The sequence below is a fragment of the Euzebya sp. genome, assembly GCF_964222135.1.
Taxonomy (GTDB): domain Bacteria; phylum Actinomycetota; class Nitriliruptoria; order Euzebyales; family Euzebyaceae; genus Euzebya.
This window is the reverse complement of record NZ_CAXQBR010000001.1, coordinates 55,173-99,669: the sequence shown is the minus strand read 5'-3', so window position 1 is coordinate 99,669 and position 44,497 is coordinate 55,173. Positions and strand designations below refer to the sequence as shown.

38 protein-coding genes and 1 pseudogene (1 of these 39 running past the window's edge) are annotated in these 44,497 nt (G+C 72.8%); 12 read left to right on the top strand and 27 right to left on the bottom strand.

The features are described 5' to 3' along the window. A pseudogene (locus tag ACEQ2X_RS00475) lies at positions 1-337 on the top strand (hypothetical protein); the annotation flags it as partial. A gap of 24 nt (positions 338-361) precedes the next feature. Here ACEQ2X_RS00475 and ACEQ2X_RS00470 read toward each other — a convergent pair. From ACEQ2X_RS00470 to ACEQ2X_RS00410, 13 genes are all read right to left on the bottom strand, one after another. After that, positions 362-1,348, bottom strand: a complete 987-nt coding sequence (locus ACEQ2X_RS00470) for an NAD-dependent epimerase/dehydratase family protein (RefSeq protein WP_370323772.1) — start codon at positions 1,346-1,348, stop codon at positions 362-364. A gap of 21 nt (positions 1,349-1,369) precedes the next feature. After that, positions 1,370-5,485 carry a cell wall-binding repeat-containing protein gene (locus tag ACEQ2X_RS00465; RefSeq protein WP_370323771.1) on the bottom strand — a complete coding sequence of 1,372 codons (4,116 nt, stop codon included), beginning with the start codon at positions 5,483-5,485 and terminating at the stop codon, positions 1,370-1,372. 76 nt (positions 5,486-5,561) lie between these two features. After that, on the bottom strand, positions 5,562-6,779 hold the full coding sequence (locus tag ACEQ2X_RS00460) for an arginine deiminase (RefSeq protein ID WP_370323770.1): 1,218 nt from the start codon (positions 6,777-6,779) through the stop codon (positions 5,562-5,564). A 37-nt stretch (positions 6,780-6,816) separates the two neighbouring features. After that, complete coding sequence (locus tag ACEQ2X_RS00455) at positions 6,817-7,773, bottom strand: glycine betaine ABC transporter substrate-binding protein (RefSeq protein WP_370323769.1); 957 nt, start codon at positions 7,771-7,773, stop codon at positions 6,817-6,819. Between the two features lie 48 nt (positions 7,774-7,821). After that, positions 7,822-8,640: an ABC transporter permease gene (locus tag ACEQ2X_RS00450; RefSeq protein WP_370323768.1), complete on the bottom strand. Its 819-nt coding sequence runs from the start codon at positions 8,638-8,640 to the stop codon at positions 7,822-7,824. Continuing rightward, positions 8,637-9,860, bottom strand: coding sequence for an ABC transporter ATP-binding protein (locus ACEQ2X_RS00445; RefSeq protein WP_370323767.1), 1,224 nt, complete (start codon positions 9,858-9,860; stop codon positions 8,637-8,639). Before ACEQ2X_RS00445 ends, ACEQ2X_RS00450 begins: the two co-directional genes overlap by 4 nt. Further along, the gene (locus ACEQ2X_RS00440) at positions 9,857-10,504 is read right to left on the bottom strand and encodes an ABC transporter permease (RefSeq protein ID WP_370323766.1); all 648 of its coding nucleotides are present in this window, start codon (positions 10,502-10,504) and stop codon (positions 9,857-9,859) included. Before ACEQ2X_RS00440 ends, ACEQ2X_RS00445 begins: the two co-directional genes overlap by 4 nt. A 218-nt stretch (positions 10,505-10,722) precedes the next feature. After that, positions 10,723-11,709, bottom strand: coding sequence for a glycine betaine ABC transporter substrate-binding protein (locus ACEQ2X_RS00435; RefSeq protein WP_370323765.1), 987 nt, complete (start codon positions 11,707-11,709; stop codon positions 10,723-10,725). Positions 11,710-11,811: 102 nt separating this feature from the next. Then, the gene (locus ACEQ2X_RS00430; RefSeq protein ID WP_370323764.1) at positions 11,812-12,681 is read right to left on the bottom strand and encodes an ABC transporter permease; all 870 of its coding nucleotides are present in this window, start codon (positions 12,679-12,681) and stop codon (positions 11,812-11,814) included. After that, on the bottom strand, positions 12,674-13,873 hold the full coding sequence (locus tag ACEQ2X_RS00425; protein ID WP_370323763.1) for a glycine betaine/L-proline ABC transporter ATP-binding protein: 1,200 nt from the start codon (positions 13,871-13,873) through the stop codon (positions 12,674-12,676). The genes ACEQ2X_RS00430 and ACEQ2X_RS00425 overlap by 8 nt, the downstream gene beginning before the upstream one ends. Before the next feature lie 202 nt (positions 13,874-14,075). Continuing rightward, entirely contained in the window at positions 14,076-14,636 is a 561-nt protein-coding gene (locus ACEQ2X_RS00420; protein ID WP_370323762.1) for an NUDIX domain-containing protein, read from the bottom strand. A 5-nt stretch (positions 14,637-14,641) separates the two neighbouring features. Then, positions 14,642-16,015, bottom strand: coding sequence for a flavin-containing monooxygenase (locus ACEQ2X_RS00415; RefSeq protein WP_370323761.1), 1,374 nt, complete (start codon positions 16,013-16,015; stop codon positions 14,642-14,644). A 77-nt stretch (positions 16,016-16,092) separates the two neighbouring features. Then, the gene (locus tag ACEQ2X_RS00410; protein ID WP_370323760.1) at positions 16,093-17,088 is read right to left on the bottom strand and encodes an oxygenase MpaB family protein; all 996 of its coding nucleotides are present in this window, start codon (positions 17,086-17,088) and stop codon (positions 16,093-16,095) included. Between the two features lie 113 nt (positions 17,089-17,201). Between ACEQ2X_RS00410 and ald the strand changes: the two genes are divergently transcribed. Both ald and ACEQ2X_RS00400 read left to right on the top strand, forming a co-directional pair. Further along, a complete protein-coding gene (gene ald, locus ACEQ2X_RS00405; protein WP_370323759.1) occupies positions 17,202-18,323 on the top strand; it encodes an alanine dehydrogenase in 1,122 nt (373 codons plus the stop codon). Positions 18,324-18,368: 45 nt separating this feature from the next. Then, positions 18,369-20,426 (top strand): prolyl oligopeptidase family serine peptidase, encoded by a 2,058-nt coding sequence (locus ACEQ2X_RS00400; RefSeq protein ID WP_370323758.1) that lies wholly within the window; start codon positions 18,369-18,371, stop codon positions 20,424-20,426. Here the strand turns inward: ACEQ2X_RS00400 and ACEQ2X_RS00395 are convergent. After that, positions 20,423-21,898 carry an aldehyde dehydrogenase family protein gene (locus tag ACEQ2X_RS00395; RefSeq protein ID WP_370323756.1) on the bottom strand — a complete coding sequence of 492 codons (1,476 nt, stop codon included), beginning with the start codon at positions 21,896-21,898 and terminating at the stop codon, positions 20,423-20,425. The genes ACEQ2X_RS00400 and ACEQ2X_RS00395 overlap by 4 nt on opposite strands. A gap of 222 nt (positions 21,899-22,120) precedes the next feature. Between ACEQ2X_RS00395 and ACEQ2X_RS00390 the strand changes: the two genes are divergently transcribed. Then, positions 22,121-24,205 carry a putative bifunctional diguanylate cyclase/phosphodiesterase gene (locus ACEQ2X_RS00390; protein ID WP_370323755.1) on the top strand — a complete coding sequence of 695 codons (2,085 nt, stop codon included), beginning with the start codon at positions 22,121-22,123 and terminating at the stop codon, positions 24,203-24,205. On the opposite strand, the gene ACEQ2X_RS00385 is transcribed toward ACEQ2X_RS00390, so the two are convergent. Continuing rightward, entirely contained in the window at positions 24,113-25,867 is a 1,755-nt protein-coding gene (locus ACEQ2X_RS00385; RefSeq protein WP_370323754.1) for a DNA polymerase, read from the bottom strand. The genes ACEQ2X_RS00390 and ACEQ2X_RS00385 overlap by 93 nt on opposite strands. 50 nt (positions 25,868-25,917) lie before the next feature. Here ACEQ2X_RS00385 and ACEQ2X_RS00380 point away from each other — a divergent pair, with 50 nt between their 5' ends. Next, the gene (locus ACEQ2X_RS00380) at positions 25,918-26,439 is read left to right on the top strand and encodes a hypothetical protein (RefSeq protein WP_370323753.1); all 522 of its coding nucleotides are present in this window, start codon (positions 25,918-25,920) and stop codon (positions 26,437-26,439) included. Positions 26,440-26,541: 102 nt separating this feature from the next. Here the strand turns inward: ACEQ2X_RS00380 and ACEQ2X_RS00375 are convergent, their stop codons facing one another. Then, positions 26,542-27,411, bottom strand: coding sequence for a lysophospholipid acyltransferase family protein (locus ACEQ2X_RS00375; RefSeq protein ID WP_370323752.1), 870 nt, complete (start codon positions 27,409-27,411; stop codon positions 26,542-26,544). A 69-nt stretch (positions 27,412-27,480) separates the two neighbouring features. Here ACEQ2X_RS00375 and ACEQ2X_RS00370 point away from each other — a divergent pair, with 69 nt between their 5' ends. Genes ACEQ2X_RS00370 through ACEQ2X_RS00355 form a run of 4 tightly spaced genes read left to right on the top strand, consistent with a single transcriptional unit; the run spans position 27,481 to position 31,634 of the window. Next, on the top strand, positions 27,481-27,612 hold the full coding sequence (locus ACEQ2X_RS00370) for a hypothetical protein (RefSeq protein ID WP_370323751.1): 132 nt from the start codon (positions 27,481-27,483) through the stop codon (positions 27,610-27,612). A 60-nt stretch (positions 27,613-27,672) separates the two neighbouring features. Then, positions 27,673-27,996: a hypothetical protein gene (locus tag ACEQ2X_RS00365; protein WP_370323750.1), complete on the top strand. Its 324-nt coding sequence runs from the start codon at positions 27,673-27,675 to the stop codon at positions 27,994-27,996. Between the two features lie 19 nt (positions 27,997-28,015). Beyond that, entirely contained in the window at positions 28,016-29,584 is a 1,569-nt protein-coding gene (locus ACEQ2X_RS00360) for a flotillin family protein (RefSeq protein WP_370323749.1), read from the top strand. 52 nt (positions 29,585-29,636) lie between these two features. Beyond that, complete coding sequence (locus ACEQ2X_RS00355; protein ID WP_370323748.1) at positions 29,637-31,634, top strand: protein meaA; 1,998 nt, start codon at positions 29,637-29,639, stop codon at positions 31,632-31,634. 1 nt (position 31,635) lies between these two features. Here the strand turns inward: ACEQ2X_RS00355 and ACEQ2X_RS00350 are convergent, their stop codons facing one another. Genes ACEQ2X_RS00350 through ACEQ2X_RS00335 form a run of 4 tightly spaced genes read right to left on the bottom strand, consistent with a single transcriptional unit; the run spans position 31,636 to position 35,217 of the window. Beyond that, positions 31,636-32,439 carry an alpha/beta fold hydrolase gene (locus ACEQ2X_RS00350; RefSeq protein WP_370323747.1) on the bottom strand — a complete coding sequence of 268 codons (804 nt, stop codon included), beginning with the start codon at positions 32,437-32,439 and terminating at the stop codon, positions 31,636-31,638. 10 nt (positions 32,440-32,449) lie between these two features. After that, positions 32,450-33,382, bottom strand: coding sequence for an endonuclease/exonuclease/phosphatase family protein (locus ACEQ2X_RS00345; protein WP_370323746.1), 933 nt, complete (start codon positions 33,380-33,382; stop codon positions 32,450-32,452). A 32-nt stretch (positions 33,383-33,414) separates the two neighbouring features. Then, on the bottom strand, positions 33,415-34,641 hold the full coding sequence (gene ilvA / locus ACEQ2X_RS00340; RefSeq protein ID WP_370323745.1) for a threonine ammonia-lyase: 1,227 nt from the start codon (positions 34,639-34,641) through the stop codon (positions 33,415-33,417). 45 nt (positions 34,642-34,686) lie between these two features. After that, positions 34,687-35,217, bottom strand: coding sequence for a CGNR zinc finger domain-containing protein (locus ACEQ2X_RS00335; protein WP_370323744.1), 531 nt, complete (start codon positions 35,215-35,217; stop codon positions 34,687-34,689). Positions 35,218-35,318: 101 nt separating this feature from the next. Between ACEQ2X_RS00335 and ACEQ2X_RS00330 the strand changes: the two genes are divergently transcribed. Beyond that, positions 35,319-35,948 carry a hypothetical protein gene (locus ACEQ2X_RS00330; protein WP_370323743.1) on the top strand — a complete coding sequence of 210 codons (630 nt, stop codon included), beginning with the start codon at positions 35,319-35,321 and terminating at the stop codon, positions 35,946-35,948. A gap of 21 nt (positions 35,949-35,969) precedes the next feature. Here the strand turns inward: ACEQ2X_RS00330 and ACEQ2X_RS00325 are convergent, their stop codons facing one another. Genes ACEQ2X_RS00325 through ACEQ2X_RS00315 form a run of 3 tightly spaced genes read right to left on the bottom strand, consistent with a single transcriptional unit; the run spans position 35,970 to position 37,947 of the window. Then, entirely contained in the window at positions 35,970-36,740 is a 771-nt protein-coding gene (locus ACEQ2X_RS00325; protein ID WP_370323742.1) for an SCO1664 family protein, read from the bottom strand. 53 nt (positions 36,741-36,793) lie between these two features. Beyond that, a complete protein-coding gene (locus tag ACEQ2X_RS00320; protein WP_370323740.1) occupies positions 36,794-37,333 on the bottom strand; it encodes a DUF3090 family protein in 540 nt (179 codons plus the stop codon). Continuing rightward, positions 37,330-37,947 (bottom strand): histidine phosphatase family protein, encoded by a 618-nt coding sequence (locus ACEQ2X_RS00315; RefSeq protein WP_370323739.1) that lies wholly within the window; start codon positions 37,945-37,947, stop codon positions 37,330-37,332. The genes ACEQ2X_RS00320 and ACEQ2X_RS00315 overlap by 4 nt, the downstream gene beginning before the upstream one ends. A gap of 99 nt (positions 37,948-38,046) precedes the next feature. Between ACEQ2X_RS00315 and ACEQ2X_RS00310 the strand changes: the two genes are divergently transcribed. Further along, positions 38,047-39,447: a class II fumarate hydratase gene (locus ACEQ2X_RS00310; protein WP_370323738.1), complete on the top strand. Its 1,401-nt coding sequence runs from the start codon at positions 38,047-38,049 to the stop codon at positions 39,445-39,447. A 220-nt stretch (positions 39,448-39,667) separates the two neighbouring features. Here the strand turns inward: ACEQ2X_RS00310 and glnD are convergent, their stop codons facing one another. The 4 genes from glnD to ACEQ2X_RS00290 all read right to left on the bottom strand — a co-directional run bounded on the left by glnD (position 39,668) and on the right by ACEQ2X_RS00290 (position 44,425). Beyond that, on the bottom strand, positions 39,668-42,169 hold the full coding sequence (glnD, locus tag ACEQ2X_RS00305) for a [protein-PII] uridylyltransferase (protein WP_370323737.1): 2,502 nt from the start codon (positions 42,167-42,169) through the stop codon (positions 39,668-39,670). 5 nt (positions 42,170-42,174) lie between these two features. Continuing rightward, positions 42,175-42,513, bottom strand: coding sequence for a P-II family nitrogen regulator (locus ACEQ2X_RS00300; protein WP_370323736.1), 339 nt, complete (start codon positions 42,511-42,513; stop codon positions 42,175-42,177). A gap of 110 nt (positions 42,514-42,623) precedes the next feature. Beyond that, a complete protein-coding gene (locus ACEQ2X_RS00295) occupies positions 42,624-43,241 on the bottom strand; it encodes a response regulator (RefSeq protein WP_370323735.1) in 618 nt (205 codons plus the stop codon). A gap of 65 nt (positions 43,242-43,306) precedes the next feature. Further along, a complete protein-coding gene (locus ACEQ2X_RS00290) occupies positions 43,307-44,425 on the bottom strand; it encodes an NYN domain-containing protein (RefSeq protein WP_370323734.1) in 1,119 nt (372 codons plus the stop codon). Between the two features lie 71 nt (positions 44,426-44,496). Between ACEQ2X_RS00290 and ACEQ2X_RS00285 the strand changes: the two genes are divergently transcribed. Then, on the top strand, position 44,497 holds a 1-nt sliver of the coding sequence (locus ACEQ2X_RS00285) for a hypothetical protein (protein WP_370323733.1). It continues 920 nt past the right edge of the window; a 1-nt sliver of its 921-nt coding sequence is all that appears in the window; its start codon straddles the right edge of the window (only 1 of its three bases is visible, at position 44,497); its stop codon lies off the right edge, out of view.

Below are 44,497 nucleotides of genomic sequence, written 5' to 3'. Positions count from 1 at the left end.
GGTCGGCAAGGCGGCGTGGGACGCGGGCGACGGTCCGGTGATCGACCTCGATGACGTCTGCGCCGCCGTCGAGGTGGCGCGCGGCGAGATGCGCCACCACGCCGAGCGGGCACTCGAGCGCCTGCCGGACTCCGAGCGCCAGCTGCTCGAGGCCCTGGTCGGCCTGGCGCCGGAGGAGCGCACGCTGACCGCGGCCGGCCGCGCGCTGGGCAGGGCCGCCTCCGAGCTGGGCAGCCCGTCCCGCCGCCTGGAGCTGCGGTCGCTCATCCGCCGCGGACGGCCGATCACCGTCGTCGCCCGCACCGTCGAGGGGCTGCTCCGCGACGAGTGGCCCTGACCCCAGGTGTCGATGGGTGGGCCCTCAGCCCGTCCGGTACATGCCGTCCACCAGACCACCCGGGTGGTAGCCCTTCGCCCCGACCACCTGCGAGAGGGGTGTGCGGACGCCGTCGCCGGCGGCGGCGCGGTCGAGGATCGCGCCGACGTCCCACCGCGGTGACCAGCCCAGCTGCGCTCGTGCGCGCGCGTTGTCGTACACCCGGTCGAGGCCGGCCGGGAGCGTCCAGCCGAGCTGGTCGAACGCCGCGCGCCAGGCCGGGAGGCGGCGGTCGAGCACGCCCGCGAGGTCGTGGCGCAGCGCGGGCGCGTCCACCCGGGTGAACGGGGTGGTCGCGCTGATGACGAACCGGTCGAACCCCAGGTCCGCGGCGCGCTCGACGGCGAGGAGGTGGGCGTCGACGACGTCCTCGAGCGCGACCCGCCGGTGCAGGTACTCGACGGCCTTGAGGTTGTCGTCGTCGAAGCGGGAGCGGACCGCCGGGTCGTCGTCGGCCTCTGGGAAGAACCGGGAGGTGCGCAGCACCACGACGGGCAGGCCGTGGTCGCGGTGGACCAGCTCACCGAGGTCCTCCGCCGCGGTCTTGGTGACGCCGTAGACGTTCTTCGGCACCCCCTCGACGTCCTCGGTGATCCACGCCGCCGGCTGGTCCGGACCCGGCGACAGCGCGCGGCCGAACGCGCTGGTCGTCGACGTCAGGACGAACGCCCCGACGCCGGCGGCCACCGCGGCCTCGAGCAGGGTGAGGGTGCCGGTGACGTTGGTGTCCACGAAGTCCTGGCGGGAGTGGGTGGCGACGTGGGGCTTGTGCAGGGTCGCGGTGTGGATGACCGCGTCGACCCCGGCGACCGCGTCCCGGACCAGGTCCACGTCGGTGATCGACCCGACCACGTCGGTGTGCCCCGACGCGAGCAGGTCCAGCCCGACGACCTCGTCACCGCGTTCGCGCAGGACCCGGACCAGCCCCTCCCCCAGGTGCCCCGCGCTGCCGGTGACCAGGATCCTCCGCATCGCCGGCCGAGCCTACCCCGGTCAGTCCGCACCGAGGGCGGTCAGCACCTCGCCGACCAGCCCCTCGGACACCGCGGCGGTGCCGCCCGCGACGTACAGCCGGCGGAGGGAGCCGGCGTTGGTCGCGAGGAGGGTCCGGGACTCCGGGGAGCCGTCCAACGTGGTCGGGTCGACCAGGACCAGCAGGCCACCGAGCTGGGCGGCGGCCGGGCCGGCGGTCAGGGCGTCGGGGAAGTCCGCGCCGCTCGCGAGCACCGCGGTGGAGAACGACGACCCGGACCGGTTGAGCGCGGCGCGGGTGATGGCCTGGGCGGTGGCGAAGCGGCTCGCGCCGGCCAGCCGTCGGCCGTCGAAGCCCGCGTCGGCCACGTCGGCGGCGACCTGCTCGGACAGCGCCGCGGTGCCACCGGCGAGGAAGACCGTGGCGCCGTCGGGGACGAGCTCGTCGAGCACGGCCGCCGCGTCGGCGTCGAGCCCGTCGGTGCCGGTAAGCACGATCGGGTCCCGGCCGGGGACGGCGAGGTTGGACGAGGCCAGGGCGTCCGCGAACTGGTCGCTGCGGACGACGACGGCGGAGTCGACGCCACCGGTGAGCCTGGCGAGCTCACGGGCGACCGCCGCGGCCGTCTGCACGCGCCCCTCGCCCGCCAGCCGGGTGACCTCGTAGCCGCCCAGGGCGTCCTCCACCGCGGGCGAGAGCGCCGATGTGCCGCCGAGCAGGTAGACCTGCTCGACCCCGAGGCGCTCCAGCTCCGCGTCGACCTCCGGGGCCAACGAGGCGGAGTCGGTCAGCAGCACCGGGCCGTCGACGGCCGTGGCGAGCGGAGCGGCCGCCAGCGCGTCGGGGAAGTCACCGGCGCGGGCGATCAGCGCCGTGGTGGCGCCGTCGGGGTGCGCCGCCTTCGAGACCTCGACCGCGGTCTGCACGCGACCGGGGCCGGCCAGGCGCTGGACGTCCAGATCGAACTGCTCGTAGCCGTAGTCGCGCTCGGCGCAGCCGCTGCCGCGCGTCACCTCGACGGTGGCGGTCAGGTCGTCCGCGCGCTCCTCGCCCTCGTCGCCGGCCATCTCGAGCACCTCGAGGTCGAGGCAGTCGTAGGCGAAGTGCCAGCTCCCGTCCTCGGACTCGGGGTCGACGTAGTTGTCGACGTGGCCGTCCCCGCCGTCGGAGTAGGCCTCGCCGGCGTTGAACGCGGCGTCGTCGAGGTCGGGCGATGTCGAGCCGGGCTCCGGCACGGCGTCGAGGACGTGCTGGCCCGGGTGCTCGGAGTTCGAGACGTTGCCGTAGCTGTACGCCTCGTCGGTGTAGCCGAGGGACAGCCCGGGGGTCCAGGTGATCTCGCCGCGGTCGCTCTGGCCGTAGCCGTCGAGGTCGAAGCCCGACCGGTCGCGGAGCTCGAGGTAGTAGGCGTGGTCCTGGGGGGCGCCGTCGGTCGCGGACACGTAGGTGAACCCGTCGGAGCAGATCGGCGCGGTGCCGAGGCCGGAGTCCGGGTCGCACCCGCCGTTGAAGATCAGCGGGTCGTCGGGGCCGTCCTCGAAGTCGCTGGCGTACAGCTCCTCGCCGTCGGCGGTGACCGCGACGTCGTCGATGAACCAGCCGGGCTCGGCCAGCCCGACGTCGGTGACGTAGGCGAAGCGGAGGACGACGCCCTCCTGCCCGGCGTACTCGCTCAGGTCATAGGTGTCGGTCGCGAACCCGTCGTTCTCGGGGTAGCTCCCGAGCAGGCGGTCCACCTCGACGCTGCCGTCCTCGTGCGACTGCGTGGTGCCGGTGATGCCGTTGCCGAACTCGGCCTGGCAGGCCACGTTGTTCGGGTTCTGCGTCGCCGGCGTGGTGAAGCCGGCCTGGGACTCGAGGGCGGTGTAGCTCTCGCCATCGTCGGTGGTCACCATGACGAAGCCGTAGTCGAAGTCCCACTCGATGTGGAACAGGCTCGCGAAGGACAGCTCGACGGGCGTGCCGGGCTCGACGTCGGCGAGCTGGGGCAGGCGGATGTCGAGGGCGCGGCTGTTCGGGGACGAGGGGCAGGCGTAGTCGTTGCCCGACGTCGACCACCACACGTGCGACGGCGAGGCACCGTTCTCCACGAGCGCCGGGTCGATCAGGATCCGGCTCGGGAGCCCGGCCCGGTACATCTGCCCGTTGTGGACGTCGGGCCCCTCGAGGACGTAGGGCTCGCCGTCAGGGGTGACCCACTCGATGCGGTTGATGTCGGTCTTGGATCCGACCATCTCGAGCTCGCTGGTGCCCTCGGGGATCTCGGTCGGGACGACCCAGCCGAGCTCCTGGCGGCCGTAGGCGTCCATGTGCTGGCTGTAGTCCGACGCCATCAGGTTCCAGGTGCCGTACAGGTCCAGACCGCCGTTCGAGTAGAAGTCCGGCAGCCCCAGGGAGTGGCCGTACTCGTGGCTGATGACCGACGCGGCGTCGAAGACCGTCTCGGGGTTCACGTTGTAGGGGCCGACGCGGACGTAGGCGGGCAGCCCGGTGTCCTCGGTCGTCAGGGTGGTGTAGGTCTCGTCGGTGTAGAAGAGGAGGTTGCCCTCGAGGTCGGTCAGGCGGTCGTCGGAGATGTACCCGCTCAGGCCGGTCTCGGCGTCGCGGAAGCCCGCCTCGAGCGTCGAGGAGTGCGGCCAGAGGTTGTCGTAGGGGGCGCCCGGCACGGGCCCGTGGGTGCAGTCCGCACCGGCGGCCAGCTGGCTGGCCCCGTTCCCGCCGCAGCCGACGAAGATCATCATGAAGAAGTCGACGACGCCGTCCTTGTCGGTGTCGAAGTCGTTGTAGTCGATCTCCGGGTCGGCGATCGCCGCGGCGTCGTAGACGGCCTTGCCGGTGTCGCCGCAGCCGTCGTCGATGCTGGCCGGCACGGGCACGCCGAGGGCGGGGAGCACCGCGGAGCCGCCGGAGTCCTGGCCGTAGTAGCCGGTCGTGCCGGGCAGCTGGTACCAGCCGTCGGTGATGCGCTCGGGGTACAGCGGGGTCCCGGCGGCCTCGGGGGTGTGCACGCCGGTGCACGTGTTCGGCGGCGGCACCTGGGCGGTGTGGAAGTCGATGCCCTCGCCGTCGGTGCCCTCGTAGGCGAAGTCGGCCGTCTCGATCCCGGCGGAGGGCACGAGCCCGTCCGGGAACAGCTGGCCGTAGCTCATCTCCTGGAACAGGTTGAACGTGGAGCCCTCGAACTCAGGGGAGTTCACGATCTCGTCCAGCCGGGCGGCGTCGTGCTCCTCGAGGTGGCTGAAGTCGGTGAAGTCGACCGGCACGACGGGGAACGGCCGGTCGCCGTAGCGGGCGGTGTCGTAGCGCTCGTCCGGCGGGATGACCTTGGGTCCGTGGGCGGTGGCGGGCTGCCCGCCGTCGAGGACGGCGGTGGCCGAGAGGTCCTTCCACACGATCTGGGGGTCCTGGCCGGTCGTGTCGGCGACGGACTCGACGACCAGCACCGCGCGTGTGGGACCGGCGTCGGCGGCTGCCGCGAGCTCGTCGACGGTCCAGGTCACCGACCCGTCGGCGGCAAGCGACGCGGTGCCGGTCGCGGAGCGGACCTCGGTCACCGTGGTCCCGTCCACCGGAGCGATCGTGACGGTGTGCGGACCGCTCGCGGCGGCGTCGAAGTTCGACAGGATCACCCGCGCGGGGTACGCCTCACCGGGCTTCACCCACCCCACCGACGAGGTGAAGTCGTAGTCCAGCTGCACGCCGGCCTCCTGGGCGAAGGTGACCGGCGCGGCCCCGGCGACGGCCCTCCCATCCGCCGTCGTCGCCCGCACCGCCCAGGTCTCGCGCCACCCGGTCCGCTCGCCGGGCGCGATCTGCGCGGTCACGTCCGCCGGGATGTCGACGGCGAACGCCCCATCCTCCCCGGAGGTCGCCGTCCCGAGGTCGACCACCTGGCCGTCGGGTCCGTGGAGCGCCAGCCGCACGCCCGTCGACAGGAACGACGGGGCGTCGTCGCCGGCCTGCCCCTCCCCCAGCACCCCGGCCACCTGCACCGCCTCGCCGGGACGGGCGACGGCGACCGGCTCGAAGCCCGCCACGACGACGTCCGCTGGCGGATCGGCGGGCTGGGCGGCCACGGGCGGGATCACCGTGCAGAGCAGCGCGAGCAGGGCGGACAGGAGGAGGGTGCGGCGCATGGGGGTCTCCCGGGGCAGCGGTCGGATGGCGGTATCCGGGGGTTCGACGTCGCCACCGCCGTCTCCTGCCCCCGGCTCAGAGCGGGTCGCGCACCACCGGGCACGACATGCAGCGCGGGCCGCCGCGGCCGCGCGGCAGCTCGTAGCTCGAGATCTCGTGGACGGTGATCCCGGCGTCGCGCATGCGGCGGTTGGTGTCGGTGTTGCGCTCGTAGGCGATGACCTCGCCGGGCCCGATCGCCAGGGTGTTGTTGCCGTCGTCCCACTGCTCGCGGTCGCTCGCGACCTCGTCCTCGCCGGTGGTGATGACCCGCAGGTCGTCGACGCTCATGGCCTCGGCGACCGCGCGGAGCAGGTCCGGTTCCTCCCGCACGGCCATGGTCGGGCCGGCCGCCCCGCCGCTGCGGCCCGGTTCGATCCGGTGGGTCCGGGCCACCGACGGCAGTCGCGGCCACACGACGATCGCGTCGCGGTCGAGGAGGCTCATGACCGTGTCGAGGTGCATCGTCCCGCGGCCGACGGGCAGCTCGACGGCGAGCACGAAGTCGACCTCGTCGGCGGCGAACAGCCGGGCTGCGAGGTTCTCCACCGCGATCGGCGACGTCCGCTCGCTGACCCCGACCGCGATGGCCCGGTCGCCGAGCACCAGGACGTCGCCGCCCTCGATCGTGGCGGGGAAGTAGTCGGCGTCGCGGTCGCCGTACCACAGGGGCCGGCCGGCCAGGTCGGGGTGGTGGGCGTAGACGGTCCGCCACAGCAGCCGCTCGGGCTGGCGCGCCGGCTTGTGCATCGGCGACAGGATCCGCCCGCCGTAGAGGTGCGCGCTCGGGTCGCGGGTGAACACCGCGTTGGGGAGGGGCGGGACCAGGAACGCGGTCGGGCCGAGCACGCCGCCGACGAAGCCCTCCCCCGCGCCGGGCACCTCGTCGACGGTGAGCCCGCCGATCAGGTGGTCGGCCAGGTCGGCCGGCGGCAGGTCGGACAGGAACCCGCGGACCCGGTCGACTAGCTCCACGCCGCAGGTGTCCTCGGTGGCGCGGCGGGCGATGACCTCGGCGGCGATCTCGGCGTCGGTGACCACGTCGGTGACGAGCTCGGCGAAGAGCCGGACCGCCACGCCCCGGTCGCGCAGGAGCCGGGCGAAGGAGTCGTGCTCCTCCTGGGCCTTCGAGACCCAGATGAGCTCGTCGAACAGGAGCATGTCCTTGTTCGCCGGCGTCAGCCGCTTCAGCTCCAGCCCGGGGCGGTGGAGGATGACCTCGCGCAGGCGCCCGACTTCGCTCGTGATGCTCATGCGAGCGCAGGCTACGCGGCGCGAGGCATCGGCCGGGCTACTCGTCGGCGGAGATGAAGCCCTCCTCCTCGAGGTACTCCCGTGCGACGTCGGCCGGGTCGGCGGCCTCCTCGCCCGAGACGCGGGCGTTGAGGCTGGCCATGGTGTCGTTGTCGAGCGCCTCGGCGACCGGCGTGAAGATCTCGTCGATCGCGTCGCCGTACTCGTCGTACACCTCGCTCCGGAACACCGGGGAGGCGTTGTAGAGGGGGAAGAACTGCTCGGGGTCCTCGAGGACCACGAGGTCGAGCTCGGCGATGCGGCCGTCGGTCGTGAAGACCTCACCGAAGTAGCAGGGGTCCTGGGCGGCGGTGGACTCGTACACGACGCCGGTGTCGAGGACGGTCACGTTGTCCTCGGGGAACTCGTAGCCGTAGGCGGCCTCCATCCCGGGCAGGCCGTCGTTGCGGGCCGGGAACTCCGTCTCGACGCACAGGGTCGCGAGCTCCGGCGTCTCCTCGATGATCGGCCCGAGGTCGGCCAGGGACTCGGGGTTGCCGAGCTCATCGCCCGCGTCGGAGGCGTAGGCCAGCGCGTAGGTGTTGTTGAACTGGCTTGGCGCCACCCAGACGAGGTCGTTCTCCTCGAGGTCGCGCTCCGCCACGGCGTCGAACTGCTCCTGGCGGTCGTCGATCGGGTCGTCCTCCTCGTAGAAGGAGATCCACGCGGTGCCGGTGTACTCCCAGTAGTGGTCGATCTCACCGGAGGTCAGCGCGGAGCGGGTGGCATCGGTCCCGCCCAGGTTGATGCGGTCGGTGACCGCGGCGCCGTTCTCCTCGAGGAGGATCCGGGACATGTGGCCGAGGACGAGCTGCTCATCGAAGTCCTTCGAGCCGATGGTGATCTCCGCCCCTTCGAGCGGTCCCTCACCGCCGCTCGAGGTCGAGTTCCCGCCGAAGCAGCCGGCGGCGGCGAGGGCGAGGACGAGCAGGAGTGCCGAGGCACGGAGTTTCACGCAGATCACACCATTCGGGGTTGTGGTCATGTCAGGACGGGTTGGCGGCTACAGGCCGCGGGGTGTCAGCCACTCCTCGACCAAGCTGGCGAGGTAGTCGATCAGCAGGGCGAGGGCGGCGGTGAGCAGCGCCCCGGTGTAGAGGACCGAGTCGCGGTTCAACTGGAAGCCGCGGAAGATGATCTCGCCGAGCCCGCCCGCCCCGTACAGGTAGGCGAGGGTCGCGGTGCCGACGTTGATCACCAGCGCGGTCCGCACGCCCGCCAGGATGACGGGGACGGCGAGGGGCATCTCGATCGTGCGCAGCACGCGCCGCGGCGACATGCCCATGCCCCGCGCGGCCTCGAGGAGGTTCCGGTCGACCTGCTGCAGGCCGACCATCGTGTTCCGGATGATCGGCAGGGCGGAGTAGGCGACCAGAGCGATGATCACAGGCCGCACTCCGGTGCCGATGTACAGCACGAGCAGGGTGATGAGGCCCAGGGACGGGATCGCCTGGCCGAGGTTGCCCAGGCCGAGGATCAAGCTCTGCACGCGCTTCAGCGCCGGCCGCGTCGCGGCGATGCCGAGGGGGATGGCGATCACGAGCACGATCGCGGTCGACACGAACGTCAGGTAGAGGTGCCGGGTCAACCGGGGGGTGATGAAGTCCCAGGTGTAGGTCCGCTGCTCCACGGAGTCCCACTCGATCCCGGTGACGTACAGGTAGAGGCCGCCGAGCACGAGGGCGATGACCAGCGGGCGCCCGCCGTAGCGGACCAGCTTCCGCCAGGTGCTCGTCGCGGTCTCGTGCGAGACGTCAGGCCGATCGTCGACGGGACCGGTGCCCGTCGGGACGTCGTCCTCGAGGAGGGCAGCGTCGCTCACGGCCCGACCTCGACCTCGGTCTGCTTGTAGGCCTTGTAGAAGCGGCTGCTCTCCTCGCGCATCTGCTGGATCGCGACCATGACGCTGTCGATGTCGACGACGCCCTGGTAGCCGCCCGTGCGATCGACCACGACGGCGCTGCCGGCGTTCGACGCGATCATCTCGTTGAGCGCGTCGTGCAGGGTGGCCTGCGGCTCGACGACGGCGTTGACCGGCAGGCCGGGCTGGCCCTCCCGGTAGCGCTCGCTGCGCAGGTCCTTCGGGTTGACCCAGCGCTGCGGCCGGCCGCGCTCGTCGAGCAGCAGCATCGCGGTCCAGTCGCTCGCGTCGAGTTGGCGCCGCAGGTCCTCGACAGGTGCGGACAGCTGCGCGGTCGGCAGGTCGCTCGCGTACTCGATGTCGCGGACGCGAGTCAGCCGCAGCCGCTTGAGCGACGCACCGGAGCCGATGAAGTCCTCCACGAAGTCGTTCGCGGGGGCGGTCAGGATCTCCTCGGGGGTGGCGAACTGGGCGATGCGCGAACGGTTCTCGAGGATCGCGATGCGGTCCCCCATCTTGATCGCCTCGTCGATGTCGTGGGTGACGAAGATGATCGTCTTCTTGATGTCGTCCTGGACGCGTAGGAACTCGTTCTGCAGCCGTTCGCGGGTGATCGGGTCGATGGCGCCGAACGGCTCGTCCATCAGCATCACGTCGGGGTCGGCGCTCATGGCGCGGGCGACGCCGACGCGCTGGCGCTGGCCGCCGGACAGCTCCTTCGGGTAGCGGCCGCGGTAGGCAGCCGGGTCCATCCCGACGGTCTCGAGGAGCTCGTCGACGCGAGCGTCGATCCGGTCCGCGTCCCAGCCGAGCATCTTCGGCACCGTCGCGATGTTGTCGCGGATCGTCATGTGGGGGAACAGCCCGATCTGCTGGATGACGTACCCGATCCGACGGCGGAGCTGGTCGGGATCGGTGTCGGTCACGTCCTCGCCGCCGAGCTCGATCCGGCCGCTGGTCGGTTCGATCAGCCGGTTGATCATCTTCATCGTGGTGGTCTTGCCGCACCCCGACGGGCCCACGAGGACGACGATCTCGCCCTTCGGGATGGACATGGTCACGCGGTCGACCGCGGGTTCGGACTGCCCGGGGAACCGCTTCGTCAGCTCCTCGAGGTGGATCATGACCTCGCGCTCGGGTCCGCTGCCAGCAGCGGTCGGTGATGTCTGCACGTGGCTCATCGCAGGCCCTTGGAGGTCGTGAGGCGCCCGATGACGAGGTAGACGACATCGAACGCGAAGGCGATCAGGACGATCAGGAGCGTGCCGCCCCAGATGGGTTGGTCAGCACCGGAGCTGCCGAGCCGCCGGATGCCGGAGAAGATCTCCTGGCCGAGGCCCGGCCCGCCGACGAGCGCTGCCACCGCGGCGATCCCGATCGTCAGGAGCGTGGCGACCCTGATGCCCGTGAGGATGACCGGCCACGCGAGGGGGAGCTCGATCCGCACCAGCCGTCGGGCCCACCCCATCCCCATGCCCCGTGCCGACTCGACGACGGCCGCGTCCACCTGGGCGAGGCCCGCGACGGTGTTCCGCGTGATGGGGAGGAGGGAGTAGAGGAAGAGCGCGATGATCGCGGGTGTCGGTCCGATGCCGACGAGGGGGATGAGCAGCGCGAACAGCGCCAGGGAGGGGATCGTCAGCAGGACGGATTCGGTGTTGAGGATGGCGGGCGCGAGGAGGCTCGATCGGTGCGCCACGATCCCGAGGAGGACGCCGACCACGGTGCCGGCGACGATCGCGATCGCGACCAGCTGCACGTGCTCCGCCGCCTGCACGAGGAGGTCGTCGTAGTTGCTGGACAGGTAGTCCAGGAATGAGGACACGAGCTCTAGGCCACCTACTTCCACGATTGTCGTGTGCGGTCCCACCCACCGGCCTCGGCAGCAGCGGTTGAAGCCGCACCTGAGGCGTGGGGGCGACCCTAGAGGACTTCGGCCCGGGAGTCACGTCCGCGTGGGGCGTCCGGGGCGCACGGCAGAGGGCGGGCCGTGCGGCCCGCCCTCTCCTCAGGTGTCGGCGTCTGGTGCGCCCGGTGGGTCGCTCAGAGCTCCAGGGCGGTGCCCTCGAGCCACTGGTTGACGTAGTCGCTGTTCTCCTCGAGCCACGCGCGGGCGGCCTCGAGCTCCTGGCCCTCCTCCTCGAGCACCTGGACCTCGAGCTCGGACAGCGTGTCGTTGTCGAACTCGAAGGCCTCCATCGCCGCGGCGACCTCCGGGAAGTCGTCCGCGAAGCCCTGGCGGGCGACGGCGTGGATCTCGTCGGGCTCGCCGAGCGCGCCCTGCGGGTCCTCGAGGTCCTTGATGTCGTACTCGGCGTAGGCCGGGTGCGGCCGCCACAGGGTGACCACGATCGGCTCCTCGTTGCCGATGGCGTTGTCGAGCTCGGCCAGCATGGCCGGGGTGGAGCTCTCGACGAGCTCGTAGGAGTCACCCAGGTCGTAGGCCGGGATGACCTCGTCGCGCGAGATGCGCGTCAGGCCGGCGGAGGACTCGATGCCGACGATCTGGCCGTCGAACATCTCGGCGTTGTCGGCCAGGTCCTCGATGGAGTTGATGTCCTCGAGGTAGCTCGGGACGGCCCAGGTCAGCGGGGCCTCGGGGAGCCACACGCCCAGGTCGGCGACCTGGTCGGAGTACTCCTCCCAGTAGTCGGCGTGGGTGTTGGGCAGCCAGGCGTCGAGGAACAGGTCCAGGTCACCGGTGGCCAGCCCGTCGAAGAGCAGGCCGGCGTCCAGCTGCTGCTGCTCGACGGTGTAGCCGTTCTCCTCGAGGATCGCGTGCCACAGGTTCGTGACGGCGATGTCCTCCTCCCAGGGGATCCAGCCGATGGTGATGGTCTCGCCGGAGCGGTTGGCGGCCGCCTCGGTGGCCCCGTCGGCGGCGGCCTCGTCATCAGCCGCCTCGTCATCAGCCGCCTCGGTGGCGGTCTCCTCGGCGGCCTCGTCGGTCGCGTCGTCCGCGGCCTCCTCGTCGCCGGCATCTCCGTCCTCGGAGGCGCAGGCCGCCAGCAGCAGGCAGGAGGCCAGCACGGCGAGGAGCCAGCGCAGGTGTGATCGTCCAAGTGTTCGGCGTAGGTGGGTCACGTTCGCCTTTCCTTCCTCATCGGGTCGTACGGGTGGTTCTGGTGGGTGTCAGGAGGTGCCGGTCCGGTGCCGCGCGCCGGTCCCGAACGCGGCGGTCGCGCGGTCGAGGAAGATCGCGAGGATCACCACGGCGAGGCCCGCCTCGACGCCGAGGCCGACCTGCAGGCGCTGGACGCCGGAGACGACCCGCTCGCCGAGGCCGCCGGCGCCGGCCAGTCCGGCGATGACGACCATCGACAGGGCCAGCATGATCACCTGGTTGACGCCGGCCATGATCGAGGCGCGGGCCAAGGGGAGCTGCACGCCGGTGAGGACCTCCCGGGGGCGGGCGCCGAACGCCTCGGCGGCTTCCACCACCTCGGCGTCGACCTGGCGGATGCCGAGCTCGGTCAGCCGGACGGCGGGCGGCATCGCGAAGACCAGCGACGAGATCGTGCCGGGGACCACGCCGATGCGGAAGAACACCACGGCGAGCAGCAGGTAGATGAACGACGGCATCGTCTGCATGAAGTCGAGGACGGGCTTGACGGCAGCGCTGACCGTGTCGTTGCGCGCGGCGAGGATGCCGACGGGGACGCCGATCACCACCGCGAGCAGCGCGGCGACGAGGACGAGCGCGAGGGTCAGCATCGTGTCCTCGAACAGGCCGAGCGTCGCGATGAAGGTGAAGGCCACCGCGGTGAAGGCCGCGAAGGCCCAGCGCTTGGCGGCGAACGCGATCAGCGTGAGCACGACGATCATCGCGGCGGTGGGCAGCAGCGTCAGCAGGGTCTCGGTCTGCTCGACGCCCCAGCCCACGACGTCGCGGACGAGGGTGAAGACGACGCCGAGGCTGTCCTGCAGCCAGTCGACGACCGTCTCGATCCCCCCGGCGAGGTCGAGGTCGGGGATCCAGCCCTGGGCGAGGATCTCAGGCATGGGCGGGGGTCTCCTCTCCGGAGAGCGTGGCGAGCAGTCGGGCGCGGGGCACGACGCCGACCAGGTGGCCCTCGTCGTCGGTGACCGCGATCGGCACGGTGTGCTGCGCGGCGAGGGTCGCCAGGTCGCTCAGGAGCGTGTCGGGCATCGAGCGGGCGTAGTCCTGGGTCAGGAGGTCCCTGATGTCCTCTGCGCCATCGCGGATGCCCTTGGCGAGTCGGTCGTCCCGCGCGACGCCGATGATGCAGGCGTCCTCGTCGAGCACGTAGGCGCCGTTGAACTCCTGCTCGTCCAGCCACTCGAGCACCGTGCGCGGGTGGTCGGTGGGGGCGAAGGTCCGGCGCGGGGCCCGCATCGCCAGATCCGCGGTCAGGACGCGGGAGCGGTCGACGTCGGCGACGAAGTCCGCGACGTAGTCGTTGGCCGGCTCGCCGATGATCTCGGGCCCGGTGCCGATCTGGACCACGCGGCCGTCCTTCAGCACGCAGATGCGGTCACCCAGCCGCATGGCCTCGTTCAGGTCGTGGGTGATGAAGACGATCGTCCGCTCGAGCTCGGCCTGCAGCTGTGCGAGCAGGTCCTGCATGTCACGGCGGATCAGCGGGTCGAGGGCGCTGAACGGCTCGTCCATCAGCAGGATGTCGGCTTCGGTGGCGAGTCCCCTCGCGAGGCCCACCCGCTGCTGCATCCCGCCGGACAGCTCGTGGGGGTAGTGGTCGGCCCACCCGCTGAGCCCGACCGTCTCGAGGGCCCGCTCCGCCCGCTCGCGGCGCTCGGTCTCGCCGACGCCCTGCACCTTCAACCCGTAGGCTGCGTTCTCGCCCACCGTCCGGTGCGGGAACAGCGCGAAGTGCTGGAAGACCATCGAGATCTTCTCCTGCCGCAACCGTCGCAGTCCGGCTGCGTCGAGCTGGTTGACGTCTTGGCCGTCGATCTCGACCGTCCCGGCGGTGGGCTCGATCAGGCGGTTGAGCATGCGGACCACGGTGGACTTGCCGGATCCCGAGAGGCCCATGACGACGAAGAGCTCGCCCCGCTGGACCTCGAAGCTGACGTCGTCGACGGCGAGGACGTGGCCGGTCTCGTCCTGCAGCTGCGCGCGGTCGCGACCCTCGCGCGCCAGCTCGAGTGCGCGACGGGGTCTGGCGCCGAACACCTTGTACAGCCCATCGACACGGATGTGCGTGGTCATCGTTCCTCCGGACGGACGTGCGGACACCGACCTGCACGGAGGAGGTGCGGCACACGGGGGGTCAGGTGGTCACCGGCATCTGGCCCGCTCGACCTTGGTGACCAGCCGTCCACGGCACGCAGGTCCGCCCGGCGGACCCGCACACTCACGTGGACAGCTCCGACCTACCCTAACGGCCCATTCCCAGGACGCAACTCAGGTGCTAGCCGGGTGTCGGCCCACCACCGAGGCGCGCGAACCGCAGCAGCGCGATGACCGACATGGCGTCGGTGATCTCCCCCCGGTCGACCATTCCGATCGCCTCGTCGACCGTCGGCGTGATCACCTCCAGGACCTCGTCGCCGTCCGGTGCCGCGCCGACGTGCGTGAGGTCCGTCGCGAGGTAGAGCAGCGCGGTCTCGTCGGAGTGGGAGTTCGAGAGGTGGACCGGTCCGCCGAGGCGCTCCCAGCGGGCGGCCACGTACCCCGCCTCCTCCCGCAGCTCCCGGGCGATCGCCCCGTCCGGGTCCTCGTCGTCGTCCACCCCTCCCTCGGGGATCTCCCAGGACCAGCGGTCGAGGGGGACGCGCCACTGCCCGACCAGCACGACGCGGCCGTCCTCGGTGAGCGGGACGACGCCGACGGCGACCTTCGCGTGGACGATCCCGTACCGGGCGGGCGCGCCGTCCGGTCGGGTCCCCACGCGCTCGGTCACCGCGATCCACGGGTTGGCGTACACCTCCCGGACGGAGTCGAACGTCCAGGGGCTCTCGTCGAGGGGCACGGCCCTCAGGCCTCCACCTGCACGGTCGCCCGCGCCGGGATCTGCAGGGTGTGCCCGGCCCGCTTGGCGCGACGCCGGCCGCGCCACATCTCGAGGCGCAGGTCGAACATGTAGTCGTCGAAATCGACCTGGATGGTGTGACGGGCCGCACGGCGGTAGCGGCGGGCCATCGCCTCGCGGTTCGCCGTGGTCTGGGCCAGCATGGCGTCGCGGTCGGGCAGGTGCGCCCGGCCGGTCAGGACCGCGGCGATCCACTTCGACTGCCGTTCGGCGATCGGCATGATCGCGCCGAGGGGCTGGGCCAGGCCGATGAACGCGGTGTTCGGCATCTCGGGGTGCACGACGTTGCGGTAGAGGTCGATCTGGTTGTCCGGTGCGCTGATCAGATCGGTGTCGAAGAACGGGAACGTGATGTCGTAGCCGGTCGCGTAGATCACCAGGTCGGCCTCGACCGAGGTCCCGTCGGCGAAGACCACCCGGTCGCCGTCGAACCGGGCGACGTCCGGGCGCAGGTCGATCGCCCCGTGGCCGGCGCGGACCAGGAAGTCCGAGCTGATCGTCGGGTGGGACTGCAGCAGGCCGTGATCGGGCTGGGGAAGGCCGTAGCGGGACAGCGGTCCCCGCGCCAGGCGGATCAGCGCGGCCATGCCCGCTTGGGCGACCTGCCACGGCAGCACGTGCATCACCGGCAGGGTCGCCCACTGGTCGAGGGGACGGCCGAACCACCACTTCGGCACCACGTGGGCGGGGGTGCGGGCGGCCACGGTGGAGGAGCGGCCGACGTAGGAGGCGACGGTCGCGATGTCCATCGCGGAGTTCCCCATGCCGACGACGACCACGCGCCGGTCCTTGACCTGCTCGGCGCGGACGTAGTCGTGGGCGTGGATGCGCTCGCCGTCGAAGGTCCCCGGGGGCTCGGGCTCGGGCCACCGCGGGTCCCAGTGGTGGCCGTTGGCGACCAGCAGCGCGTCGTAACGGCGGGTCTCCCCGGTGTGGAGGGTCACGTCCCACAACCCGTCGGAGGTGCGCTCGCACCGCTCGACGGTCGTCTCGAACGTGATCCGGTCCCGCAGGCCGAAGTGGTCGACGTAGTCCTCGAAGTACCGGGCGACGTGGCTGTGGTGGGGGAACGTCGGGAACGACCGCGGCATCGGGAAGTCGGCGAAGGCCATCCGCTCCCGCGAGGTGTTGATGTGGAGGGTGTCGTAGGCACTCGACATGCCGTTGGGGTTCTCGAACGCCCAGTTCCCCCCGACCCGGTCCGATGCCTCGAAGTGGTCGTAGGGCACGCCGGCGTCGGACAGGGCCTTGGCGGCGGCGATCCCGGAGGAGCCCGCGCCGATGATGCAGGTGCGGGGCAGGGGGTCGGGAGGGCGCATGCGGGCGGTCGGCTCCTGGGTCGCGACGTGACTTAACGCGGTTAAGTCTCGCGCGCGGCCGGCGGTGGCCGCAAGGCTCAGGCGGCGCGGCTCCGCTCGACGGCCCGCTCGGCGCTCGGGGAGGAGCGGGCGAGCGCGGTGCGCAGGGCGATCAGCAGGACCTCCGCGTGCAACCGCAGCCCGGCCGCGACGGGGTCGCCGACGGGCAGGCCCAGGAGCCGACGGGTGTGGGGGTCGAGGCTGCCGACCGCACCGGCCAGGGTGGGCAGGTAGCCGAGGCGGAGGACCGGGTCCACCGGCGGCCACAGCAGGAACCGCAGGCACGTGCGCCCCTGATCCCCAACCGCGAGCTGCGGGCGGAAGGCGTCCAGCCGCTCGAGGAGCCCGGCCTCGGACGTGGGCAGCCACCCCTCGTCGATCAAGGGCAGGTCCACGGCATCGCGGCGGAGGGCCGCGCCCGGGTCCGGTCGCGCCTCGAGTGCGGCCAGGTCGACCCGCGGGTCGAGCAGCGCGGCGGCGCGGGCCTGCTCGGCGACGAAGGCGTCGCGGCCGTCCTGGTCGAGGGGCTGCGTGGCGAACGCCCGGTCGCTGCGGAGGAAGCTCGCGGTGGCGGTGGTCGACACCCAGGTGATCAGCTCGGGCGACCCCGCGTCGTAGCGCCGACCGTCCGGCGCGTGACCGACGACCCTCCGGTGCATGGCCCGCACCCGGCGGGTCACGCCGATCGCCTCGGCCGTCGAGCCGAAGGTGATCAGCGCGAAGTAGTCCGACGTCGACTGCAGGCGGCCGAGGGGGTCGTCGAGGTAGCGGGAGTGCTGGGCGACGCCGGCCATGGCGAGGGGGTGGGTCAGCTGCACCAGCAGGGACCGGACGCCGCCGACGATCGACGCCGCATCGCCGAACACCTGCCATGACGCGCTGCCCGGCCCGAACAGGCCGACGTCGCCGGCCGGCGCGTCCTGGTCGAGCGGGGGCTCCCCGAAGCTGCGGCGCAGCCACGCCCGCACCGCCCAGGTCAGGCCCGGCAGCGGCACCCGCGGGAGGCGGGCCGCGGAGCGGCTGAGCAGCGACACGAGCACCAGTCTGCCGGGGTCGGACGGGCACCGCGGTCGAACCGCACCTGTGCGGCCATGTGCAGGCGGCCGATCGCCTACGGTGAGCACCGGCACCCCGGACTGGAGAGCACATGCGCGTCGGCGTCCCCACGGAGATCAAGAGCGGCGAGCGACGGGTCGGCCTGACCCCGGCGAGCGTCCAGGAGCTGGTGGGCCACGGGCACGAGGTCCTCGTCGAGCGCGGCTGCGGCGACGGGATCGGGGCCACCGCCGAGGACTACGAGGCCGCGGGCGGGACGTTGGTCGACGACGCGGAGGCGGTCTTCGCCGGCGCCGACATGGTCGTGAAGGTCAAGGAGCCGCAGGCGGGCGAGCGGGCGCTGCTGCGGGAGGGCCAGGTCCTCTTCACCTACCTCCACCTGGCCCCGGACCCCGACCAGGCCCGCGACCTGGTCGAGAGCGGCGCGACCTGCATCGCGTACGAGACGATCGCCGGACCCGACGGCAGCCTGCCGCTGCTGGCGCCGATGTCCCAGGTCGCGGGGCGCCTGAGCGTCCAGGCCGGCGCCCACGCGCTCGAGATCGCCCAGGGCGGCGCCGGCGTGCTCCTCGGGGGCGTGCCGGGCGTGGCGCCGGCCAAGGTCGTCGTCATCGGCGGCGGCGTGGTGGGCGTCAACGCGATCGAGATGGCGATCGGCCTCGGCGCGGACGTGACGGTCCTCGATCGCGACCTCGCCGTCCTCGACCGCCTGGAGGCACGGTTCGGCGCGGCCCTGCGGTCGCTGTACTCCACCACCAGCACGCTGCGCGCGGAGGTGCTCGACGCCGACCTCGTGATCGGCGCGGTGCTGGTCAAGGGCGCACGCGCCCCCCGCCTCGTCACCGCCGACATGCTGGGCGAGATGCGCGACGGCAGCGTGCTCGTCGACGTCGCCATCGACCAGGGCGGTTGCTTCGAGACCTCGCGGCCGACCACCCACGCCGAGCCCACGTACGTGATCGACGGCATCGTGCACTACTGCGTCGCCAACATGCCGGGGTCGGTGCCCCGGACCTCGGCCCTGGCCCTCAACAACGCCACGCTCCCCTACACCCTGCGCCTGGCCGACCACGGCGTGAAGGCCGAGCTGAGCCAGGACCCAGGCTTCGCCGCCGGCCTGAACGTCCACGCCGGCATGGTCACCGAGCCGGCCGTCGCCCGCGACCTCGGCTACGACTACGTCGACCCGATCACCGCGCTGCACCGGCGGTAGGGCCGCACCCGCACGAGCGGGCACCCGGTGGTAGGAATGCCGGTCATGCCCGACGCGCCCCCTCCGCCGCACCCCTTCGCCGACCTCGACGACTTCATCGCCATCCCGCGCCTGGACGGCCTGGTCCTGTCACCCGACGGCACCCGGCTCGTGACGACGGTCGCCGAGCTCGACGCGGCGCGGACCGCCTACACCACGGCGCTGTGGGAGCTGGACCCGACGGGCGAGCGGCCGGCGCGGCGGCTGACGACGTCGATCAAGGGGGAGTCCGCCCCGGCGTTCACGCCCGAGGGGGACCTCCTGTTCCTGTCCGCGCGGCCCGACCCGGCGGAGACCGACGCCGACGAGGACCGTCCGGCTGCCCTGCACCTCCTCCCGGCCGGCGGCGGGGAGGGGCGGATCGTCGCCACGCGTCCCGGCGGGTTCGACGCGGTCCTGGTCGCCAGAGAGGGCGGGACGGTCGTCGCCGTGTCCCCCACCCTCCCCGGATCGGGTGACGCCGCCGACGACGAGGCCCGTAGGAAGGAGCGCGCGGACCGGAAGGTCAACGCGGTGCTGCACGACTCCTACCCGGTGCGGTACTGGGACCACGACCTCGGACCGGCATCCGGCCGGATCCTCGCCGGCGACACGGTGCCGTCCCACCCCGTGCCGGGCGACGACCCCGCCCGTCTGGACCTCCGCGACCTGACCCCGACACCGGGTCGTGGGCTCGACGAGGCCGAGCTGGACGTCAGCTCCGACGGTCGGCTCGTGGTCACGACCTGGCAGGTCCCCGACGTCGGCGGCCGCCGCCTCACCCTCCAGGTGATCGATGTCGCGACCGGCGATCGCCGTCCCCTCTTCGACGAGCCCGACGCGGAGGCCTTCGGTCCCGCGGTCTCGCCGGACGGCCGGCGGGTCGCCGCGGTCGTCGAGACCCTCTCCACCGTGGAGCGGCCGCCGACGTTCCACCTCGTCGTCATCGACCTGGCCACCGGCGGGCGCACCGACCTGCCGTCACCCGGCGGCGCCCCGCCGTCCACGCCCACCTGGACGCCGGACGGCACTGCGGTGGTGGTCACCGCCGACGAGCGCGGGCGGGAACCGGTGTTCCGCATCGACGTCGCGACCGGGGCCACCACCCGCCTGACCGCGGACGACGCCGCCTACGCCGATGTGTGCGCGAGCCCCGACGGCACCGCCCTCTACGCGGTGCGCAGCGCGATCGACTCCGCCCCCGCCGTGGTGCGCCTGGCAGCCGACCGCACCGACCAGCACCCGACCGCCCTGCGCGGCCCCACCCCTCCCCCGCCGGTGCCGGGGACGGTGACCGAGGTCGAGGCGACCGCGGAGGACGGGACGCCGCTGCGCGCGTGGCTGGCCCTCCCCGCGGACGCGGACACGACGCCTGCGCCGTTGTTCCTGTGGGTGCACGGCGGCCCGCTGTACTCCTGGAACGCGTGGTCGTGGCGCTGGAACCCCTGGCTGATGGTCGCCCGCGGCTACGCGGTGCTGCTGCCCGACCCGGCCTTGTCGACGGGGTACGGACCGGCCTTCGTCGAGCGCGGGTGGGGGGCGTGGGGCGGTCCGCCGTACACCGACCTGATGACCCTGACCGACGCGGCGGAGGCGCGGGACGACGTCGACGCCTCGCGGACCGCGTGCATGGGCGGGTCGTTCGGCGGCTACATGGCCAACTGGATCGCGGGCCACACCGACCGCTTCGACGCGATCGTCACGCACGCCAGCCTGTGGGCCCTCGACCAGTTCGGTCCCACCACCGATGCCTACCACTACTGGCGTCGCGAGCTCACGCCGGAGATGGCCGCCGCCAACAGCCCGCACCTGCACGTCGACGCGATCACCACGCCGATGCTGGTCATCCACGGCGACAAGGACTACCGGGTCCCCGTCGGCGACGCGCTGCGGCTGTGGGCCGAGCTCGCCGAGCGGCACCAGGGCGCCGACGGGGTCATGCCGCACCGCTTCCTGCTGTTCCCCGACGAGAACCACTGGGTGCTGAAGCCCCAGCACGCGCGGCTGTGGTACCAGACCGTGCTCGCGTTCACGGCCTGGCACGTGCTGGGGGAGGGGTGGGAGCCGCCGGAGCTGCTGACCTAGATCGGGTAGCTGCGGGGCTCGTGCTGCACCGTGATCCAGTGGTCGGTGGTGAACTCCTCGATCGACCAGTGGCCCCCGAAGCGCCCGATCCCGGACGCCCCGACCCCACCGAAGGCGGTGTTCGGGTCGTCGTTCACCGGCGCGTCGTTGACGTGCGTCATGCCGGCGTCGACCCGTCGGGCGAAGCGGACACCGCGCTCGACGTCGGCCGTGAACACGGCGCTCGACAGCCCGTACTCGGTGTCGTTGGCGACGGCCAGCGCCTCGTCCTCCCCGTCGGTCCGCACGATGGTGATCACCGGCCCGAAGACCTCGTTCGCGGCCGTCGCGCAGTCGTTCGGCCCGACCAGCACGTGCGGCGGCAGGCCGAGCCCGTTGGGTCCGACCGGATCGCCGCCGACGAGCTGCTCGGCACCGCCGTCCACCGCCTGGCCGACCAGCTCGGTGATCGATTCGAGCTGGGAGCGGTTGATGACCGGTCCGATGTCGGTGTCCGGGTCGGTCGGGTCGCCGACGGCCAGGCCCTTCGCGCGGTCGACGAGGCGGTCGGTGAACTCGTCGGCGACCGCGACGTCGACGACCAGCCGGTTGGCCCGCATGCAGATCTGGCCCTGGTGGAAGAACGAGCCGAAGACCGCCGCCTCGACCCCCAGCTCCACGTCGGCGTCGTCGAGGACCACGATCGGGCCGTTGCCGCCGAGCTCGAGGGCGAGCCGCTTGATGCCGGCCTTCGATGCGATGCCCTCGCCGACCGGGGTGGACCCGGTGAACGAGATGACCCGGGGGATCGGGTGCTGCACGAACGGGTCGCCGATCTCGCTGCCCTTCCCGACGACGACGCTGAGCAGCCCAGGTGGCAGCCCGGCCTCCTCGAGGATCCTCGCCAGCAGCAGGCCGCCGGTGACCGGCGTGTCACCCGCGGGCTTGAGGACGACGGCGTTGCCGACCGCCAGCGCCGGTGCGACCGAGCGGTTCGACAGCTGCATGGGGAAGTTCCACGGGCTGATGACGCCCACGACCCCGACGGGCTGGCGGTACACCCGACTCTCCTTGCCGGGGATGTCCGTCGGCATGATCCGCCCCTCGACGTGGTGGGGCAGCGCGGACGCCTCGAGCATCACCGCGCGCACGAGCCCCCACTCGAGCTCGGCCTTCGCGAGCGTGCCGCCGGACTCGCGCGACAGCCACCCGGTGATCTCGACCTTGCGCCGCTCCATCACCGCGGCGGCCTCGCGGAACACCCCCGCCCGGACCGCGGGCGGCGTGGCGGCCCAGTCGCGGGAGACGTCCCGTGCACGGGCGTAGGCGCGATCCACGTCCTCGGCGTCGGCCAGGCGGATCTCGGTGAGGGTCGACCCGTCCCACGGGTTCACGTCGGCGGCGGAGTGCTCGCTGCCGCCGTCGGTCCAGGTGCCGCCGATCGGCATCTGATCGAAGTCGGGGTAGGGGTCGGGTGCGGAGTCGGAGGTCATGCCGAGGTCCTACCCGGGGGTGCGCGGCCGCGATCGCGACCGACTAGTGCCAACAGGCCACCTGAACACCATCCGTAGTCGCCATACGCCGCTGCGCGATGTGACGGGATACTGGCCGAGGAGGGGATCACCACCTGGAGGGTGTTCGTGAGCCAGTCGGTACCAAGGACGGGAGCGACCAGCGCCAGCGCTGCCACGGCGGCGGCGCACACGCACGTGGGCTTGTTCACCGCTGATGCCGACGGCGTGGTGACCTGGGCCAACGCGGCGGCGGCGCAGCTGATCTCCCCCGGTGCCCGCTGGCACCTCGACCTGGCCCTGGATCCGCCGGCCGCCGGTCCGGCGGTGGGCTCGACGGTGCGGCACCGCACCAGCCACGTCGATCCCAACGGGCAGGAGCACGTCCACGCCCTGTCGCTCAGCCCCGCAGCGGACGGCACCGGCTCGGTCATCGGCACGATCGTGGAGGGCAGCGACGCGTCGGTCCGCCAGCAGACGACCCTGCTCGCCACGGTGGTCGCGTCGACCAGCGACGTCGTCGCGATCATGTCGACCGAGGGGGACCTGCGCTTCCTGAACCGCGCCGGGCGCGAGGCCCTCGGCGTGCAGGGACGCGGTCCGGTCCGCCAGCTCCACGCCACGTCGCTGTTCGGGGTCGAGGGCTGGATGACGCTGCGGGCGACCGCGGTGCCGTACGCCACGACCCGCGGGACCTGGTCGGGTGACGCCCAGCTGCACCGCGAGGACGGCTCGGCACTGCCGGTCTCCCTGGTCCTGGTCGCCCACCGCGACCCGCTCGGACGCGTCGACCGCTTCAGCGTCGTCGCCCGCGACGCGTCGGACCAGAAGGCCGTCGAGCAGCGCCTGGCGCGCGAGGCCATCACCGATGCCCTGACCGGGCTGCCCAACCGGGCCCACCTCCAAGAGGTCCTGCGCGAGGGCCTCGCCCGCAGCGCCGAGCACGGACGTCCCGTCGGCGTGCTGTTCTGCGACCTCGACCGCTTCAAGCAGGTCAACGACAGCCTGGGGCACCTGGCGGGGGACCGGCTGCTCCACGTCGTCGCCGGCCGGATCCGCAGCCTGCTCCGCGACGGCGACGTCGCGGCCCGGTTCGGCGGCGACGAGTTCCTGGTCGTGGCCCACGACGTCGAGGACCCGGCCGCCGTCCTCAACCTCGCCGAGCGGGTGCGGGCCGCCCTCGACGACCCGGTCCGCCTGGAGGAGGCGGGCGGGCGCCAGGTCCGGCTGTCCTTCTCCATCGGGGTGGCGCTGTCCGGTCCGGAGGACACGGTGAAGGGCCTGATCGCGCGGGCCGACGACGCGATGTACCGGGCGAAGGCGCGCGGCAAGAACCGCGTCGAGATGCTCGGGCCGGACGAGCAGCACCGACCCGCGGCCGCGGTGGCCCACGACGCCCTGCGGGCGGCCATCGAGGGGCACCAACTGCGCCTCCACTACCAGCCGATCATGGACCTCACCTCACGACGCGTGGTCGGCGCCGAGGCCCTGGTGCGCTGGCGGCACCCCCAGCGGGGCCTGATCCCGCCGAGTGCGTTCCTCGACGTCGCGGAGCAGACCGGGCTGATGCGGCCGCTGGGCAGCTGGGTGCTGGCCGAGGCGATCGAGCAGGCCGCCGCGTGGGCCGCCGACACCGCCCTGCCCCCCGGCCTGCGGCTGCACCTCAACCTCTCCACCTCACAGCTGCTCGAGGGCGACGTCGCCGAGCGGGCCACGGCGATCCTCGCCGCGTTCGGGTTGCCCGCGCACGCGCTGTGCGTCGAGGTGGACGAGCGGACCTTCGACTCCGACGAGCTGGCGCGGACCCAGCTGGCCGCGTTCCGCGAGCGGGGGGTGCGGGTCGCGATCGACGGCTTCGGCAGCGGCATCACGTCGATCCAGCAGCTGCGACGCCATCCCGTCGACGTCCTCAAGCTCGACCCGGAGCTGGTCGCCGGCCTGGCTGGGGGCGACACCGCACTCGGAGCGATCGCCGCCACGGTCCGGACCATGGCCGACGCGCTGGCGGTCGAGGTGGTCGCCGAGGGCATCGAGCGCAACGAGCAGGTGGCGGCGCTCCGCGGGCTGGGCATCGCCCTCGGCCAGGGGTTCCTGTTCGCCGAGGGGCTCGACGGGGACTCCTTCGCCGACCACGTGCGCGCCCGCGCGGGCGAGGCGGCGGCTGCGGGCGCGCCGTCCAGCTCCCCAGCCGGGCGCTCAGCCGGCCCAGGAACGGCCGATGCGGACGTCGACCTCGGCGGGGACCTCGCCGAGGACGCGCTGCCCCGCGTCGACCATGCAGCGCCGTAGCAGATCGGCGGCCTCGTCGGCATCGTCGGCCGGCACCTCGATGACCAGCTCGTCGTGGACGGTGAGGACCAGTCCGACCGGCGCGCTCCGCTGGCCGCCGAAGCGACCGGCGATCGCGCGGTCGACCGCGGCGACGGCCAGCTTGGTCATGTCCGCGCCCGCCCCCTGGATCGGCGCGTTGCGCGCCAGCGTCCCCGCCGTCGCCAGGTAGCGGACCCGCCCGAGCGGGGTGGCGACGCGGTGGGTTCGCCGTGCCTGGGACTCGGTGCGCCGCAGCCACGAGGCGACCTGCGGGAACCCTGCGAAGTAGGCGTCCATCGCCCGGCGGGCGTCCGGGAGCGACATGCCGGTGGCACGGGCGAACCCGGGTGCGCCCATGCCGTACATCAGCCCGAAGTTCAGGGCCTTCGCCGCCTTCCGCTGGGCCGGGGTGACCGCGTCGGCGGGGACGCCGAAGACCGTCGACGCCGTGCGGGCGTGCAGGTCCGCCCCCTCGGCGAAGACCGCGGTCAGCGCGGCGTCGCCGGACACGGCAGCCAGCACCCGCAGCTCCTGCTGGGAGTAGTCGGCCACGACCAGCGCGTTCCCCCGGTCCGCGGTGAAGCACCGGCGGTACGCCGGGTCGGCGGGGATCTGGGTCAGGTTGGGGTCGGAGTGGGCGATCCGGCCCGTCCCGACGATCTGGCGGACGCTCGCGTGCACCCGGCCGGTGCGGGGGTGGCGGGCGCGCTCGACCCAGTCCCCTCCCCAGCCGTGGACGATCTTCGCGGCCTGGCGGTAGGCCGACAGGGCGGCGACGGCGGGGTGGTCGGCGTGGTCGGCCAGCACCGTCTCCCGGGTCGAGTCGACCGCGACCCCGACGCGGGCCAGGGCGGCGATCACCTGCTCCGGGGAGTCGAGGTTGACCGGCTCGGGTCCGAACAGGGTCCGCGGCGACGTGTCGGTGACCAACGCGGCCTGCGCGGCCGACTCGAGGTCGTCGAGGGCGTCCTCGGTCCGCCGGAGCACCGCGTGCCACGCATCGGGGTCGACGCCGAGGCCGCGCAGCTGCATCGCCGCCAGCGGCGCGATCGCGGCGAACTCGCAGCGCGCCACCTCCACCATGCCGGTCTCGCGGAGCTCACCGACCTGCTGGGCGAAGCAGTCCCACGTGGCCCGCGCGTCGGTGGCGGCATAGGTGATCTGGTCGTCGGTGAGGGGACCGTCCTGGTCCGGTCCGAGGACGAAGGTCTCGCGGACGGACTTGTCGAGCTCGAGGTCGAGCCGGTGCCGGGCGATCGCCTCGAGGGAGGAGCCGACGGGCTCGGGGGCGGCGCAGTCGAGCAGCTGCTGGGCCAGCATGGTGTCGGCGACGCGCTGCACCTCCAGCCCGGCCTGCCACAGCATCCGCAGGTCGAACGCGGCGTGGTGGAACACCTTCAGCACACCGTCGTCGGCCAGCGGGCGGGCGAGGGCGGCGGGGTCGATGGCCGTGGGGTCGAGGACCAGGACGGGACGGGAGGGGTCGGCGGCGACCTGGACGAGCCGGATCCGGTCGGTCCAGGGGTCCCAGCCGGTCGTCTCGGTGTCGACGGCGAGGAACGGCGAACCGGCCGCGTCCGCGAGCCAGGAGTCGACCTCGTCGACCGTGCGTGCCAGGACCACCTCCACGGGAACGATCATGTCGTGTCCCGCGTCTGACCGACCACAACCCGACCCCTGGGAGGATCTCCATGGCCCGCCGACCAGCATCGTCCCGCCGACCAGCACCGTCCCGCCGTCTCGCCGCCCTGTGCCTGGCCGTGCTGTGCTCGGCCGCGTTGCTGACCGCCTGCGCCGACGCCGACGGCGGTGGTGCCGACCAGGTCACCGAGACCCCGTCCGGCGGGGCGATCCCCTCGACCCCGCCGCCAGCTGCCACGCCGTCGGAGGTGCGGTCGCCGGGCCCGTCGGCATCCGAGGGGCTGGAGGTGGCGGGTGACGTGTCGTTCCCCGTGACCGGTGAGCTCGGGTTGGCGGAGGTCGAGGGCGGCTGCGCCTACATCGAGGTCGACGGGCAGCGCTACGAGCTGATCGCCGACCCCGATGCCGACCTGGCCGTCGACGGCGGCAACGCCGTGGTCGCGTCGGGGGACGGCGAGGTGATCGCCCGCGCCGGCGACCAGATCACCGTGGACGGCAGCATCGACGACGGGATCGCCACCTTCTGCCAGATCGGCCCGGTCATCGTCGCGTCGGAGGTGACGGCGGGCTGACCCGGCGGGTCGGGTGCGTGGATCCCCTCCCACTTGGTGGATCCCGCCCACATCCGATCGAGATCAACCGAGTCCGCTCGGGGGACCGCTCCGCGGCTGGCGTCAGCCCCCCGTCTCGGGGTCCACCGGGTCCGGCTCGATCGGGTCGGCGTCATCGCCGCTCACCGCTGCGGTCCCGTCGCGGTCCCCGGCGGTGGCCGCCTCTGCCTCGCGGGCGGCCTTGCGGGCACGTCGTCGGGCGATGCGCTCCTCGCGGGCGATCGCCTCGGCCTCCTCCGGCGTGGGGGCGGTGCCGCCGAGGTGGGCGGGCAGCCACCAGCGGTCCTCGTCGTCCGCGGGCACCTGGGGGTAGTCGCGCTGGAGCTCGGTGACCAGGTCGGTGATCGCCTCGGTCATCCGTTGGGTGACCTCTCGCGTGTCCGCGCCCTCGTCGTACTCGACCGCGGGGCCGAAGCCGACCATCATGTGGACGCCCCGCTGCCAGTTCGGCTTGCGCCCCTTCGTCATGATCCGGTGGTCGCCCCACACCGCAGCGGGTATCAGCGGGACGCCCGCCTCGATCGCCATCCGCGCCGTGCCCGTCTTCGCACCCGACGGCATGAACGACCGGCTGATCGTGCCCTCGGGGAACATGCCGATGACCTGGCCCAGGCCCAGCCGACGTTGCGCCTCGCGCATCACCGCCATCCGGTCGCCGTCGCGGTCGACGGGCAGGTGCTTCATCCCGCGCATGAGGGGGCCGCTCACGGGGTGGTCGAACACCTCCTTCTTCGCCGCGAAGCGCACCAGCCGACCGGCGTCCCGCGCGCCGTAGCCGACGAAGATGAAGTCCAGGTACCCGATGTGGTTGCTGGCGATCACCGCCGGCCCGTCGGCGGGGATGTGCTCGGCGCCGCGGACCTCCACCTTCCAGCCCATCACCCTGAACAGCGACAGCGCCGCGCCGATGACCGGGGTGTAGACGGGTTCCATGGCCGGCGATCCTACCGAGGCCCCTCGGGGACCCCACGGGGGGACGGCAACTGCGATACGGTCCAGGGCGTGACCCTGTTCTTGCTGTTGGGGGTGCTGGGCACCGCGTTGCTGGTCATCGGCCTGGTCGGTGGCGAGGTCCTCGACGGGGTGTTCGACGCGATCGGGGTGGACGCCGCGGGGGGGTTCTGCTCGACCTAGGTCATCGGCGGGTTCCTGGCCGCGTTCGGGTTCGGCGCCTGGCTGTTCGACGGCAACGGGATGGCGCTCGGGGTCTCCCTGATCGGCGGCGGCGCCGCCGGCGTGGTGATGGGCGGGGTCGCCTTGACCCTGTCGCGCGGCCTGATGAACATGCGCACCGACGCGACGCCGACATCAGCGGACCTCCGCGGCGCGCTGGGTCGCGTCATCACGCCGATCCGCGCCGGCGGGCTCGGCGAGGTGCGCGTGAGCCGGCACGGCCACCCGCTCAAGCTGTCCGCCCGCTCCGACCAGACGATTGACGTCGGCACCGAGGTCGTGGTCGTCGACGTGCTGTCCCCCACCTCGGTCGTGGTGACCCCCGCCGAGATCGACCTCCCCTAGGGAGAAGGAGAAGACTGCGATGGACCCCCTGCTCATCGGCGGAGGCGCCTTCATCGGCGTGCTCGTCCTGGTCGTGCTGCTGGTGGTCTCGCGCTACCGGGTGGCCGGTCCGAACCAGGCCTACATCATCACCGGCCGGAAGGGGGGCTCGCCCGTCCGGAACCCCGAGACCGGCGAGGTGTCGACCGACCTGTCCGGCCAGCGGGTCATCATCGGCGCCTCGACGTTCGTGCTGCCGGTGGTCCAGAAGCTGCACATCCTCGACCTCTCGTCGCGGCGCATCCCGGTGGGCATCACCGGCGGCATCAGCGCCCAGGGCATCAAGGTCGACCTCGAGGGCGTCGCGATCGTGAAGGTCGGCGGGAACGACGACGCGATCCGGGCGGCCGCGCAGCGGTTCCTCAACCAGCAGCAGGGCATCGAGGCGTTCACCCAGGAGGTGCTGGCCGGGTCGCTCCGCGCCATCGTCGGCCGGCTGACCGTCGACGAGATCATCAAGGACCGCGCGGCGTTCGCCTCGGCGGTGGCGGAGGAGGCCGAGACGTCCCTCACCAACCAGGGGCTCGCCCTCGACACCTTCCAGCTGCAGGACATCCGCGCGGAGGGCCAGTACCTGGCCGACCTGGGCCGTCCCGAGGCCGCGCGCGTCGAGATGGAGGCCGCGATCGCCGAGGCGAAGGCCCGCCAGGCCGCCGAGGAGGAGCGGATCCGCGCCGAGGAGCAGATCGCCGTCGCCAACCGCACCCTCGCGCTGCGCAAGGCCGAGATCCAGGCGGAGACCGACGCGGCGGAGGCCGAGGCCCGCGCCGCCGGCCCGATCGCCCAGGCGGCGAAGGACCAGGACGTCATCCAGGCCCAGGAGCGCGTGGCAGAGCGGCGTGCGCAGCTGAAGGAGCGCGAGCTCGACACCGAGGTCCGCAAGCCCGCCGATGCCGAGCGCTACCGGGTCGAGCAGGAGGCCGAGGGCCGGAAGTCCGCCGCGATCCGCGAGGCCGAGGCCGAGCAGGCCGCGCAGATCGCCCGCGCCCAGGCCGACGCCGAGCAGGCGCGGCTGTCCGGTGAGGCCGAGCGGGCCAAGCGCTCCGCGCTCGCCGAGGCCGAGGCCATCGAGGGTGAGAAGCGCGGTCAGGCGGAGAAGGCGCGCCGCCAGGCCATCGCCGACGCCGTCCAGCGCGAGGGTGAGGCAGAGGCCGCCGCGATCCTCGCGAAGGGCCAGGCCGAGGCCGAGGCCCGTGAGAAGAACGCCGACGCGTTCGCCCACTACAACCAGGCGGCCGTGATCGAGCTGGTCGCCGACATCCTCCCCGACCTGGTCCGGGCGGCGAGCGAGCCGCTCAGCAAGGTCGGCAACATGACCGTCGTGTCGACCGACGGGGCGTCGTCGATCGTGAACTCGGTGGCCCAGAACCTCGAGCAGGGCCTGGCCATCGGCTCGTCCCTGACCGGCATCGACCTGAAGGCGATCCTGTCCCGCATCGGCGAGGGCGGGCTCGGCGAGCTCGCGGACGCATCGTCCTCGAGGCTCGAGCGGGCGTCGTCCGCCGGCGACGGGTCGAGCTCCGGGCTCCCCTCCCCGCCGCCGGCCTGATCGACCGGCCCCGACTGGTTCCCTCCCCCGTCGGGGTGGGACACTGCGCCACATGAGCGATCGCGAGCAGTCTGATCTCCGCGCCCCGGCGCGCGACCGGCCGTGGCTGATGCGGACCTACTCGGGGCACTCCTCGGCGAAGGCGTCGAACGAGCTGTACCGGTCGAACCTGGCGAAGGGGCAGACCGGGCTGTCCGTCGCCTTCGACCTGCCGACCCAGACGGGCTACGACGCCGACCACGTGCTCGCCCGCGGCGAGGTCGGCAAGGTCGGGGTGCCGGTCTGCTCGATCGACGACATGCGGACCCTCTTCGACGGCATCCCGCTCGACGAGATGAACACGTCGATGACGATCAACGCCACCGCGGCGTGGCTGCTCGCCCTCTACATCGCGGTCGCCGAGGAGCAGGGCGCCGACCGCGCCGACCTCAAGGGCACGGTCCAGAACGACATCATCAAGGAGTACCTGTCCCGCGGGACCTACGTGTTCGGGCCGGCCGAGTCCCTCCGCCTGACCGGTGACGTCATCACGTTCGCGGTCCGCGAGGTCCCGAGCTGGAACCCGATCAACATCTGCAGCTACCACCTGCAGGAGGTCGGCGCGACGCCCGTGCAGGAGGTCGCCTTCGCGATGGCGACCGCCACCGCGGTCCTCGACGAGATCAAGGGTCGTCCCGGGATGGACGACGACACGTTCTCCCGGGTGTTCGGGCGCATCAGCTTCTTCGTCAACGCCGGCATCCGCTTCGTCGACGAGATCGCCAAGCTCCGCGCCATGGGTCAGCTGTGGGACGAGCTCGGGCGCGAGCGCTACGGCGTCGAGGACCCGAGGCACCGGCGGTTCCGCTACGGCGTGCAGGTCAACTCCCTCGGCCTGACCGAGGCCCAGCCGGAGAACAACATCACCCGCATCGTCCTCGAGATGCTCGCGGTCACCCTCTCGAAGAGCGCCCGCGCCCGGGCGGTGCAGCTGCCCGCCTGGAACGAGGCGCTCGGGCTACCCCGCCCCTGGGACCAGCAGCTGGCCCTGCGGATGCAGCAGATCCTGGCCTACGAGACCGACCTGCTCGAGCACGAGGACGTCTTCGACGGCAGCCACGTGATGGAGGCGCGGACCACCGTGATCGCCGACGCGGCCCGTGAGGAGTACCGCCGGGTCATCGACATGGGCGGCTCGGTCGAGGCGGTCGAGTACATGAAGGCCGAGCTGGTCCGCTCCAACGCCGAGCGGATGCGCCGCGTCGAGTCCGGGGAGCAGGTCGTCGTCGGGGTCAACCGCTTCACCGAGAGCGAGCCGTCCCCGCTGATGGCGGGCGGCGACGGCGGGATCATGAAGGTCGACCCGGCCAGCGAGGCCGAGCAGGTCGAGCGGCTGGAGGCCTTCCGCGCCGAGCGCGACGCCGCCGCGGTCGACGCGGCCCTCGCCGAGCTGCGCCGCGCCGTGGCCGAGGGCGACAACGTGATGCCCGCCTCGATCGCCGCGGCGAAGGCCGGCGTGACCACGGGTGAGTGGACCGAGGCGCTCCGGGAGGAGTGGGGCACCTACCGCGGCCCGACCGGGGTGACCGCCGCGGCGGCCCACTCCCCCGCCGGTGACCGGGCCGCGGCGCTCGAGGCCGCCCGGGAGGCGGTTCGACGGGCCGAGGAGCGGGTCGGTGGCAAGGTGCGGCTGCTGGTCGGCAAGCCCGGTCTGGACGGGCACTCCTCCGGGGCGGAGCAGATCGCGGTCCGCGCCCGCGACGCCGGGTTCGAGGTCATCTACGAGGGGATCCGTCTGACCCCCGCCCAGATCGTGCGGGCGGCGGTCGACGAGGACGTCCACCTGATCGGCCTGTCGATCCTGTCCGGGTCCCACGGCGAGCTGATCCCCGAGGTGCTCGAGCGTTTGGCGGCCGAGGACGCCGCCGACATCCCCGTCGTCGTGGGGGGGATCATCCCCGCCGAGGACGCCGTGGCCCTGCGGGAGGCCGGGGTGGCGGCGGTCTACACGCCGAAGGACTTCGAGGTGTCGCGCCTCATCGAGGAGATGGCCGACCTGGTGGGGCGCTAGATCAGAGCTCGTCGAGGAGGTCGCCGAGCAGGCCGTTGAAGGCCTCCGGCGCCTCGGCGTGCGGCGCGTGGCCGGCGCCGGGGATGACCTGGACCTCCCCGCGCCACAGCGTCGGCGCCTCGACCCCGCGGAGGTAGTCCAGGCTGACGAGCTGCTCGCCCTCGCCGTGGAGGACGGCGAGGGGGATGCGCATCCCGGCCACGACCTCGAGCTCGTCGGCGAAGCGGCCCTCGCCGATGCTCGCCATCAACCCGCTCCGCGCGCCGCCGTGCGTCGCGAGGATGTCGGCGGTGAACGGCTCGGTGCCGAGCGTCGAGCCCGGCGCGAGGAACGAGGCGGCGTAGGCCTCCGCGCCAGCGGTGTCGACGTCCGCGGTGAACCCGACGTCCATCGCCGGGTTCGGCAGGAAGGCCTGATCCATCGCCGGCGGCTTCCCCACCGGCGGGGTCCCGAAGATCGCCACCGCCGCCAGGTCGTCGCGGAGCGGGACGGCCTCCAGGGCGATGTGGCCGCCGAGGGACCAGCCGACCAGCACCGCGCCGGTCGCGTCGAGGGCATCGAGGACCTGGGCGACGACCGCCGCGTAGCCGGGCATCGAGTAGTCGGCCGGATCTGCGGCTCGGTCGCTCGCGCCGTGGCCCGGCAGGTCCAGGGCGATCAGCCGGGCGCGGTCGACCAGCGGGCTGTCGAACTGGCGGGCCCAGGTGCCCGACGACGCGCTGTTGCCGTGGATCAGCACGACCGGCCGTCCCTCCCCCTCCTCCCGCACCGCGATCCGCATCCCGCCTGCCGTGATGTGCGCCATGGGCGGGAGCCTACGCCTGGCCGGGGGGCACCACGTCGGCGATCAGGGCGCGGTGGTCGGTGCCGGGCACGTCGACGACCTGCATGCCCGCAGGGCGCCACCCCCCGTCGACGAGGACGTGGTCGATCGCGATGCCCGGCAGCCGGAAGCCCTCCGCCGGCCAAGTGGGCGTTGGCCCGCGCCCCGCGGCGTCGCCCACGTCGACGTAGCCGGCGCCGACGAGCCGGCGGAATGCCACGTGGTCGAGCGTGGCGTTGAAGTCGCCCAGCAGCACGTCGACCCGGTCGAGCGCGGTCAGGCGGGCGAGCTCCTCCTGCCAGGCACCGACGTCCCCACCGCTCGGGGGGACGACGTGGACGGCGACCACTTCGACCGGGTCGGCAGCCAGCGGGTGGTCCACCGCCACGTGGACGGTGGCGTACCGGCTGGGCACCGCCTCGCGTGCGTCGAGGGGGTACCGCGACCACACCCCGGTCCCGCCGGGTCCGTCGCGCAGGTCCACCGCGCGGTGCGGGAGGACGTCGCCCAGCCCCACATCCTCGAGGGCGTCGAGCGCCTCGGGGGTCAGCTCCTGCAGGGCGAGGACGTCGACCCCCGTGGCGATCCCGCGAACCTCGACGGGATCGGCTCGCCCGTACAGCAGGTTGAGGGTGCCCACCCGCACCGCCGCCCCACCACCCGTCGCGGCGCCGGCCCCGTCGCCAGCCACCAGCCGCGGCACGAGCGGCAGCACCCCCACCACCACGGCGACGGTCAGCACCGCCGCCGGACGTGGCTGCCGCACCAGCCAGACCATGACGGCGAGGACCGCGGCCGCACCGAGGGCGTAGGGGTAGAAGGCCATCCCCTGCACGAGCACCCGCCCGCGGTCCCAGCCGCCCAGCCGGACGGCGACGCCGAGGACGACGAGCGCGGTCAGGACCCACGACGCCACGCCGATCACCGGCCGCCCCACACCTCCCCGCCCTGCCCGGGTCAGACCGCCACCGGCGGCAGCTCGGCGTCGACGGGGTACCCGGCGTCCTCGAGGACCTCGACGAGGTGGGTGATGTGCGAGGGGCCGCGGGTCTCGAGCTCGAGGACGACCTCCACCTCGAGCACCCCCAACCGCGTGTTGAGGCGGTGGTGCTCGACGGCGATCACGTTCGCCTTCGCGTCTGCGACGATCCCGAGGAGGGTGGCGAGGGCACCGGGCCGGTCCACCATCCGGGTGGTGACCACGAGGTAGCGCCCCTCCTCGTACAGGCCGGACTGGATGATCCGGTTGAGCAGGAGCGGGTCGACGTTCCCGCCGGACAGCACGGCGACGGTCGGGCCGTCCACCTCGACCGCTCCCTCGAGCAACGCCGCCAGCGCAGCGGCGCCCGAGGGTTCCACGACCTGCTTGGCCCGCTCGACCAGCAGCAGGACGGCGCGGGCGATCGCCTCGTCCGACACCGTCACCACGTCCTCCACCAGCGCAGCCATGTGCGCGAGCGTCAGCTCACCCGGGCGCTTGACCGCGATCCCGTCGGCGAACGTCGTGGTCTCGTCGAGGGTGACCGGGTGTCCGGCTGCGAGCGACGCCACCGCGCTGGCCGCCCCCGCGGCCTCGACCCCGATGATCCTGACCTCGGGGCGGCTCCCCCTGATCGCCGCGGCCATGCCGCTGATCAGGCCGCCACCGCCGATCGGGACCACGACCGTCCGGACCTCGGGGGCCTGCTCGAGCACCTCGAGCCCGACGGTGCCCTGCCCGGCGATGATGTCGCGGTGCTCGAAGGGGGGGATGAACGCCGCGCCGGCCTCTGCGGCGTGGGCCTTCGCGGCCGCCAGGGCGTCGTCGAACCCGGCGCCGTGCAGGACCACCTCCGCCCCGTAGCCGCGCGTGGCCTCGACCTTCGGCAGCGGCGCGTCGACGGGCATGAACACCGTCGCGGTCACGTCCAAGCGGCTCGCGGCCAGCGCCACGCCCTGGGCGTGGTTGCCCGCGGAGGCGCAGACGACACCGGCCGCCTTCTCCTCGTCCTCGAGCTGGATGATGCAGTTCGTCGCCCCGCGGATCTTGAACGAGCCGGTGCGCTGCAGGTGCTCGCACTTCAGCAGCGTCGGGTGGCCGACCAGCTCGCTGACCGCGCGCGACTCCTCCATCGGCGTGACCTGGGCCAGGCGGCCGATGCGCGACCGGGCGGCGGCGACGTCCTCGGCGGTGACGAGCTCCATCGGGCGATCCTAGGTCCTGGGCCGTCGCCGGCCGCCGCCTGCCGGTCAGGCCTCGTCGCCGCCGCTGCTCCTCGCGCGGTGGGCGGCCACGTGGACCCGGTTGGCGCAGGTCCGCGAGCAGAACCGCTGCCGCCCGTTGCGGGTGGTGTCGACGAACACGTCGTCACACGCCGGGCAGACGCCGAGGCGGTCGGCGCCGTAGTCGCAGAGGACCAGGGCGAGCGCCATCGTCATCGACGCCCCGATGCAGCGGAGGTGCCCGGCGCTCGGCGGCACGTAGTGCATGTGGTAGCCCTGGCCGTCGTGGTCGACGACGTGCGGGTGGGGTTGGTACAGGGCGATCAGGTCGTTGAGGACGCGGACCTTCTCATCCAGCGCCTCGGCGGTGAAGACCTGCCGGAGCCTGCCGGCGAGGTGGCTGAGCCCATCGATGTCGAGCGGGTCGTCACCGACCTCGAAGCGCTTGACCAGGTCGCGGATGACGTCGTCGTCCGGCGTCTCGTCGGCGTTCGCCAGGGCGTTCGCCAGGCCGACGGTCTCGGCCATCGTCCTGGTCGTGTAGTGGCCGTAGTCCATGCGCTCCCCCGGGAGTAAGGGCTGAACCGATCCGCGGAGCTTACCCGGCGGCTCATCCCCCGATGCGGCCCCTGGCGCTCCGACCCTGCATCATGGGGGGCGTGAGCGAGCCCACTCCCCGCGATCCGCTGGCCGTCGAGTCCCCGAGCCGGAACGGCACCTTCTTCGTCGTCGCCTCCGGGGTGTTCCTGGTCACCTTCCTGGTCTTCATCCTGGTGGTGTCCCCCCGCCTGCAGGACCAGCTGGGGCTGACCGAGGGGGCCGTCGACTTCCCCACCCCGTCGGTCCGCACCGAGGTGCCGCTCACCGCCGAGGGCGACGAGGTCGGGAAGGCGATCTGGGACGCCGGCGGCGTGTGCGCCGAGGTCATCGACTCCGCCGGCAGCATCTTCCGGACGTGCGCCGAGCCCGACGTCCTGCGGGGCATCTGGGGGATCGACGCGCCGGACGAGGCCACGCCCGCGTACGTGATCGTGGCCGCCCCACCGGAGGCCGCGACCGTGACGATCACCACCACCGACGGCGACGAGGTCGAGGTCGCCACACAGGCCCGGGACCTGCCGGCGGCCTGGGCGATCGCGCCCCTGCCCACCGGGGCGGTCGTGGCGGAGGTGGCGACGTTCGACGACGACGGCGCGGACATGAGCGTCGGCGAGTGCGGTGTGGAGGACGCCCCCGAGGGCGGGCCGCGCCGCCTGGCCGGCGGCTGCCTCGTACCGCGGGAGGACTGAGCGCCGCCGCAACTGCCCCGGTCAGACGGGTGGCCAGGGGTACCAGCGGTGGTCCGGGTCGATGTCCGGCATCGCTTCCATCCCCGCCACCTGTCCGGCGCGGGCGGCCAGGACCCGGACCTCGCTCGCCGTGAGGAGCTCGTCGAGCCGCTCGGCGAAGGGCTCCCCGTCGCGGATGCAGCGCCGCAGGCGCTGCAGGTCGTCCGCCCAGGCGGCGGCGAAGGGGACGTGGGAGAGGTCCCAGATCACCGTGCGCAGCTTCGGCTCGACGTGGAACGTCAGCCCGTTGTCGATGCCGTAGATCCGATCGTCGCGGGCGTGCCGCAGGACGTGGCCACCCTTCCGGTCGGTGTTGTTGACCACCATGTCGAACATCGCCATCTGCGCGAGCGGCACGTCGAAGCGTCCGTCGTCGGATTCGATCAGGGTGAAGTAGTGCTCGGTCGGGTCGTGGGGGACGAACAGCTGCAGCGAGCCGGGTCCGCGGGGGCCGTCGCGCTCGACCGTCGGGGGGACCAACCCCCAGCCGAGGAACTCGCTGAGCTCGTAGGCGGCGACCTCGCGCAGGTACAGCTGCCCGGGGAAGTCCCACAGCGGCCGCTCGTGCGACCCCGGCTTGTAGATGGCGAAGAGGTTCTGCTCGGCGGGCCCGAGCCGGCACAGCATCGTGCCGTTGCTCGCGTCGCTGATCACCCCGAGCGGCTCGAGCTCGTCGGCCCGCAACCGGCGGCAGCCCTCCTCGTGGTCGTCGACGAAGCCGACGGTGCTGGCGTCGAAGGCGGCTGAGGTCATGGAGCGTCGAAGGCGGCGGAGGTCACGGGGCGGCGGTCACGGCGCGGCTGCGGTCAGATCCGCTTCGGGCCCGAGCCGTTGGTCAGCGGGCAGCCCATGCAGCCGGCGAGGGGGTCGCGGAGGCCCTCGCACACGTTGCAGCGCTCCCGTCCGCCGTGCTCCACGGCGAAGGCCGCGAAGGCGGCGAGCCCGACGAGCTGGTCGCGATCCATGACGAAGCGGGCGGTGGCGGGCTCGGGATCGGCGTCGTCGTCGAGCAGCTCCGGATCGGTGATCAGCTCGGTGGCCTGCAGGACGAACAGCTCGCCCTCCTCGTCGCTGCCGAGGCTCATCTGCCCGGCACGCCAGATCGGCTGGACCGGCCCGTGCAGCTCGAGGTCGGAGTCGACGTCGTCCGGGGTGACGGTGATGCCGACGCGTTCGAGCAGCTCCTGGGCCAGCTCGGCCAGCGACCGGACCTGGCCCTTCTCGACCACCAGGGCGACGTACCGCCCGTCCTTGCGGGCCTGCACGTAGAAGGTGCGGTCGCCGGGCGGGCCGATCGAGGAGGCGGTGATCCAGTCGACGGGCTCGAAGGAGACGTCGTCGCTCATGTGGAGGGTGAGGGGGAGGGGCGGGGGACGTGGTTGAACGACACCAGCGAGGGGCGTTGGCCCTTGCCGGTGCGGAGGACGGTGATCGAGGCGGGGTGGACCTCGAGCCTCTGGAAGGTGTCGAGGGGCATCCCGACGTAGAAGGCGACCACGGCCTTGATGATGTCGGCGTGGCTGACGACCGCCACCAGCTTCTTGTCGTGGCGGGCGGCGATCTCCTCGATCGCCGTGGCCGCGCGCTCCTGGGCGGCGCGGATCGACTCGCCGTCGGGGAACGTGACGAGGGACGGGGTCTGCTGGATGACCGGCCACATCTTGGTCCGCGTGAGGGGCTTCAGCGGTCGGTCCGTCCAGCGGCCGTAGTCGACCTCGATGAGCCCCTCGGCCGGCCTGACCGTCAGCCGGTGCGGCCGGGCGACGATCTCGGCGGTCTCGGTCGTACGCGGCAGCGGCGAGGCGTAGACGGCCTTCAGGTCGACGTCGCGCAGGTGCTGGCTGGCCGCCTCGGCCTGCGCACGACCCGTCTCGGACAGCGACGCGTCGGTCCGCCCGCCCAGTCGGGAGCCGGTGGCGGCGGTGACGGCGTGTCGCAGGAGGTAGATCGTGGCGGCCATCGACCGGCGAGCCTACCCGTGGCCGCAGCGGCCACGGAGCCGCCAGTCGCGGGCCGTCCGGCCTGGGTCGCCGCCCCGGCCGGGGACTATCGTGAGCCCATGAGCGACGACTTCAGGACCGAACGTGACTCGATGGGCGAGATGCAGGTGCCTGCCTCCGCCTACTACGGCGCCCAGACGCAGCGGGCGGCCGAGAACTTCCCGATCTCGGGGATCCGGATCCCCCGCGCGCTGATCAAGGCGCTCGGCCAGATCAAGGCCGCCGCAGCTGTGGTGAACGAGGCCAAGGAGGTCATCACGGCCGAGCAGGCCGACGCGATCGGCCGAGCGGCGCAGGAGGTCATCGACGGCGACCTCGACGAGCACTTCGTCGTCGACGTGTACCAGACCGGGTCGGGCACCTCGTCGAACATGAACACCAACGAGGTCATCGCCAACCGGGCGACGGAGGTCCTCGGCGGCGACCTCGGCTCCAAGCTGGTCCACCCCAACGACCACGTGAACGCCGGCCAGTCATCCAACGACGTGTTCCCGACCGCCGTCCACGTCGCCGCCTACCAGGCGTGCGCGGACGACCTGCTCCCGGGCCTCGACCACCTGCAGTCGGCGCTCGAGGAGAAGGCCACCGCCTTCGCCGACATCGTGAAGTCCGGCCGCACCCACCTGATGGACGCCGTCCCGGTCACGCTGGGCCAGGAGTTCAGCGGCTACGCCCGCCAGATCGCCCTCGGCCGCGCCCGCGTCGAGGCGGCGCTCGAGCGCGTCGCCGAGCTGCCCCTGGGCGGCACCGCGGTCGGCACCGGGCTGAACGCGCCGGAAGGCATGACCGAGGGTGTGATCACCGAGCTGCGGTCCCTCACCGGGCTCGACGCCCTGCGCGAAGCCGACAACCACTTCGAGGCCCAGGGCGCCCGCGACGCGCTGGTCGAGCTGTCCGGCGCGTTGAAGGTCAGCGCCGTCAGCCGGACCAAGATCGCCAACGACCTGCGCTGGATGGGCTCCGGCCCGCGGACCGGGCTGATGGAGATCCGCCTGCCCGAGATCCAGCCGGGCAGCTCGATCATGCCGGCGAAGGTCAACCCGGTGATCCCCGAGTCGGTGACCCAGGTCGCCGCCCAGGTGATCGGCAACGACGCGGCGGTGACCGTCGGCGGCCTCAGCGGCAACTTCGAGCTGAACGTCTACATCCCGATGATGGCCCGCAACGTGCTCGAGTCGATCTCGCTGCTCGCGAACACCTGCCGGAACTTCGTCGACAAGTGCATCGACGGGATCGAGGCGAACGAGGGCCGCGCCACCGAGCTGGTCGAGAAGAACCTGTCGACGGTGACCGCGCTGGTCCCGGCGATCGGCTACGACAAGTCCGCGAAGCTCGCCAAGCAGGCGCTCGAGGAGGACCGGCCGCTCCGCGAGGTCGTGAAGGCCGAGTCAGGCCTGTCCGAGGACGAGGTCGACCGGATCCTCGACATGAAGCGCATGACGGAGGGCGGGGTCCTCTAGAGGGGCTAGGGATCGCTCGGGTGCGCGTGCGCGCGACGAGTTCGAGCGCGATCGGGGCCTCCCTCGCCTGACGGCGAGGTTCGGCGCGATCCTGAGCTGCAGAGCGCCACGACCTTGGGCGCCATCGGGGCCTACTTCGCCTCATGGCGAAGTAGGCCCCGATCGTGCACCCCCGGCGTGCCGGCGTGCACCCCCGGCGTGCCGGCGTGCCGACGCGGGCCTACGGCGACGCGACGGCGGGGCTGTCGAGCAGCGCGGGCTCGAGGGCGGCCTGCAGCTCGGGGAGGGAGGGGACCTCGCCGGCGACGAAGAAGGTGTCCCGCACCTCGGGGCCGAGCGTGGCGACGAGCGCGCCGAGCAGCTCGGTCCCGAGGTCGCTCAGCACCCGGGAGACCCGGAACAGCGCCCCGGGGCTGGCGGGCCCGTGGACGTCGACGCGCGTGGTCGCCCCCTCGACCGAGATCCGCACCCGGACGGCGACGGGCTCGGCCAGCGCCGGCGGCCGGGCGTCGCGGGCCCGCTCGCGCCGTTCGACCGCCTGCGCGACGTCGAGGCGACCTCGGGCCGCGGCGTCGAGGTCCGCCGTCACCGCCGCCCAGTCGACCTGGTCGGGCGCGGTCACGACGAACCAGTCGAGCGCCGCCCCGCCGGTGTGGGTGAACACCCGGGCCTTCAGCACCTCGATCCGGTAGGCGGCGAGCACGCCGACCAGGTCGGCGAAGAGCGCGTGGCGGTCCGGCGCGGCGATGGACACCAGCTCGGTCGACGGGACCGGACCGGGGCGCACGTCGGCGGCCAGACCGTCGCCGCAGGTCGCCATCAGCCGCGTGTGGACGGCGAGCTGCTCGGGGCTCGCGTCGCGGACGTACCGCGACGGCAGCCCCTCGGCGACGGACCGCAACCGCCCCTCGTCCCCGCCCGCGGCCACGGCGGCACGGATGATGACATCCGGCGCGGTGGGGCGGTCGAGGATGCCGACGTCACCCTGCAGGAGGGCCCGAGCGCGCTCGTAGAGCCGCCGGATCAGCAGGTCCTTCCACTCCGACCAGGCCGGGGGACCTGTCGCCCGGCTGTCGGCGAAGCTGAGCAGGTAGAGCCCGTCGAGGGTCTCCACGTCGCCGATCCGGATCGCGACCCGCTCGACCTCGGCGGGGTCCTCGATGTCGCGTTGGGTCGCCACGTCGGGGAGGACCAGGTGGTGGCGGATCAGCCGCGCGATCCGGTCGGCGCGCTCGGTGCTGCACCCCATGTGGAGGGCCCACTCGCGGCCGACGGTCTCCCCCGCCACCGAGTGGTCGCCGGGCCAGGCCTTGCCCACGTCGTGGAGCCAGGTGCCGAGGACCAGGCCGTCGGGGTCCTCCATGGCGGCGTAGATGTCGGCGTGGGCGGCGTCGATGCGGCCGTCGGCCACGTCGGCGAGCCAGGCGGCGGCGTGCATCGCGTGGGTGTCGAGGTCGTAGGTGTGCAGCGGGTTGCGCTGGGGGCGGCCGCGGACGCGCTGCCACTCGGGCAGGTAGGCGTCCCACAGCCCGAGGTAGTCGGCGTCGCCCATCGCGGCCATCCCACCCCGGCCGGCCCGCAGCACCGACACGAACGCGTCGCGGGTCGCGTCGTCCCACGGCAGCGACCCGACCCCCTCGACCTCGCGGCGCAGCCGCATGGCGCTGCGGCGGCCGAGGACCGTCCCGTTGGCCGCGGCGGCGGCCCCCGCCCGCATGCCGAGGGAGGGGTCGCCCGCCAGGTGGGCGTCGGCGGCGACCTCGACGAGGCCGTCGACCAGCACCAGCCCGTGGCCGACGGGTTCGGGCAGGGGCCGCCGTCGGCGCCGGCCCCGCGTCGCGTCCGCCAGCATGACCGGCCAGGTCCGGGCGTGGAGGTGGGCGATCGTGCGGGTGGCCAGGCCGACGTCGCGGAGCAGCTCGTCGCCGTCGGCCATCCCGAGGGCCGTCGCGGCCTCGTCCTGGAGGTCCAGGCGCAGCGTGTTCCGCACGCCGCGTCCGCCGACGAGGTGCAGGGCGCAGCGCGCCGCGAGCAGCCGCTCCCCCGCGTCGGCGAGCAGGGCCCGGTCCTCCGCCCCCAGGTAGCGGGCGCCGACCAGCGGGTCGAGTCCGGCCTCCCCGAGCAGGATCGCCCCGGCCCAGCGCAGCGAGTGGAGGTCGCGCAGCCCACCGGTGCCGTCCTTCAGGTCCGGCTCGAGCGCGCCGGGTGATCCGCCGTGGCGGCGGTGCCGCTCGGCGTCGGCGGCGACGATCTCCTCGGCGAACGCGCCCCCGCTGCGGCGCAGCCACCGCGTCACCCGGGCGGACAGGTCGTCGGCCATCCCGACGGACCCGGCGACGAGGCGGCGGTCGGTCAGCGCGGTGGCGGTGTCGATCCGGTCACCGGTGGAGCGGATCGCCTCCTTGGTCGTCCGCACCGCGTGCCCGACGGACAGTCCCGCGTCCCACAACGGGTAGCAGAGGGCCTGGACCAGGGCCTCGAGGTCCAGGCTCGCCCAGCCGTCGTGCAGCAGGAGGAGGTCGATGTCGGACCGCGGGCACAGCGACCGCCGGGCGTAGGACCCGAGGGCGACGACCGCCACGCCGCCGGACACCCGCCGCGACGACGCCTGGAACCGCGCCAGGTGCTGCTGGAGGGACCGGTCGACCCGCGCGGTCCACTCGAGCGCCCACGGCCGTCCCGGCCGCGCGTCGACCGCGTCGACGTCGAGGTCGGGGAGCACCCCGCTCAGAGGGCGTCCGGCCCCTGCTCACCGGTCCGGATGCGGATGACGTCGTCGAGGGGCATGACCGCCACCTTGCCGTCGCCGATCTTGCCGGTGCGGGCCGACTTGACGATGGCGTCGATGACCCCGTCGACCTGGTCGTCGTCGACCATGACCTCGATCTTGCTCTTCGGCACGAAGTCGACCTGGTACTCGGCGCCCCGGTAGACCTCGGTGTGCCCGCGCTGACGGCCGAAGCCGCGCGCCTCCGACACCGTCAGCCCGGCGACACCGACCTCGCGGAGGGCCTCCTTGACGTCCTCCACCTTGAACGGCTTGACGATCGCCATGACGAGCTTCATCTCATCTCCTTCGTGAGCTGCCCCGAACGGGACGGAGCACAGCGGGGTCTGAGCCTAGTCAGGGGACCGTTACTGCCCAATGCGCACGCCGTTTCCGACTGGTTACAGCCTCAGCCGAGGAGACCGCGCCGGAACGCGTGGGCCACGAGCTCGGTGCGGTCGTGCACCTCGAACTTCTTGAACAGGTTCTCGAGGTGCTTCTGCGCGGTCCGCGCGCTGATGCCGAGCTGCTCGGCGATCTGGCGGTTGCCCATGCCCTCCGCGACCAGCTCGAGGACCTCCTGCTCGCGGGTGGTCACGTCCGGTCGGCCCATGGGGACGCCGCGCTGGGCGTCCTCCAGCAGCTTGGGGACGAACTCCTGGCCGATGACGGTCTCACCGGCGACGGCGGACCGGATGCCGGCGGCCAGGTCGGCCCCGGCCACGCTCTTCAGCAGGTAGCCGTCGGCGCCGGCCGCCAGCGCCTCGCGCAGGTTGCGGGAGGTGTCGTGGACGCTGAGCATCATGATGGTCACGGTGGATCCGGAGGCGCGGAGGCGCCGAGCGACCTCCACCCCCTCCTCGTCCCCGAGCCGCAGGTCGAGCAGGACCAGGTCCGGCTCGGACTCGCCGACCACGGCGACGGCCTCCTCCACGGTGCTGGCCTCCCCGACCACGTCGATGTCCTCGTACTGGCCGAGGAGGCTCTGGAGCCCCTCCCGCACCAGCGAGTGGTCATCGACGATCACCACACGGATCGTCTCGGTCACCTCGGCTCGACTCCCTGTCCGTCGTGGGCTGGTGGAGGGTACGACTAGGCCGACGGGATGGCTAGGACGTAGTCGTCGACCTCGTCGTCCCACTCCATCGAGATGATGTCCCGCGTCCGCGCGGCCTTGCAGAACTGCAGGAAGCCGCCGAAGCCGAACCGCTTCTCGCTGAAGTCGGGCTGGACGGCGCGGAGCTTGTCCTTCAGCCCCGACAGCGGCGTGGGCGCGTGCGCCTCGACGGTGCGCCGCAGCAGCGCGAACGCGTCCTCCTCGTTCTTCGACGCCTCGGGGAAGCTGACCTCGGGGTCGCCCTTGGCCGGCCCGACGCTCAGCTCGACGACGCCCTTCGACTCGAGGTCGCGGAGCATCTCACCGAACCCGCGGAAGCCGAAGTCGGCCTCGTTGAACGTGGGGTCCTTCCGGATCATCGCCCGCTTCAACCCGGACGCGAGCACGACCCCGTCGGCGCTGCGCTGCAGACCCGACAGGGTCTGGGTGACGAGCTTGCCGATGTCGGTGTCGCGGTCGACGTCCTCGGTCGGCTCGTCGTCCTCCTCCGGCGGCGGAGGGGGTGGAGGGGTCGCGTCCTTCGCCGGTTCCCGACGGCTGTCGCCGCCGCTGGGCCGACCACCGCCCCCGCCGCGGCCGCGGCCGCCGCCGCCCTTCTTCTTCTTGCGCGGCAGGTCGACGCCCTCGATCCGCTCGTAGAAGAGGAACTCGTCGCACGCCGGTGGCAGCAGGTTGGACGTCGAGGCCTCGAGGCCGACGCCGATCACCCGCTTGTTCAGCTCCCGCAGCTTGTTGACCAGGGGTGTGAAGTCGCTGTCGCCGGTGCAGATCACGAAGGTGGTGATGTAGTCGCGCTCGAAGACGAGCTCGACCGCGTCCACGGCCATCTTGATGTCCGCGGCGTTCTTGCGGACCGCACCCATCCGCTGGGGGATCTCGATGAGCTCCACGTTCTCCTTGGTCAACATGCGCCGGTCGTCGTCGAAGTACGACCAGTCGGCGTAGGCGCGGCGGACCACCACCCGCCCCCGCTCGGCCAGCGCGTCGGCGAGGGGGCGGAGTGCGAACTGCATCCCGCGCAGGTCCTCGCGCGCGCCGATGGCCAGGTTCTCGTAGTCGAGGAATAGCGCGATGCGCTCCTCGTCGGTCGTCATGGTCGGTCGATGCTCCTCTGGGGCAGTCGGACGTTGCGGTCGGCGGCAACCATACGCGTACCCTCGATCGGG

What these genes read in the sequence shown, in the direction of transcription:
- ACEQ2X_RS00310 (WP_370323738.1), top strand. Translation starts at nt 38,047, where the DNA reads ATGAGCGACGACTTCAGGACCGAACGTGACTCGATGGGCGAGATGCAG.
- ACEQ2X_RS00380 (WP_370323753.1), top strand. Translation starts at nt 25,918, where the DNA reads ATGGCCCGCCGACCAGCATCGTCCCGCCGACCAGCACCGTCCCGCCGT.
- ACEQ2X_RS00385 (WP_370323754.1), bottom strand. Translation starts at nt 25,867, where the DNA reads ATGATCGTTCCCGTGGAGGTGGTCCTGGCACGCACGGTCGACGAGGTC.
- ilvA (WP_370323745.1), bottom strand. Translation starts at nt 34,641, where the DNA reads ATGGAGCTCGTCACCGCCGAGGACGTCGCCGCCGCCCGGTCGCGCATC.
- ACEQ2X_RS00445 (WP_370323767.1), bottom strand. Translation starts at nt 9,860, where the DNA reads ATGAGCCACGTGCAGACATCACCGACCGCTGCTGGCAGCGGACCCGAG.
- ACEQ2X_RS00290 (WP_370323734.1), bottom strand. Translation starts at nt 44,425, where the DNA reads ATGACGACCGACGAGGAGCGCATCGCGCTATTCCTCGACTACGAGAAC.
- ACEQ2X_RS00430 (WP_370323764.1), bottom strand. Translation starts at nt 12,681, where the DNA reads ATGCCTGAGATCCTCGCCCAGGGCTGGATCCCCGACCTCGACCTCGCC.
- ACEQ2X_RS00395 (WP_370323756.1), bottom strand. Translation starts at nt 21,898, where the DNA reads ATGACCTCCGACTCCGCACCCGACCCCTACCCCGACTTCGATCAGATG.
- ACEQ2X_RS00315 (WP_370323739.1), bottom strand. Translation starts at nt 37,947, where the DNA reads ATGGCCGCCACGATCTACCTCCTGCGACACGCCGTCACCGCCGCCACC.
- ACEQ2X_RS00375 (WP_370323752.1), bottom strand. Translation starts at nt 27,411, where the DNA reads ATGGAACCCGTCTACACCCCGGTCATCGGCGCGGCGCTGTCGCTGTTC.
- ACEQ2X_RS00320 (WP_370323740.1), bottom strand. Translation starts at nt 37,333, where the DNA reads ATGAGCGACGACGTCTCCTTCGAGCCCGTCGACTGGATCACCGCCTCC.
- ACEQ2X_RS00300 (WP_370323736.1), bottom strand. Translation starts at nt 42,513, where the DNA reads ATGAAGCTCGTCATGGCGATCGTCAAGCCGTTCAAGGTGGAGGACGTC.
- ACEQ2X_RS00465 (WP_370323771.1), bottom strand. Translation starts at nt 5,485, where the DNA reads ATGCGCCGCACCCTCCTCCTGTCCGCCCTGCTCGCGCTGCTCTGCACG.
- ald (WP_370323759.1), top strand. Translation starts at nt 17,202, where the DNA reads ATGCGCGTCGGCGTCCCCACGGAGATCAAGAGCGGCGAGCGACGGGTC.
- ACEQ2X_RS00325 (WP_370323742.1), bottom strand. Translation starts at nt 36,740, where the DNA reads ATGACCTCAGCCGCCTTCGACGCCAGCACCGTCGGCTTCGTCGACGAC.
- ACEQ2X_RS00425 (WP_370323763.1), bottom strand. Translation starts at nt 13,873, where the DNA reads ATGACCACGCACATCCGTGTCGATGGGCTGTACAAGGTGTTCGGCGCC.
- ACEQ2X_RS00415 (WP_370323761.1), bottom strand. Translation starts at nt 16,015, where the DNA reads ATGCGCCCTCCCGACCCCCTGCCCCGCACCTGCATCATCGGCGCGGGC.
- ACEQ2X_RS00365 (WP_370323750.1), top strand. Translation starts at nt 27,673, where the DNA reads ATGGCGCTCGGGGTCTCCCTGATCGGCGGCGGCGCCGCCGGCGTGGTG.
- ACEQ2X_RS00400 (WP_370323758.1), top strand. Translation starts at nt 18,369, where the DNA reads ATGCCCGACGCGCCCCCTCCGCCGCACCCCTTCGCCGACCTCGACGAC.
- ACEQ2X_RS00360 (WP_370323749.1), top strand. Translation starts at nt 28,016, where the DNA reads ATGGACCCCCTGCTCATCGGCGGAGGCGCCTTCATCGGCGTGCTCGTC.
- ACEQ2X_RS00470 (WP_370323772.1), bottom strand. Translation starts at nt 1,348, where the DNA reads ATGCGGAGGATCCTGGTCACCGGCAGCGCGGGGCACCTGGGGGAGGGG.
- ACEQ2X_RS00335 (WP_370323744.1), bottom strand. Translation starts at nt 35,217, where the DNA reads ATGGACTACGGCCACTACACGACCAGGACGATGGCCGAGACCGTCGGC.
- ACEQ2X_RS00350 (WP_370323747.1), bottom strand. Translation starts at nt 32,439, where the DNA reads ATGGCGCACATCACGGCAGGCGGGATGCGGATCGCGGTGCGGGAGGAG.
- ACEQ2X_RS00355 (WP_370323748.1), top strand. Translation starts at nt 29,637, where the DNA reads ATGAGCGATCGCGAGCAGTCTGATCTCCGCGCCCCGGCGCGCGACCGG.
- ACEQ2X_RS00460 (WP_370323770.1), bottom strand. Translation starts at nt 6,779, where the DNA reads ATGAGCATCACGAGCGAAGTCGGGCGCCTGCGCGAGGTCATCCTCCAC.